Here is a 56,697-nt window from a genome sequence, read left to right as displayed (position 1 = left end):
GCCAATCTGAGCGGTCGGCACCGACAACTCGGTTAACTCCATCACGCTTTTCCAGCTTCCACAGCTCACCGAACGGCTGGTTCTTGTTGAGCCAGTTGACGAACTTTTCACCAAAAAGCACTTCTGCTACAAACCAGTCTGGGTTCCTGCCGGGGAGAAACGACAAGTGCCTTTGCATCCATTTTAGATAATTCACATTTTCTTCAACTAACCTTTTGTATTCCACATTCGAATCAAGAGCCAATTTCGACACCTTTGAGTCAAAGGCTAGCTTGCGATAAAGGGATTCAATGCATTCTTTACCTTGCTGATCATCGGTGGCCGAAATCGCTGAGAGGTCTGAATCAACTCTTCCGCTCCATTTGTCAAAGTTCATTATCCTTCCATAAACGGGGTGCCCATCGTCATCAATCAAAAGCCGGTCAAAGGGGCACTGATCCCCGTCAAGAATCACGGCAGATCGGGTGTCCGTTTGACGGAACAAAACCTGCAGAGCATTTTTTGCGAGCTGCCCCGCACCACCGGGGAAAACAACTACGTTATACGGAACCGCCGTTTGAGCCGGAGAGTACCTCCTCAAAACGGCATCAACCAACAACTTTGCCATCACATCCTCCACAAAAACAGTGGAGCGCGCAGAATTTAGATCGTCCCCCAACCTTTCGAAAGCAACTGACGGATCGCAACGCTGCGAGGGGATGGAGCTAATTCCAGTTTCTGAATCAAAAGCTACATACTTTATAGCTTCGTGGGGAAGACGAGCAATGATGAACGGCGAATGTGTCGAAATAATGATTTGAGCTCGGTAACGCTTAGAGAAGTCAAGCAGAAACATCATGAGACGTTTTTGAGCCTCTGGATGTAGCGACGTTTCAGGCTCATCCAAACAAACTATCCGCCCCTCAGGAAATACCCCCTTATCAGACCCCAAAGAACCTTTTGAATCTGTCAGATCGTCCCAATCGGTCGCGAACATTTGTAATTCATACAGAGCCTTTACTACGCCAAATTCACCACTTCCAGCGTGAGCTTCAGAGAACCTGATTTCCGAATTCTTTTGTAAAGTCTCGCTATCGACCACATCGCCCGAACTATCGAAGGGATCCCTTCTGGTGAACCAGATAGAATACCCCATTGGGCCATACATCTTGTGCTTAATAATACGAATACTTTGATAGTCCTTATCCAGTATCCAATTTACAATCTCAACAAGGTTGGAATCCAAAGTAGCGTCATGATTGCTATCAACTTTTGCGAGAACCTCTTTATTTTTTGTGGTCCCATCGAACACTTTGCGAAGCTTCTCAGCGGATCGTAAAATCCTTATCCTACGCTCATCTTCAGTTTTCAGATACCTAACCCCCGAGCTGTGGTATCTAACCTTATCGTAGGCACTAATCTCTGTCCGATAATCAAAAAAGGCGACTGTGGCCGACATAGGGTTCCATCGATCCCTTTTATTGCTGAGAAATCGATCCAGCCCACTAGCTGGGATAAAGTAACCTTTTTTGAGTGCCTTAGTTGGCTCCCAATAATCTGGGTCAAGGCCTCCAGGGAAAGCTCTTTTCATGCTTTTTTGGTAAATTGCTTTGTGACACGAGCCTTCCTGACTCTAGCGAGCACAATGTCTTTGGTGTCTTGATGCAGGAAACCTTGGTTAGGCTCACCTATCGAGCGAATTTCCTCCTTGGTGGCCTTGCCTGCCACATATCTGTACGAGAAAGTTTGATTTGGCTGATCTTTGATTTCATCAATTTTGCTCGAAAACCAGAATTTCTTGAGGCTAGCTCTAGCCGGAGCACCCGCAACAGCCTGCAGCACAGACGATTTTCCACCCCCATTGGCGCCAACGAGTACAGTTATTGGAAAATCGAAGGACACTACCGTGCCCAGCTCGAAACTCTTATATTTATCCAACGTGAGTTCCCTAATTGAACTTCGACCCCACACTTTTGGATCCCACATTTTCTGCAGATCCGCGACCAAGTCTCCCGCTTTCGCGTTGTCTAAGATCGTTTTGGTAACAAATTTGGCCAATTTTAAAACCTTTCCTGGTCGCCACTCTCGCACTTTTCGATAACCCGCCCAATTAGCGCCGCCAGGTGAACTGGAACAGCATTGCCTATTTGACGGGCGATAGAGGTTTTAGAGCCAACCCACTTATACGTATCTGGAAAGCCTTGGATACGGGCAGCCTCCAGAAGGGTCAACGCCCTGTTCCTCTCTGGATGCAAATACCTTCCCTTTTCAGGCTTGAAAAATTCCGTCCGTATAGTCACTGACGGCCGCTCCCAATCTAAGCGACCCATAACATCGCTTGCGCCTGTTGAATGTTTTTTCCAACAATCAGGTAGCAGGTGGTCAGGAATATCGTGCCTATTTCCATTTTTCTTTATATACGAAAATCTTTCTATGGAGAGCTCGGCATATTTTCTGTTCAGGTGGAGCTCTTTGCCGCAAAATGGCCCCTTGAGGGTCGCCCCGTTCAAATCGATCGTCCTTCGACCTAATTCTGTTTCATTCGGACTGTAGTTTAGGTCGAAAATTACATCCTTCAGAGTCGACCGTTTAACCTTGGCCATTTCTGCATTTATTAATTCTTCAACGAGCGGTATCATTCCACCACGACGATGACCGATAATGATTGCTCTCTTACGGTTTTGAGGAACTCCACAGTCGGCCGCGTTGATTATGGTTGAGAATAACTCGTAAGATCCTAGCCAGTCGTTCTGCAGATTTTCTGCCATGCGCTGGAACTCTAGGCTCTTTAGGAAATTTGGCACATTCTCGATAATTAGCCAAGTGGGTTTAGTCTCCGCCACAACCCTTACATATTGTTCCCAAAGTTTATTCCTCGGATCCTCCTGGGATTTTTTCCCCAAGCTTGAAAATCCTTGGCATGGCGGTCCCCCTGCTAGAATGTCAACCCCTATATCTTCCATTTCCCATTGTTCTATATTTTGATTGTATACTTTAGCCTCGCGATGATTTAATTGAAATGTTGCGGCTGCATCACGGTTCGCCTCGATAGCGGCCACCGTTTTGATCGATTGACTTCCTGTTTCAAGCCCCAGACTTAGGCCGCCCGCACCGCTAAATAGATCCATTAGTCGTAGAGCTTTCATATTCCGCATTCTTTTGTGTCTTCGTGCATCTTGCGTGTTCTAACATTAACCTGGCGAGTTAGGCAACCAAATTCGCTGGTTAAGAGCCGGAAATGGAGCTCAATTTCTTCCCCAGGTAGAGAACGTAGTTTCTTTGATTCACTGTGTTTTTTACAATAAAGCAGGTTTTCAACTAGCCGTTTAATTTTGTAGTTTGTCATCCTACAGATTTTCCCCACTGCTTTGAGCATTTCAACTGCTTTGGAGATCTAGACGACACCTATATCCAGCGCCTAAGTTTTGTTCTCGGTTCTTGTTCTTGAGGTTACTGTTCGCCAATTACGAGCGATCCCGGCAGTGCAGGATCCCGGCCATGTGTAAATCACCCGTTGAGGGGACAGTCCAGCCGGGCACCTGTTGCAATTCAACATACAACGCCCCCGGCACATGTCATGCGGTTGCGTAAATCACTTGACCCCATAGGAGAAGATCCGATGGCCTTTCCACCAAGTAAGCAATCGCTTGACACCCCACCACCACCCACCACCTCACCAAAAATCCACCACGCGGGAACGTCGAAAAGCGAAGCAAACACTCATGGCAATTCACGCATATACTGTGTTCTCATGGGAGATGCAGTGAGCACAGAGTCCTACACGCCGCGTCAACGCACGCGCTACCGCCAACGCCTCATGGATGATCTGGAGGTGTTTGATAGGCATCTGCAAGAAGCAGAATTCATTGATAAGGGCACCATCGGCCTGGAGCTGGAGCTCAACCTCGTGGATGAGGATATGCAGCCAAAGTTGTGCAATGCCGATGTGCTTGACGCGCTGCCCAAAGAGCACGCCGATGAATACCAGTCCGAGATCGGCGCCTACAACGTAGAGCTCAATCACCCACCGCTTTCCATTTCCGGCGATGGCCTGCGCGAACTCCACGATGGCCTCACGCAGCGCCTCGACGTGGTCCGCGAGGCCGCTAACAAGGCCGGCGCTAAGGTGGCCATGATCGGCACCCTGCCCAGTGTCACCACCGATTTCTTGCACAGCCCGGATTGGATGACTCCCGAGAATCGCTACAAGGCGCTTTCTAATTCCGTGTTGGAATCGCGCGGCGAGCTGGTGCGCATCGATGTGGAGCGCCAGGAGCGCTACCACGAGGATTTTGAAGACGTTGCGCCCGAATCCACCTGCACCTCCATCCAGCTTCACCTGCAGGTAGCCCCGGATCGCTTCGCTGCGGCGTGGAATGCTTCGCAGGCCATCGCCGGTGTGCAGGCCGCGTTGAGTGCCAACTCTCCGCTTTTTGCAGGCCATAAGCTCTGGCACGAGTCGCGCATTCCCGTCTTCGAGCAGTCCATCGATACCCGCACGCCCGAGCTGATCACCCAGGGTGTGCGCCCGCGCGTGTGGTTCGGCGAGCGCTGGATTACCAGCGCCTTCGACCTCTTCGAGGAAAACGTTCGCTACTTCTCCCCACTCCTGCCCGAGGACCGCGTGGAGGCCGGCACCCCGATCATCACCGACGGCAAGCCCGGCCTGCACTACTTGAACCTGCAAAACGGCACGATCTGGCGTTGGAATCGTCCGATCTATGATCCAAACACTGAGCTTTCGCACATCCGCGTGGAAAACCGCCTGCTTCCGGCAGGCCCGAGCGTGGCAGATATCGTCGCCGACGCCGCCTTCTACTACGGCTTGGTCAATTTCTTGGTTGGCCAAACTCGTCCCGTGTGGTCGCGCCTTTCTTACCAGGACGCCACCAGCAACTTCTTCGCCGGCGCCCGCGATGGCCTCTACGCCCACCTTGAGTGGCCTACCCTTGGCCGCATTCCCGTATCTAAGCTCGTCACCGATCACCTGCTGGAGTACGCCGAGCAGGGCTTAAAGCAGCTTGAGGTGGATCCAAAGCTTATCGACGAAAACCTGAGCATCATCGAAGGCCGTGCTCAAAGCCAGCAAAATGGCGCCACATGGCAGCTCGTGGCCTTAGAAAACGCCACCGCCGCCGTAGTGTCTGAGTACCGCGAGGCCCAAGGTGAGCAAGCGCTTGCTACGAGCGATCTGCTCGATGCGCCCGATACGCCGCTTCGTCGCGAGGCCATTGCCCGCATGCTCAAGGCCTATATTGCCCAGCAGCAAACCGGCAAGCCCGTACATACCTGGTCTACCGAGGTGCACTAGGCCCCGCACACCACAAAGGGGGCGCCTGGCTTTTGGCCGGTGCCCCCTTTGTGGGTTGTTGATTGTTGTTAGCTCGCGGGCTCAAGTGCTGGCTGTGGATCTTCTGCGATGTCTTCTTGGGCAGATACTCCGCGCAGCATCACGGTGGCAAAAACGGCCAACCCAACCATGATGCCCATGGCTACCCCGCCGGTGGAGGCAAGGGCATTGGTGAAGGCATCCGTTGCCGCTGCCGCTAGCTGAGCGCCGAGCTCGCCTGGCAATTCTTGGGCAAAGACTAAGGCTGTGGCCAGTGTTTCTTCTGCCCCTTCTACTACCTGCGCAGGAAGGCCCGCGGGCAGTGCGCCTTCCACGCCGCTGCGGTAGAAGCTCAGCAGCAGCGAGCCCAAGATGGCAATGCCGAAGGAGGTGCCGAGCTCATAGCCGGAGTTGCTAATAGCCGAAGCCTGCCCGGATTCCTCGGGCCGCACCGAGCTCATGATCAGATCATTGGTGAGCGTGAGCCCGATGCCTGAGCCCAGGCCCACCAGGCACAGCGCCACCGACACGAACCAGGGGTGCGTGGTGGGCGTTAACGCCATGAGCATGGCAAAGCCACTACCGGTAATGAGCATGCCGCTTGCCACGATCGCAGCGGTGGGCACCTTCTTTACCAGCGCCGAGGCAATAAAGCCGGCGATGGCAGAAACGAATGCTTGGGGTAGTAGCCACAGTGCGGCCTTGATAATGCTCAGCCCGGCGACCAACTGCAGGTATTGGGTGAGGGCAAAAAGTGCACCCACCATGGCAAAGACAGAGAGCAGGTTGGTAAGCACTGCGCCGGTAAAGGCCTTGTTTTTAAACAGCCGCACGTTAATCATCGGCTCGGCCAGGCGGAGTTGGCGTGCCACGAACACGCCCAGCAGCAGTGCACCTGCTGCCACGGTGAGCAGTGCTACTGCGGTGTCTTCATCATTGGCCAGCGTTTTTACGCCATAGACCAAAGCGATCATGCCGCCGAGCGACAAGATGATGCTTAAGACATCCACGCGCCCTGGCGTGGGGTTTTTGCTTTCTGGCACCAAGGTGGGGGCAAGGATGAGCAGCAGGAGCATGACGGGCAGGTTCATAAAGAAGGCAGCGTGCCAACTGAAGTATTCGATAATCCAGCCGCCCACGATTGGCCCTGCGGCCGCTCCCAATGCGCCCATGGCGGCCCATACGGCCATGGCGATGCGGCGTTGATCGCGGTCGAGGAACATGTTGCGGATCAGCGATAGGGTGCCCGGCATCATCATCGATCCGGCCACGCCCAATAGTGCTCGGGCAAAGATCAGTGTTTCGGGATTGGGCGAGAGCCCGCCGATGATCGATGCGATGGAAAACAGCCCTGCGCCGATGAGCAAGACTCGCTTGCGTCCGAAGCGATCTCCCAGGGAGGCCATGGTGATCAGTAACCCGGCCAGCATGAGCGAGTAGATATCCAGGATCCAGAGTTGCTGGGTGCCTGTGGGTTGGAGGTCTTGGGTGATCTCTGGCAGTGCGAAGACTAAGACCATGCCGTCGATGGCAATAAGGAGCATGGGAAGCACGAGTACTGCAAGCCCGATCCATGACTTCTTAGTGGCTTTGGGTGTTGTTGCCTGCGCCATGATGCGCCCTTCCTTTCTTTGGTTGTAGTGCGTTGTGTTTTAAGGCCTTGGTGTGCGAGGCGGCATCTGCTGTGCAGCCTCGTCGGCAGGTTCGCCGTTTACTTCACCAACTGGTGCAGTATACCAAATGGTATAGTTACTTTTGATCGGAGGCAACATGGCAAGAAAAAACGCACGTAATGGCCTAATTCAGGCAGCACTGGAAGTAGTAGAAGAAGGCGGAATGGGAGCACTCAGCCTTGATACCGTCGCCCAAAAAGCAGGGGTGACCAAACGCGGCCTGCTCTACCACTTCCCCACCAAGCACGCACTGATTACCGGCGTGCACCAACAACTGGCAGCACACTTCGAGCAAGCACTAGAACAAGCCACCGGACATACCCCGCAACAAGCAACGCTGCGCGAACGCACCAAAGGCTATGTCGAAGCAGCGCTGAACGCACCAAGCGTGGGCGAAAAACGCTTTCTTATCGAGGCATCCCAAGAACCCGAGTGGCTTGAGCCCTGGATGCAGGTGTATCTGCGATGGTTCCCCGAGGATCAAACCCCCATTGGCGAGCTCAGCAAAGAAGAACTCCTCTGCCTGGTGGCACGCATGAGCGCCGATGGCGCCTGGGGGTATCTCTACGCCACCGGTTCTGCCTTAGACGATGCCAACCGCAAGCGTTTAAGCAGCACCATCTTGCAAAACCTCTAGCACACACAAAAAAGCCCAGAAGGTTGATCAACCTCCTGGGCAACACCTCGCCTTAAAGGCGTGGTTGCGATCGTTTTAGTCTGTCGTGCCGAAGCGCTCGAGCTCATCCGGGTGCCCGGCAGCAAGCACCAGATCGCCCGCCTTGAGCACCATATCGGACTCGGAAGGCCCGAAGCGCCCACCGGCACGGCGCACGGCAATGATCTGCACACCCTTGATATCCGATACCTTCTTGCCCAGATACGACACCGGCGGCGCTACTTTTTCAATGGCGTAGTCGCGATCGAATTCTGCATACTCTTGTACGCGGCCATTCATCAGGTGCGCGATGCGTCGGCCAGTGTCTTGCTCGGGGCGAATCACGTGGTGCACACCGATCTGGCGCAAGATCTTGGCGTGGGGATTATTCACGGCCTTGGCCCAAATGCTCGGCACCTTCAAGTCCACCACCGTAGAGGCGGTGAGCAAGGAGGCGCCCATGTCGGTACCAATGCCAACCACCACGCGCGAGGCCTCGTCCACCGAAAGCTGGCGCAGCGCCTCCACATTGGTGGTATCGGCGGTAGCGGCGAAGGTGAGCACCTGCGATGCCTTATCCACCACCGATTCATTGCTATCGATACCGAGGACTTCTACGCCGGTATTTACCAGCTCTTCGCCCAAGGCCATGCCGAATCGACCAAGGCCGAGAATGACCACGGGGGCGTGATTATGATGCTTAGCCAATGAGAGGCCTTTCGTCGGGGAAACAGTACAGACGTTTACTGTCTCGGCTTGCAAGTGCGGATACCAACGACACCGGGCCGATACGGCCGGCGAACATCAGCACCACGATGATGAGCTGAGCAACCTTGGGCAGATCGCCGGTAATGCCGGTAGAAAGACCCACCGTGCCAAAGGCACTCACTACCTCGAAGGTTACTCGTTGAGGATCAAATTGTGGCGCCACCAGCATGATCAGCATGATCGCGCTCACCACCAACAAACCAGCCATCACGGTAACGGCAATGGCCTGGCGCACCGAGCGATTAGGAATGCGGCGCTTGTGCACCAGCACATGTTCATCACCGCGGACTTCTGCCACCATCACCGCAAGGATCACTGCCATGGTGGTGATCTTCATGCCACCTGCCGTACCACCGGTGCCGCCGCCGATGAACATCAAAATATCCGTCAGCAGCAGCGAGTTCGGGTGCATCGCACCAATATCTACGGAGTTAAAGCCAGCGGTACGCGAGCTTACCGAGTGGAAGAAGGCAGAAAGGATCTTCGTGGGCGTATCCAAATGCCCAAGCACACCGGTCCACTCGATCACGGCGGTGCCAACAAAGCCCACGGTTAAAAGCGTGACGGTACCGACCATGACGAAGATGCCGGAGATAGAAAAGCGAGGGGGTGCTTGTCGACGCCGCCGTGCCCGCCACCGCCGATAAAACTCAAGGAGCAGCGGGAAGCCTAGGCCACCGATGATGATGGCAAAGGAGATGGGCAAGATGATGATCCAGTCGCCCACGAATTGCACCAGGTTATCGCTTTTGAGCGAAAAGCCGGCGTTATTAAAGGCAGAGATGGAGTGGAAGGTGCCTTCCCACAGGCTTGCCGCCCAGTCGTAGCCATAGGCGTGAAAGCGCAAGGTGAGGATGATGCCCAGGACCGTTTCTACCGCCAGGGTAAAAGAGATGGTGGCGATCAGCAGGCCTTTAACTTCACCCAATTGCCTGCCGCGGCCTTCTGCGGCGGCATTAAGCCTGCTGCGCACGCCGATGCGTCCGGCAAGTACCCAGCTGACGAAGGTGGTCAGCGTCATGATGCCCAAACCGCCGAGCTGGATCAGGATCAAGATGATGAGTTGACCAAAGTGCGTCCAATAGGTTGCGGTATCCACCACAATCAGGCCGGTCAGGCACACCGCAGAGGTTGCGGTAAAAAGCGCGGTAACAAAATCGGCGCCACCGTCGCCGGTTTTGGACACGGGCAACAGCAGCAACAGGCAGCCAACAAGGATGAGGCTGCCAAAGCTACTGGCCACAAGTCGGGCTGGTGTCTTATGCACGAGCCGTTAGCTTACTCGCGAGGTTTTGGCCCGACAATTAATAAGCGCTTTAAATTCCGATCTCTCCGCGCTCGGCTTTGAGCGCAATATCGCTGCGGAAATGGGAGCCCTCAAGCGCAATGCCATCTAATGCCTCATAGGCTCGGGCACGCGCAGTGGCCAGGTCCTCGCCCACACCGATGACATTGAGCACGCGGCCACCTGCCGAAACAAGCTTCTGGCCATCAAAAGCAGTGCCTGCGTGCAGCACCGGCTTGCCTTCTACACCGTGGATTACTCCCCCGGTTCGAGGAGACTCGGGATAGCCCTCGGCCGCCAATACCACCGTCAGTGCGTAGCCTGGCTGCCAATCCAGCGGCGGCAATGCCGCTAATTGACCCTGCGCAACGGCCGATAACACCCCCGCAAGTGGGGTATTCAAAAGTGCGAGCACAGCCTGGGTTTCAGGATCACCGAAGCGGCAGTTGAACTCCACCACCGCAGGACCGTCCTCGCCCCAGGCCAAACCGGCATACAACAGACCGGAATAAGGGGTGCCGCGGCGAACCATCTCTTTAGCTACTGGCACGCACACCTCATCCACGATGCGCTGGGTAGCATCCTCCGGCAGCCACGGCAGCGGAGCATAGGCGCCCATACCACCGGTATTGGGGCCTTCATCCTGATCAAAGGCGCGCTTGTAATCTTGGGCGGGCAGCAGGGGCACCACGGTGGAGTCGTGCACAAGGCAAAACAGCGATACCTCGGGGCCATCGAGGAAGCTTTCCAGCAGCACCGGGTTACCGGCAGCCAATACCGCGCGGGCGTGATCCTTGGCCTGCTCTAGATCGCGGGTCACCACCACGCCCTTGCCGCCGGCAAGGCCATCGTCTTTGACCACATAGTTCGGACCGAAGCGACCGAAGGCCTCGTCCAAGCTGGCCTCATCGGCACCGGGCTGAATGCTTTCTGCATGGGCGGTGCGCACACCGGCTGCGGCCATCACATCTTTGGCAAAAGCCTTTGAGCCTTCGATCTGCGCTGCCGCTTTGCTGGGGCCAAACACGGCAAAACCTGCATCACGCAGTGCATCTGAAACACCGGCTACCAGTGGGATTTCTGGGCCAATCACCACCAGATCTGCATCGACCTTCTTGGCAAGGGCGACCATAGCCTCGGCATCATCTACCGGGCCGGCATCCACATGGCACGTAGCTAGCTGGGCAATACCAGGATTACCTGGTGCCGCGTGCAGCTCTGTTACCTGCGGGTCCTTGCTCATACCAAGCGCAAGCGCATGCTCGCGCGCTCCAGAACCAATCAGAAGAATGCGCATAGGCCTTAGTGTATCTAGCCCTGCCAGCACGGGTGCCCCTGCACAGCGCCATCCCGCTACCCTTGATGGGCATGAGCGTGTTTAGCAAAATCATCGCAGGTGAACTCCCAGGCCGATTCGTCTACCGCAGCGAAGACGTGGTGGCGTTTCTTACCATCGAGCCGCTTGCCTACGGCCACGTGCTCGTGGTGCCAGTACAAGAAGTAGATCGCTGGACCGATCTTGATCCAAAACTCTGGGCTCGCCTCAGCGAGGTTGCCCAAGAGATCGGGCAGGCAATTATCAAGGCTTTCGACGCCCCACGCGCGGGCTTTATCATCGCAGGCTTCGATGTGCCCCACACCCACATCCACGTCTTCCCCACTTCACAGATGGCCGATTATGACTTCTCCCAGGCCATGGGCATGAATGAGACAGACCCAGCGCTCATGGACGACGCCGCCAAGCGCATCCGCGAGGCACTCGAGGCTTAATGGCACTGCTGAAATGGGTGCCACCCATGGGCATCCTCCCAGCCTCGCCGCCGATCCAAGGCGGCGAGATACCCGTGCTGTTTTTGCACGGCACGTTAGGTTCGCCAGGCAACTTCGAATTCCCGGCGCGAGCCCTGGCCAACCGCGGCAGGGCATTTGTGGCCCCACGCTATGGCTCCCACGGCACCGATTCCTTAGATACTTCCTTAGCCGAGCTCAGTGGCTATGTGGCCAAGCTCGAAGCCCAAGGCATTAAGCAGGTAGATATTGTGGGCCATTCTGCCGGCGGGCTGCTGGGGTTAAGGCTTGCACATAAACACCCCGGGTTTGTGCGCGGATTAATTGGCTTAGGCGCGGCCTTTAAAGGCGTGCCGCGCTCATTGCCGCTGAATCGTCTAAGCAGACCAATGCTAAGCCCCTTGGTCAGATTTGTTGCAGGCCAAGTGTTTGTAGATATCACCCAACAGCTTGCAGCCCAGATCCCAGAGGGGCTGCAGCTTATCTCCATCTACTCCACTGCTGATCGCATTGTGCCTGCGGCCTCAAGCCAGCTTGGGCGCACCATCGAAATAGCCGGGGTGCGCCACGAGGAATTGCCGCGCCAAACAGTGCCGATCCTTGAGGCCCTAGCGCTGATTAAGTAGCACTTTGGGTCTGCGGGGGCGTGCGCTTTGGGTCTTTGGGCAAGTCGATGCGAAACACCGTGCCCTTGCCCAGCTCGCTTTGCACACCAATGCTGCCCTTGTGGGATTCCACCAGGGTTTTGGTAATGGCCAAGCCCAAACCACTGCCGCCGGTAGCACGCGCGCGGGAGGTATCGGCTCGGTAGAAACGCTCGAAGATGTGCGCGGCGTCTTCTTCGCTTAAACCAATGCCATCGTCTGCGACTTCGATGGTGACCCACCCGGGCGTGGCGTCGAAAAGCTTGATAGCCACCTTCGCCTCCTCACCACCGTGCTTGATGGCATTGACGGTGAGGTTGGTAAGCACCTGGTGCAAACGGGCAGCATCGCCACGAACCACGGGGATGGCCTCACATTCGCTGCGCACATCGATGCAACGGCCTGGATACGCAGCACGCAGGGAGGATGCCACCGAAAGGGAAAGCTCGAGAATATCTACGTCCGCTTCTTCAAAGCGGGAACCCTCGGCGCGAGTCAGTGCTAAAAGATCCTCCACCAGCACGCTCATGCGGCTAGCCTCGGCCTCAATGCGCTCAAGCACGAGCTTTGCATCATCGGTAGCCCCCGAACGATAGAGCTCGGCATAGCCTTTGACGCTGGTCAGCGGGGTACGCAGCTCGTGGGAGGCATCGCCTACAAAACGACGCATCTGCTCTTCTTTATTCTGCAGCTCGATAATGGAGCCCTGCAGCCGCTCAAGCATCACGTTGAGCGAATGGGAAAGCTCGCCAACCTCGGTGTTTTCCCCACCTTCTGGCACGCGGCGATCAAAATCACCCGAGGCAATGGCCTTGGCCGTGGCCTCAACCTCACGCAAGGGGCGAAGCGCGCGGTGCACGAGGAAGAAGGCAAACAAGGCAGTAATCATCAGCACCGACATGCCAATCACCACCTGGCCTATGGCCAAGCGCTGCAAGATCATCGACTCCTGGGCAATATCCTTGGCCACCACGGTGGTAACACCGTTATCGGTTTGAGCCATCACCCGCCAATGCACATCGGAATCACCCTTGGACTCCACCGTTTGAGGCCCACGCCCCGGCTCAACGGCATCAAGATCCGGGGCCGAGTCGTGCTCATTAAATTCCAGCGCGGTGCCATCGGGGAAGAACTTCACCGCATAAAAATCCGTGGGCGGGCGCGCTGCCACCGAGGTGGAATCGTGAAAGAGCGAATCCTGCGAAGCCCAGCCGCCAAGGCCGCGCTCCAAATCGGCATCGATGCGCGAATACACCAACTCCACCATGGTGCGATTGACCGCCACCGAACTGGCGGCAAGGCCTAAACCAGACACCACCACGATGATGATGGTAAGCCCCAAACGCAGCGGCACTGCCTTGAGCCCGGCTGGTTTGGAAGACTGCCCCGAACCTTTTTTGCGCTTCTTTGCAGGCGGATCTACCACCGCAGAAGCATAGGGGTTAGCAACACTCATGTTTTAAGATTTCCGTGGCTTACGCAGCACGTAGCCAACGCCGCGCACGGTGTGGATCAAAGGCGTATCGGTGGTATCGACCTTGCGGCGAAGATAGGAAATGTAGCTTTCCACCACATTGCCATCGCCGCCGAAATCGTAGTGCCAGACGTTATCCAAAATCTTGGCCTTACTCAGCACCACCTCTGCGTTGATCATCAAATAGCGCAGCAAATTGAACTCAGTGGGCGAAAGCTCCACCACCTTGCCGGCTTTGGTTACCTCGTGGGTGTCGTCATTTAAGGTCAAATCCGCGTAGGTCAAGGTGGCGTCGTTTTGAGGCTCCTCGGTGTGGCTGCCTCGGCGCAAAATCACGCGGAGCCTCGTAATCACCTCTTCAAGAGAAAAAGGCTTGGTTACATAATCATCAGCACCGATGGTTAAGCCGTGGATGCGGTGCTCAAGTGCATCTTTAGCCGTGAGGTAGAGCACCGGACCATCAAGGCCCTCGGCGCGCAGCTTGGGCAGAAGCTCAAAGCCATCCATGCCCGGCATCATCACATCCAAGATGAAGGCATCGGGCTGGAACTGCCTGGCTACTTCCAGTGCCTCATCGCCGGAGGTGGCCGTGGCTACTTCAAAGCCCTGGAATTTTAAAGAGACATTGAGCAGCTCCACAATGTTCGGCTCATCGTCCACAACCAAAACGCGGGTGGCATTGTCATTCATCGCTATTTCCTTTTGTGCAGGACATGTAGAAAGGGTCTAGAAAATTGGCAATAGTTGCTTCTAGTAAAGCCCACCTTGCTGTGTGTTGGCTGTGAGCACGCGCAAAACCAGGCACCAAGGCGGTGCATGGCTCTGCAAGGCGCAAGGTACAGCAAGGCGCAAGCCCTTCGCTGGCACCGCGCACCCTTGGGTAAGGTGGCCACCTGTGACTCCCCAGACTTCGAATCGTTGGCTTTTCCTTGCCGTCATTTCTGTTGGGCTGCTAATGATCAGCGCCGATAACTCCATCCTCTTTACTGCCCTGCCGGCGCTGCGCACCCAATTGCACATGAGCGAACTCGAAGGCCTGTGGGTACTAAATGCCTACTCGCTGGTGATCTCCGGGCTATTGCTCGGCACCGGCACCTTAGGTGATCGCATCGGGCATCGCCGCATGTTCGAAATCGGCCTGGTGCTTTTTGCCCTCGCCTCCACGCTCGCGGCTCTCGCCCCCAACGTGGGCGTGCTCATTGCCTCTCGTGCGCTGCTCGGCGTGGGTGCTGCGGTGATGATGCCCGCCACTTTGGCGCTTTTGCGCATCACCTTCCAGGATGTGCGCGAACGCAACTTAGCTATTGCCATTTGGGGTTCGGTGGCCACCATCGGTGCTGCGGCAGGACCGGTGCTTGGCGGCTTCTTATTGGAGCACTTCTACTGGGGTTCGGTCTTCGTTATTAATATCCCCATCGCCATCGTGGCACTGCTGGCCACCTTCTTGCTGGCCCCGCCCAATGTCACGCACCCCACCCAGCACTGGGATCTGCTTTCTTCTGTGTACGCCATGATCGCCATGACGGGCCTGGTGTTGTTGATCAAAGAGGTAGCGCACCCAAGTTCTATCTGGCTAGCCCTCGGGCTTAGCCTCGCGGGCTCGCTGGCTTTTTGGTTGCGCGGGCGCAGGCAAACGCAGCCGCTGATCGCCTTCGATATCTTTCGCAATCGGCTCTTTAGTGCAGGCGTGCTCACCGCCTTATTTGCCATGTTCACGCAATCGGGCGTGATGTTGGTAACCACTCAGCGCTTCCAGCTCACCGAGGGATTCTCCCCACTACAAGCAGGCCTGCTTACCGCCGTGGCGGCGCTGGCGGCTTTCCCCACCTCGTTGATCGGCGGCATCTTCTTGCACCGCGTTGGCTTCTTGCCGCTGATCGGCGGCGGGCTGAGCATCTTGGCGGCAGGCTTTTTCTGCTGCTACCTCGGCGCGATCACCGACACATTCGGCGTCTTTATCCTCGGCATGCTCGTCGCCGGTGTGGGCGCAGGTTTTGCTATGTCGGTGGCATCCACGGCCATTATTGGTTCAGCCCCCAGGGCTCGTTCGGGCATGGCCTCTGCTATTGAAGAAGTCTCCTATGAGTTCGGTGCTTTGATCGCCGTGGCGGTTTTCGGCACCCTGCTGGCAGCCCTGTACACGGCAAGCAGCGGCCAAGACGCCTCTTTTGCCGAGGCGGTAGACGCGGGTGCGTTTAATCATGCCTTTGAGTGGCTGCTTGCCTTCGCTGCCATCTGTACCCTTGCCGGCGCAGTGATTACTGGCTGGTTATTGCGCGATAACCCCAAGGGCACTGCCTACGATCACGAATAGCCAGCCGGGCGCGGGGGCACTCGCTGGATTGGAAGTAATAAGCTAAAGCGGTCATCCTCCCTCCTAGTATCCGGAGCATCGTCTTGACTGCCCTGACCCACCCCGTAGACGCCGTCCCCTCACCTCCAAAACTGGCAGCGCTCGGATTACAACATGTGCTCGCCTTCTACGCGGGTGCTGTGATTGTGCCGTTGCTGATCGCAGGTTCGCTCAACCTCGATACCGCCACCACCATCCACCTCATTAATGCCGATCTGCTCACCTGTGGTTTGGCCACCTTGATCCAATCGGTCGGCATTGGCAAGCACGTTGGTGTGCGCCTGCCCATCATCCAAGGCGTGACCACCACAGCGGTGGCCCCGATTATCGCCATTGGGCTGAGTGTTTCCGATGGCAAAGGCGGTGTGGAATCGCTGCCTACTGTCTATGGCGCGGTGATCGCCGCGGGTCTGTTCACCTTCTTCGCCACCCCGATTTTCGCGCGCTTTCTCAAGTTCTTCCCGCCGGTTGTCACAGGCACCGTACTGCTGGTGATGGGCACCTCGCTGCTGGCCGTATCGGCCAATGACTTTGTTAACTACGCCGATAACCCCGCTGGGCGCGATCTGGCCTATGGCTTTGGCACGCTCGCCCTGATCGTGCTGGTGCAGCGCTTTTTCAAGGGCTTTTTGGGCACGCTGTCTATCCTCATCGGCCTGGTGGCTGGCACCGTGGTGGCCTTGGTGTTAGGCGATGCCAACCTCGATGCAGTAGCCGATGCCGATCCGCTGGGTATTACTACGCCCTTCTACTTCGGTACTCCGCAGTGGAATATCGGCGCGATCTTTTCCATGATCGTGGTCATGATCATCACCATGGTGGAAACCACTGGCGATGTGTTTGCCACCGGCGAGATTGTGAAAAAGCGCATCCGCCGCGATGATATCCAGCGCGCACTCCGCGCCGATGGTGTGTCCACCTTCCTTGGCGGTGTGATGAACTCCTTCCCCTATACCTGCTTCGCGCAGAACGTGGGTTTGGTGCGCATCACTGGGGTGAAGTCGCGTTGGGTGGCTGCCTCGGCTGCTGGTTTTATGATCCTGCTTGGCCTGCTGCCCAAGGCTGGCGCTGTGGTGGCCTCGATCCCCCACCCGGTGCTGGGCGCTGCCTCCTTGGCACTTTTTGCCAACGTTGCTTGGGTTGGTTTGCAGACCATTGCCAAGACGGACTTAAGCGATAATCGCAATGCCGTGATCGTCACCACCGCCTTGGGCTTGGCCATGCTCATTACCTTCAAGCCAGAGGTGGCTGAATCCTTGCCTGAGTGGACCCGCACCTTCGTTTCTTCCGGCATGTCCATCGGTGCAATCACCGCGATCATCTTGAACTGGCTGTTCTTCCACGTTGGCCGCCAAAGCGGCACGGATGTGGCCAGGAACCAAGAAGGTGGCGTCTCTCTTGCAGAGCTCAACCAGATGGATCAACGAGAGTTCGAGGCCACCTTGGCGCCGCTGTTTAATAACGAGACCTGGTCGCTGCATGATGCCTGGGAGGCTCGCCCCTTTAGCAATATCAATGAGTTGCGTGAGGCCATCCAGGTGGCGGTGCTCACCGGCAGCCCTGAGCAGCAAGAGGCCTTGATCAGGGATTATCCGGATATGGCGGAGCTTTTGACCACCGAGACCAGTGCCGCGCGTGGTTCTTTGAACTTAGAGGAGCTTGACGACGTACAAACGGCCCAATTGCTCGACCTTTCCTCCGCCTATCGCGAGCGCTTTGGCTTGCCTTTTGTGGCCTATCTTGGCACCAATGATTCGATTGACACGGTGTTGGATGCTGGCGTGAGGCGTCTGGCCAACTCCGATGCGCAGGAGCGCCGCACGGTGCTTTCAGAGATCATCGAGATTGCCAATGATCGCTTCGATATTTTGCTTGCCGACGCCAACCCGGTTCGTTCCGCCTGGGACAGAAAGTTCACCGAGGTGGAATAGCAGCGCCACGCAAAAAGGCGGAGCTTGTGCTGTTGCACAAGCTCCGCTGTTGTTTTTCTCCGGAAAAGCCTTTAGGGCTTCGGGATATTTCGCAGGTTAGAGGCAGCCAGATCCAGCATGTGGCCTACGCCGCCATCGAGGACGGTTTTCACGGCCGACTTGGAAAAGCCGAGCATCTGCTCGATGGTGATGTTCGGCGGGATGGACAAGGCGTTGGGGTCGGTCACCATGTCGATCAGCACCGGGCCTTCCATGGCAAAGGCTTCGGTGAGTTGCTCACGAGCCTTGGCGGGATCGGTGATCTTTACATGCGGGATGCCCACGGCCTTGGCAATGGCCGCATAATCTACTTCCTCGTGGTCGGTGCCGAATTCCGGCAGACCTTCCACCATCATCTCCAGCTTGACCATGCCAAGTGAGGAGTTATTAAACACGCAGATCTTGATGGGCAGCTCGTGCAGTTTCACCGTGAGCAGCTCGCCCATGAGCATGCCCAAGCCACCGTCGCCGGAGAAGGACACCACCTGGCGCTTGCGATCTGCAGCAGATGCACCCATCGCCATGGGCAGCGCGTTGGCCATGGTGCCGTGGCGGAAGGAGCCGATCATTTCGCGGCGGCCATTGGGGGTGACGTAGCGGGCAGACCACACGTTGCACATGCCGGTATCGACAGAGAAGATGGCGTCTTCATCGGCAATTTCGTCGATGATATTGGCAACGAACTCCGGGTGGATCGGCGTGTGCTTCTCCACGTTGTGGGTGTAGGCCTCCACGACGTCGGAAAGCTTCTTGTGGTGCTCCTTGAGCATCTTGTCAAGGAACTTCCTATCGGTCTTTTCCTCAACGTGCGGGAGAATATTTTCAATGGTTGCAGCCATATCGCCTACCACCGGGTAGCTAATGCGGGTGCGGCGGCCGATGTTGCGGCCGTTGATATCCACCTGCGCGACGTTCTTGGAGGGAAGGAAGTCGTTGTAGGGGAAGTCCGTGCCCAGCAGGATCAGCAGGTCTGCATCATTGGATGCGTCGTGGCAGGCGCCATAGCCAAGCAGGCCAGACATACCCACATCGAAGGGGTTGTCGTATTGGATATACATCTTGCCGCCAAGGGCGTGGCCTACCGGAGCCTTGATCTTCTCGGCCAAGGCCAAGACCTGCTCGCGGGCATCTTTACAGCCGGCACCGCAGAACAGGGTGACGGTTTTTGCCTCATTAATGGCTTGGACCAGCGCACTTGCCTCGGCGGGGTCCGGGTACACCACTGGCTTGCCGCTGGAGATAGCAGATTTGGCAAAGCCAAGGTCCGAAGCGTCGTGCATGGTGATATCACCTGGGATGACCAGCACAGACACGCCATTGCCGGCCATGGTGGATTGGATGGCGTGGTGCAAAATCACCTCGCCCTGGTCGGCGGAATTGACCATCTCGCAATAACCGGAGCACTCCTGGAAGATGCGCTGCGGGTGCGTTTCTTGGAAGAAGTGGGAGCCGATCTGGCGTGAGGGAATGTGGCTTGCAAGGGCTAGCACCTTGGCGCCGTTACGGTGTGCATCATAAAGACCCTGGATCAGGTGGGTATTACCAGGGCCGCAGGAAGCAGCACACACGGCCAGCTCGCCGGTGGTCAGTGAATCGGCCTCTGCTGCAAAGGCCGCTGCTTCTTCATTGCGCACGTGCACCCATTCGATATTGGAGGTGCGCACAGCATCAACCACCGGGTTCAGACTATCGCCAACCAGGCCGTAGATGCGCTTGACCCCGAGCCTTTCTAGCGTTTCGACGATCTGATGTGCAAAGGATTTTGCCATTGGTGTCCCTTTCTGTTTGATATGCCACCAAGTTTCCGCAAAAAGTAAGCACTTTGCAATATTTGATCTCCCAGGGCTTACGTAGCACTTAGCCATGCAGGCACCTGAGGTGGGAAAAATTTTTGCGTGCAGTAGGCTCTAAGAAACCATGGTGAAGATCTTCCGGCTCGATCATTTGGCAACGCTGCGCAAACGCCAGCAGCAGTCGCCGAACAACGCCACCATCGACGTGGCGGCGGCACCTCCCCTGGCGCCATTGGCGCCGGTGGACCTATCTGACCGCGCAGAAATTACCGCTGCGCTGGAAGTCTCTGCGCGCATCGGTGCGCTGCTCATCATTGCCGGCACCCCCAACTCCGATGCCGAGGAGCAGGTGCGCTCTATTGCCGAGGCCTTTGGTGTGTGGAATTGCCACACCGACGCCACCCACCAACGCATCCGCCTTTTTACTTCCGTGGGCGGCCAGCAGGGTGTGCAGGTGGTGCACATTATCAAGCCCGAGGCGCAGAACTTTCGCAAGCTCGCCCTCGTCGACCGCCTCATCCGCGATATTCACACTGGCCGCGCCGCACTCGTAGATGCCACAGCACGTCTCGATGCCATTGAGAACTCCAAGGAATCCCGCGGCGAATGGTCCATCATCGCCTCCTGGGCCACCATGAGTCTTGGCGTGTCCATGCTCATCGGTGGCGATATTCCCGTGCAGATCATCTCCACGATGGTCGCCGCGGTGATCATGTGGCTTTCGGGCTTTTTGGGCAAGCACGGTTTGCCGCTGTTTTATCAAAACGCAGCAGGCGGTGTGCTCGCGGCCATTGTGGCCACCTACGCCTACCACGCGGGGCTGCTCTACGATCTTTCGCTCAAACCCTCCATTGTTATCTCCACCTCCATCGTGGTGATGCTGGCCGGTTTGACCCTGCTGCAGGCCTTCCAAAATGGTGTGACCTCGGCACCTATTACCGCGCTGGCCAGGTTATTCGACACCATGACTATCACCGCAGGTGTGGTCGCCGGTGTTGGTATGGGCATCGCTATTACCTCGGTGCTGGGATTGCAGCTTCCCCCAATGGAGACGGTGGCCGTGCCCAATTTCGCCTCGAATACGGTGCGCACCCTCGGCGGCACCATCGCCACCATCGGGTTCTCGCGTGCCTGCTATGCCAATTGGAATACCGCGATCATCGCGGGGCTGACCGCCTTGTGGGGCTCGCTGGTGTACTACTTTGTGCTCGTGCCAGCAGGCATCGATGGCATGGCTGCCACCTTTGGCACCACCTTCGTTATTGGTTTAAGCGGTGGCCTGTTGGCCCGTCGTTTCCAGATCCCGCCGCTGGTGATTGCCATTGCCGGTGCTACCCCGCTGCTGCCTGGCCTTTCGGTATATCGCGGACTGTATGGGCTTATGCAGGAGCAATTATTGGCAGGCTTTTCCGGCCTGGTGTACGCCATTGCCACCTGCACCATGCTCGCTGCAGGCACGGTATTTGGTGAATGGGTAGCCCGACAGCTTCGTCGCCCGCCGACGATGGCAACGTATAAGCAGTTGGCAAAGAAAATGATCCGCACCCGACGCGCACAAGTACGGTTTGGGGTGCAGACCAAGAAATGAGCTGGAGACGAGACTTGAACTCGCAACCTACGGTTCTAAGGACGGGGTGTTGTCTAGTCTCTCTCACGTCGTTTATTTTCAGTGTTTCTACTGGTAAGGGCGCTACTACTGTCTAAACAGTGTTGCCCATTCTCTCTCGCGACGTCTATTTTCAGTCAGTTTGTGAGTATTTTTTGGACACTTTTTGGACACTTTTTGGACACTTTTCGCCCCCGTTCCCCTACGGCTTGGCCACCGCGCCCCGCGGCTATCAACTCAAACACTTGACCGATAGCAGGATAAACTTTCTAGCAGCGATACGAAATACTGTGTTACCCGTGTTACCGCAGGTCAAACTATGTTACCTACCCTGTTACTAGTGTGTTACCTAGTGTTACCGCTGGTAATGAGTGGTTTTTGAAGTGTTGCTTGGCTGTTGCCGTGAGTTACTTAACTCAGCCAAGGGGTGGCGTTAAATACCTACCCTTTTCCGCCTTTGGCCGGGGCGCGGATGGCCTGAACTTGAGGGGCGTGGGGGTCGTAACCCCCCTTTTTTAGACGCCCTTGGCTAATCCACTGGGGATAGGTCGGCTTTCGACGGCGTTCTTAGACCCCTTGGGGTTTTGTGCCCTATCTTGAGCAGAAGCGCCAGCCTGTGTGCCCCTGGGGTGTTGTCAGATTGTTCCGGGCAGTTCCACTCAAGGCCGCGGGCTTGTGGCTTTGCAGGGGCGGTGTTGGCTTTCAGATTGGCTGATGTGGCCACGCCTTTAGATGCGTTGCCGTTGGTTCCTTGGCGGCTGTGGCAACTTTGTGACACCTAAAGGGGGTGGGATTAGACCTAACGCCTTAGGCCAAGGCAGGTGGGGTTTTCCCCGCGCGCTGCACTTCTTCAATCCTGGGTTGCATTGCTTTGTTTTCGGCGCCGGTTCCGCCCTGTAGCGCCCTGGTTTAGTCCGGGCTGTAGGCAAAGGCGTTGGTGTAATCTGCTTGCACTTTGGGGCGTGCGAGGTAGGCGTTTTCGGTGACGGCGGTAGATGAGTGGCCTAGGTGGCGTGAGGCCGCGAGGGTGCCGTATCGCTGTTCAATCCTGGTGGCCACGGTTTTGCGGAAACTGTGGGGGTGTATCCATGCGAGGTGATCGGGACGGGCGGTTCGTAGTTGCCGGTTCACGTTGTCTACGGTGCGCCACGTGCCCCGCGTGCTGGGGAATACGATTTCACCGAGGTATTGGCGGAGTTCTTTTGCCTGTTGTTTCTTGAGGGCGTTGAGGGCGATTGGGGCGGCGTGGATGGTGCGCCTACTGCTGAGAGTTTTGGTGCGTTCGACGCGTTGGCTGGTGTTTTTGTCGATGGTGCCAGTGATGGTGATGGTGCCTGCTGTGAGGTCTATGTCTTGCCAGCGGAGGGCTAGGCATTCGCCGAGGCGTAGGCCTGTGCCAATGAGTACGTCGATGATTTCTGGGAGTCCGTCGCCGCGCTGTTGGCCACGGTGGTTGATGCCACACCAATCGCGGATGGTGGTTCTAAATTCGTGTATTTGTTCGTCTGTGAGTGCTTCGACTTCTTGTTTTTCGCGTTTGGGGAGGGTGGTGTTGGTGATGGGGTTGTAGGTGATGAGCCCCCATCTGGTGGCTTGGCCGAGTGCGCCTGAGAGTACGGCGCGGCTTGTTTTGGCGGTTCCGGGGGTGAGGGTGTCGAGGAATGTTTGGATCTGGGGTGTGGTGAGTTCGTTGAGTCGGATGTTGCCGAAGGTGGGGTTTGATGTGGAGTCGGATGGCTTTGTTGTAGGTGTTTTTGGTGGTGTTGGTGACGTCGTGGCGTTCGAGCCAGTAGGTGATGAGGGTGTGGAGTTCGGTGGTGTTGTTGAGTCCTTGGGTGGTGTTTGTGGTGGCGTCTTTGTCGCGGCATTTTGTTTTGAGGTTGCGTTCGGCGGCGGTTTTGCTGGTGCCTTGGGCGCGGACTCTGAGGGTTTTGCCGGTGGTGGTTCGGTAGCGTGCTTCTGCTTGGTCTTTGCCGTTGGGTTTTTTGGTGATGTTGATTTTGCCGATGGTGCCGAGGGGTGTGGCGGGTCTACCCCTGCTCATTGTTCATCCTCTGAGGTTCCGACGTAGGGGGTGAGCTTCTTGAGTTCTGTGGCTATTTCCTTAGCGCGGGCATTCATGGCCTTGACATGCCCCATAGGGTTACCGGGGTCGGTTTTTATTTTTCGGAGGGCGTCGGAAAGTAGGTCATCGCGTTCGGTTGCGAGCATGACGCGAGGCTCTGGGAACACACCAATGTCATCGCTTTCAAGGGTTCGTTGGCCAGCTACCCATTCCACGGCATTGAACGCGCTGTCTATTTTCCCTGGTAGATAATGGGTTTCACCGTCTGGGTAGTAGGGAAAGATGAGCAAAGCCGGGGGAATGTCGAGAGCGGCGGCTAGTACAAGCACTTCGGCAAGGCTGATGGATGTTCGGTTGCCTGCCTCTAATTGGCTGATGCTTGAGCGGGATACCCGAAAACCTAGGCGTTCGGTTTCATCTTGGAGCCACATTGTTGATCGGGATTCTTTTTCTCTGAGTCGTTTCACCTCTGCACCGATGGTGTCTGTGAGGTCTTTTTGCCATTTATCCATGGTTTGAATGGTAGTGCTTTTTGCCAGTTGTTTAATGTTGCTCTATTTTCGCTCACTGTTTAGATGTTTGCAACTATTGACGGTTTTCTAACAGTGCGTTATATTTCAGGCAGTAAGTGATTTATTCCTAACGCTTTGATAGGAGCGTGAGTTGTGAAAACGACAGTTACGGGCGCCGTAGCCGCGTCATTGCTAGGGATTAGCCCGGCGATGGCGTATCGACAGATTCGTGAGGGAGATTTCCCCGTTCCGGCGGCCAAGATTGGGGGGCGGTACGTCGTACCCACCAAGCCACTATTGGAGTTCCTTGGCATTGATGCGTTGCCGGATGATGGTGACGATGATGAGCAACTGGGGGTGGCGGCGTGAGTACCGCAACCCCCACGAGGATCACCCCTCATGCACCCCACGTGGTCGATCAGTTCACGGCCGATGGGTGCCTGTACCTGGTGCTGCACCAACCCGATCACGCCCGCCCGATGGTGTTGCAGTTCTCGCGTGAAGAAGCATTGGATTGGCTTGACGAGCTGAACAATTTTGTACGGGTTACACCTTTTCGCCGGCCTGTTTCCTGCCTAGGTGTGGAGGATGCTCATTTGGGTGATCCTGTGAGTGTTCCCGCGTTTGAGGATGAGGGCGGCGCTTAGGATGGGTGATTATGGACGATCAAGAGAAGCAGGAACTGTTGGACGCTGCTGTTGCTGCGCATCGGGAGTACGTGGAGGGCGTGCAGGCGTTGCGGAAAGCGCGGCAGGAGGCGTTTCTTGCGGCGTCTCGCACTGCGATCAAGAACCGGGAGATTGCGGAAGCAACCGACTTGCACGAGTCCATGGTAAGCAGGATTGCACGAGGTCAGGCCTAAAAGTTCCATACCATGAAAGTTTTATGGTATGTTTGAAGCATCACCACAACAGTGGTGACCACCAACAAGAAAACCCCCCACGTAGCGGCAACTACGAGGAGGGGAACACAACACGGTCTTTCATGACCGACCAACGCCCCCGCGTAGCGGCAACTACCGGAGGCACGGCCAAAACTCGCGAGAGGAGTTTCGACATGGGTAAGACTACCCCACTTCGCAACAACACCACCAACGCCCTGACCGGCCTTGCAGACAAGTTACAGCTTGACGCGTGCGCCGATGATGCGGCGAACCTTGACCGAATTGCACACTCCAAGCTCACCGGCGCCGCTCTTGTGGCGGAACTGCCCTTGTGGATCCTTGAGTGTATTGACGAAGCCGGTATCCGGGGTGAACTCATCCGGGCGCTGAACCAAGCCGCCACCCTTTTGGTGTTCGAGGAACTGAGCGACAAAATTAACGAAATTTCCTTGTCGCTTTCGATCATGCACAACCAATTGCAGACCCCGGCGAACACTCCCAACGTGGCCACCCCCGCGGCTACTGGCATCGCCGATGGCGAGGCCGCCTAACAGCCCCTCCCCCACACCACTAATTCCCCACCTAGTGCCCCGCCTGTGTGCTCTAAGCACAGCAACAGCGGTAGGCACCTGGGTTCGCAGGGAGATGAGCGCCTACCGCTGTTGGGGTTGTATGGCACGACACGAGCCAATACCCCCGCTACTTCGCGCCATCATTCACCTCATCATTGTCAAGAAAGGATTGGGCTTTCCATCATGAAAACATTCACCCACCATCACGGCGCGGATACTGCCGTGAACAATAACGCACCTACTGATTCTACCACCCCTGGCGTGTTGCACCTTGCCGCCCCATGGCGCGATGCACCAAAAGGAATGTGGGCGGTTGCAGCTACGGGACACGCAATGCAAGCCGGGACGAAGCACACCCGCATTATGTTGATCGACCGGGAGGAACTTCGGCGCGCCATGAAAGCTGGTGGCGGCGAAAACGTGGTGATTTGCCCTGAGTGCATTGCAGCGGATGTTGCGCATTGTGCTGAGGTACGTGAAGCCAAACGGCTCGAACGGGAGCAGCGTGAAGCCGAGGAACGGCAAGCGGCGTTGGATACCGAGTTTGAGCGACTCATTGACAACCTTGAACACGCCCGCGACCGATTGTTCACCACCCTTGCCGGCCTAACTAGGCATCGGCGCGCCGGCCTGGTGGATGTGCTGTTGGAGGTTGGGGTGTTCCTTGAGCGTCATGCGTACAGGCGTGCCACCAACCAAAGCATCATTGATGCCCGTGGTTTGGCCAACAAGGCAGAAACCGCCTTAATGGGCGCTGAGCAGCAAGAAAACACCACTACTCAACCAAAAGGTGTAGCCGTATCAGGCCGTGAGAGCCAAGAACACAAAGCCTCCCACCCTTAACCATTCCCCATTTCGTCACTCATGACTTTTGTCGTGACGAAACAAGGGGCACTCGCTGAATGAGTACCCCTTGTTGGCCTAGGTGGAAACAACCACTTGGTTGTTAGCCCCCGCCCGTTGGTGCAACGCCCGGGCTAGGCGCTCGACCCCTCCAACCCGCAAGCAGTGATAAGGAGAACACTTTCACAATGACACACGGCAAGAAAACGATTCGTTGCGAACGGTGCAAACGCCGCCTAAGGCGTAGCAACGCTTTCAGTGGTTGGTGTGAGCGCTATGTCCGTGGGCGCGTAGCAGGCTACGTGTGCCCCACGTGCCAAACAAGCCTTGAGCATCTTGAGGGTGAAGTGAACAGCGCACAACCAACGTTTTTGATTAATGGAAAGCGCTATGAGCTGTTGCGTAGCGTGTTCATCCCCACTGCACCAAAAGGGGGCGCGTAACGTGCCTACCCTTACGATGCAGAACCACGCCCTTGACCTCGCCGCCCTGGGGTTTGAGGTGTTCCCCTTGCGCGGGAAAGTACCGGCTATCCGCGGCGGTGGTGGCCATAAAGCCGCAACACGGGAGATGAACACAATAGCCCGGTGGTGGCAGCAGATGCCCGATGCAAACATTGGCGCTCGACCCGCTGAGCACGTGCTGGTATTCGACCTCGACCCACGGAACGGAGGCCTTTTCACTTGGGAAGATGTAAATGACGGCCACACCCTACCCCCTACGATCACCGTGGCCACTGGGGGCGGGGGCTACCACTACTACTATCGTTTGCCGTATCGGGCACGGCTGAATAAGACCCTGGGGGCGGGGGTGGACATTAAAGCCCATAACGGCTACCTGGTAATGCCCCCGTCGGTTCACCCGGACACGGGGCGAACATACGAGTTCGTGAACTTAATGCCGTTGCAAGATATCCCTGAGGTTCCCGTGTGGTTGCGGCCGGCGACGTTTCGCGCTGACCCACCACCGGCGACGATCACCCCTAAGTATCGGCGGGGTTATAGCGCCGATGATCTGATCGATATGGTGGCGACCGCACCTAAGGGTGGGCGAAACAACGCGCTGAACCGGGCGGCGTTTATGGCAGCACGCAAAAACATTGACTGTTTCCAAGACCTCGAACTGGCAGCGGTATCCAACGGCCTTGCCCAATCCGAGGTGGTGGCCACAATCAACAGCGCTATCAAAGCCGCAAGGGAGGTGGCAGCATGAGCGCCAATCACTTAGCCCCTGCCCCCACCTTGTGGGAGCGCGTGACCGCTGGGGAGCTTGAAGCCCCCGATGGTTGGGACACCTATCCCGCCCCGGGGTGCCACACAGAAGTGTCAAACCGGCTACTGACTGAACTGTTTTCTACTGGTGGCCACCCAACCTTGCAGTATTGGCGAAAAGCCTGGTGGCACTACGTTGGCACACATTGGGAAGAAGTTGATGAGGATGAGGTACGCAAGCCTATCTGGCAACGCCTCAACGAAGTCACCTACGTTAAGCAAACCCCTGATGGTGAGCAACACAAGCAGTGGTTACCATCGCGGGCGAAAGTTACGGATCTGCTCGAACCAACCCGGTTGAGTGTGCTCACCCCCGCGAGTGTAGAAGCCCCAACGTGGGTTGGTGGTGGTAAGCAACCGGCGCCCGCGTTGATTGCCATGCGCAACGGCCTGTTCGACCATAGGCGCCGCGAACTGCACCCCCACACCCCTCAGTGGTTCAACACCTGGGCGTTGCCGTTTGAGTATGACCCTGAGGCCGTAGCAACGCGTTGGGAACAGTTCCTAGGTGAGGTATTCGAGCACGATAAGGCCGGGGCGTTGCTGTTGCAGGAGTGGGCGGGTTACCTGATTTCCGGGCGGCTTGATCTGCAAAAAATGTTGCTCATCATCGGTGTGCCTGGTGGCGGGAAAAGCGTGATTGCTAGCACCCTCGAAGCCCTGATGGGTGGTTCCGCGAACGTGGCCAACCCGTCGATGGCTGACTTTGGTGGGCGCTTCACCCTTGACCAACTACGCGGCAAACCGTTGGCCATCTTCGGTGACGCCTCAGACACTGGTGAACACAACAAGGTGGTGGTGGAACGGTTGAAGAACATCACTGGTGAGGGCGCGGTATCCGTGGACATTAAGGGACGTCCTATGTGGACTGGCAAGCTACCGACCCGCTTCACGATCATTTCGAACCAAGTACCAAAGTTCCTTGACGCTTCAAGTGCTGTGCAACGCCGCGCCATGGCGGTGTACCTCACCCGCTCATTCCAAGGTGCACCCGATAAGGACTTACCGAGGAAGTTGGAGCGTGAGCTACCGGGCATTTTCAACTGGGCGTTGGAGGGTCTTGACCGGCTGAACCGCAACAATGGGCGGTTCACCACACCCGACACACAGCAAGAAGTGTTGGAGGACTTGGAAGAACTGGGGTCGCCATTACGGGCGTTCTTCAAGGAAACCTACACCCTGACTGGCAACGATGAGGACTCCATCGATGATTCAGACGTATACGACGATTACACCCGTTGGTGCACCCGAAACGGTTTTGGGCGTTCACAGTTGAGTAAGACAAAGTTCCGCGTGGAGGTGAACGCGATGGCGTTGGAGGGTGTGAAACGTGGCCAAGTGAAAGCTACCGGATCACGCGTTATTCGCGGTATTCGTTTGCAACAAGGGGCTAGGGCGCCAGAATTCCTGCCAAAAACAGCGGCGTAACACAGGGCGTAACACACCAGTAACACACCAGTAACATAGCCTGACCTGCGATAACACGGTAACACACCTTTTTGAAGTTCCTACAGGATTTTTTTACCCACAATCGACACGCACCACCGACAAGGAGCGCACACCATGACCAACAACACCACCCCCTCCACACCCCCGCAACCAAATACCAACACAACCATTAAAGCCCGCTTTAAGATGCCCCGCCAACCATGGGCAACCACCACCATCACCGCCCGCGCCACCCGCCACGGACACCACGGGCGCATCACACTCACCATCACCGGCGACACCACCACCCGCCTCGAACTCACACCCGCCAACGCCTACAACCTCACCAACCTCATCGTGGACACCCTCGAAAGCTAACCACCATGGAACTCAAACACGGCATCCTCATCACCACCCAAGACGCCCCCGCCGCCTACCGCCTCGCCATCGCAGGCATCCACGCCCTACGGCGCAACGGCCACCCCATCACCCCAACCCAACAACGCATCACAACCGAACTCTCCAACCTTTACATGGCCACCAAAGGACACACGGACGTCCCCACACCCCCACAACAGGCACACTACAACCAACCCATTACAGACCCGACCACAACAAAAGAAGCCGCCCAACTGCTTGGCGTATCACCCCGACAAGCACGGCGCATCGCCAAACACATAGGCGTCACCAAACAAGGCCGGGAATACATATGGGACAAAACACACATCCTCGACTACCTAGGAGCACAACCATGAACCAACCCAACCAAGATCCACAAGAACAAACCCAAAACGCCACCGCGATCGACAAAACCACCATCACCAAAGCACTCGCAGCACTCACCCCCGATGACGCCGCCGAAGCCGTCGCCAACTGGTTCGCCACCCTCCCCATCGAAAAGCACCGCGAACTCATCACCGCCTACAACGCACACCTCGCAGCACGAGACGAAATCGCCTACCCCACCAACTGGTAAACAACACCCCCGCCCCCGGAACCAACACCGGGGGCACACCACTCCCCAACAAAAAGGACACACACCATGGGCATCACCGCAGACGCAAAGAAACTCACCCAAGCACTCAACACCGCCGGGGTAAAACCCACCACCTACCAACCACTCACCCAAGCACTCAACACCGCCGAAACCGCACACGCCCTACTCAACAAGGCCTACAACACCCCCGACCCCTACACCACCGCAACCCCCGACAACCTCAACAAAGCCGCCCACGCCTGGCAACAACGCGCCCACCACATCGAAGCCCTCGAACACTACGTCACCAACCAAGACAACTACCTACACACAGCCGTCAAACAATGGGTATCCAACCCCAACAACCTCAACAACATCCTTAACGACATCCGCCCAACATGGGCAAAAGCCAACCAAGCACTCGACCAACTCGAAGCCCAATACGGCGACCGAGACCCCGACCCCGCCACCGTGCTTGCCCACGCAGACGCCAAAGGCCTCAAAGCCTACAAAGAACGCACACAACACCAACAAACCATCACCAACATCACCAAACTCGCGGAAATTATCTTGGGGAAAACCTCCAACGAAGCACACTTCATCAACCTGCACGACGCACTGTTCTCAGGAGGACGAAAAACGCACGCGCCAAACGCGCCAACGCGTGCCATCGCGTGGATCACCAACAACAACAACGAAATTGACACCTTGGAAAACATCACCAAAAAGCTCAACACTTACTTCGCAAACGTAGAACAAAACATGCACGACGAAGACCGCAAATACACCACACCCAAACCCCGCTTCAACCCTAAGTACACCATCAGCCCCCGCTACAAAGACACCGCAACCTACAACCTAGACGGAACCCCCACCAACCCCGACTGGCTCACCACACACGAAGAGTTCCACAATGACACCGCCTAGCAACTCCAAGGAGTTCACCGCCTGGCTCCGTGACCTATCCGCCCACAACAAGCACGAACCACCAACAACCCCACATAGTGGCGTCGGCATCAACGGCGAACCCATCACCCCCGACCATCTACGCCGCAACGGCTATAAAGCACGCCCCCACGGTGTGACCATCAACCTCAGCGGCCACACCATAAACCCATTCACGAGCCACTAGCCACGACAAGCCACCCCGGGGGTGGGGGAACACCCGGAATTTCCTGCAAGGCATCGGCGGGGGGCATTGCCGGGCGCACTCTGTACGGGTTTGGAGGTTTGGCCTTATAGCCCCGCTTTGGCGGGGTTTTCGGCGTATCTGAGGAAGTTTTAGCGCCCTGTGGTCTTTTTTCATCGGCGCGTTTTTTCGGCTTGCCGTTTTGCGAGGTGGTGTTTCGCCACCCCATGCGGTGGTGAGCTATGGTTGCCGTGGTGTTGCGTTTGCAACGTGATTTTTTGGACACTTTTTGGACACTTTTCCTGTTGAGGTCAAGTATCCGGGCAGTGTTCATAGTGTTTGACCTGGTGTTTTTGAGCTGGAGACGAGACTTGAACTCGCAACCTACGGTTTACAAGACCGTTGCGCTACCGATTGCGCCACTCCAGCACGTGCCAGTGCTTGGCACGAATCAACACAGTACCGGATACACCATATAAATTGACAACACGAGGGGTCACCCAGGCCGAAGGTGTGTGCCACAGGGAGACGTCGAAAAGCGAAAGGAGCAGCGCAGGTGTCTTTTGCCAATAAGCTTCGGGCACTGTCCAACCGAAGCGGACGCATCGCCACCATCGATGCCGTCAAAGCCGCGCCACCACCTTCACCACTGGCGCCAATCGACCTCACCGACCCGGTGCAGGTGTCTGCGGTGATGGAATTGGCGGCGCGCGTGGGAGAAATTCTGCTTTCTTCCGGCACCTCCAATCACGACACCAAGGCGCAAATCCATGCGGTGACCTCGGCCTACGGCCTGTATTCGGCGCACGTAGATATCACCTTTAACACCATCACCGTCTTTAGCACCATCGGCACCACCCACAAACAGCCGGTGACGGTGCTGCGCGTGGTGCGCACCATGACCACGGACTTTTCCAAGCTCATCGAGGTAGACCGCCTGATCCGCTCCATCCAGGCCGGCGCTACCCCACCCAATGTGGCAGAAAAGATCCTCAGCGACATCACCTCAAGGCCAGCCTCCTACGGTCGTGGCACGTCCCTTTTGGGCTGGGGCACGCTCGGCGCTGCGGTGTCGGTGCTGCTTGGCGGCAACCTCTTGGCGGCAGCACTGAGCTTCTTCCTGGTGGTTGTGGTGGTAGCCGGCTCTATCCTTTTGGGCAAAAGGCGCCTGCCGGTGTTCTTCCAAAACGCCATGGGCGGCTTCGTGGCCACCGCGCCTACGGCGGTGGTGTTCGCGCTGACGTCCTATCTGGGCATCGACTTCACCCCCAGCCACGTGGTGGCCGGTGTGATCGTGGTGATGTTGGCCAATCTTTCCCTGGTGCAATCCATCCAAGACGGCATCACCGGCGCCCCTGTGACAGCGAGCGCGAGGTTTTTCGAGACAATCCTGCTCACCGGCGCCATCATCGGCGGCGTGGCCGCAGGTATCCGCTTTGCAGAGGTCGTAGGCATTTCACTGCCGCCGCTGGAGGCCGCTGTAGAAACCAGCTATGTGGACTTCACCGTGCGCGTTATCGCCGCCGCCGTGGCCGCGGGCGCTTTCGCCGTGGCCTGTTTTGCCGAGGTTTCTTCGGCAGTGGTTTCGGTGCTCACCGGCGGCACAGGCGCTTTGATCTTCTACTTCGTGCTCATGCCCTTAGGTATTAGCCCGGTGTTTGGCCTTTCGCTTTCTGCCGCCGCCATCGGTTTGGCCGGCGGCCTGCTGGCGCGCCGCTTCTTGGTGCCGCCGCTAATTACTGCCCTTTCGGGCATCGCGTGGATGCTGCCCGGTTTGCCCATGTACCGGGCGATGTATGCGGCGTTGAATGATCAAACCCTGCTCGGCTTTAGCAACATGGCTGTGGCATTGGCCACTGCCTGCGGTTTGGCTGCCGGTGTGGTCTTTGGCGAGTGGGTGGCCCGCAAGATCCGCCGCCCCCAAAAATTCCACGCCTATGCAGCTATTCGACGCACCGGCCGCGCCACTCGAGGCCTCGCCACTGCCGTGATCGCGCCCAAGCGCCCTGCAAAGCGCGTGCCAAAACAGCCCACCAACCATCCCGTACACACACCACCGCGACACCATCGCAAGCAGTAGCGTAGAATTTATTGATTGCACTGCCCGTTGTTGCTGCTTTTGGCATCCGCTCGCCGGAATGTGCCACCAAAGCTTCTAGGAAGGACACGTCTTGCCACCTAAGGTCACCGATACCCGCAATACTTCAGCCGAGGCGCTGCACGCCGTTGAGGCCGAAACCGCTGCCGCAGCACGCCGCGTGGTGGCGAATTATGCCGAGGACTTCTTCGATGGCGTCACCTTGATGTGCATGCTGGGCGTGGAACCCGAAGGCTTGAGCTACAAGAAGGTCGCCGAGGAGCGCGAAGAGGCGCAGCCGAAGAAGACCACCAAGAAGGCCGCCAAGAAGACTTCGAAGAAGACCACGAAGAAGGCTGCCAAGAAGACGACGAAGAAGACCACCAAGAAGGCAACGAAGAAAACCACGAAGAAGACCACCAAGAAGGCCGCCAAGAAGACGACGAAGAAGGCCTAGGTCTCATGCCCGCCACTGCCAAACCCCACGATTTTGTGGTGGTGGCCAATCGCTTGCCGGTGGATATTAGCTATCACGCCGATGGCACGATCAGCGCCCAACCCAGCCCAGGTGGCTTAGTTGCGGCGCTGCAGCCCGTATTGGAGCAACGCCAAGGCGGATGGGTGGGCTGGCCCGGCACCGTGGGTGAAACACCAGCGCCCATGAGCACCGAGGGTGGTATTCAATTACACCCCGTGGAGCTGAGCCAGGCCGATTTTGAAGAGTTCTACGAGGGCTTTTCTAATGCCACGCTGTGGCCGCTCTACCACGATGTGATCATGCGCCCGCGCTATCATCGCCCCTGGTGGCAGGCCTATGAGCGCGTCAATGCTCGCTTTGCTCAACGCACCGCCGAGGTAGCCGCACCCAACGCGGTGGTGTGGGTGCAGGATTATCAACTGCAATTGGTACCGGGCATGCTCAAAGCCATGCGCCCGGATTTAAAAATCGGGCTCTTTTTGCACATTCCTTTCCCGCCGCCGAGCCTATTTTTGCAGCTGCCTTGGCGCGAGCAGATCCTCGAAGGCATGTTGGGTGCCGACGTGCTGGGCTTCCAATTGCCAAGCTGTGCCAAGAATTTCCAGGCCTTGGCTCCGCAGGCCGCAGATCGCATCCACGCCTTCCCCATCTCCATCGACACCGCCGCATTCCAGCAAAGCACCGATATTCAGCGCACCCGCGCCCGCTTTGGCAATCCCGATACCCTCCTGCTTGGCGTGGATCGCCTGGATTACACCAAGGGCATCTTGCAGCGCCTCGAGGCCTTTGAAGAGCTGCTAGAACAAGGGCTTATCGACGCAGAACGTACCGTCTTTGTGCAGGTAGCAACCCCTTCGCGTGAGCGTTTAGAGCACTACCGCCTCACACGCTCCAAGGTAGAAGAGGCCGTGGGAAGAATTAATGGGCGCTTCGGCTCAATCGGGCATTCGGTGGTGCGCTATCACCATCAATCCCTCAAGCGCGCGGAATTGATCGAGCTGTACCAGGCCGCCGACGTCATGGTGGTCACGCCCTTCAAGGACGGCATGAACTTAGTGGCCAAGGAATATGTGGCAAGCCACAGCGATGGCCGCGGGGCGCTGGTGCTTAGTGAATTTGCCGGTGCTGCTCAAGAGCTGCGCACCAGTTATTTGTGCAATCCCCACGACATCGACTCGATCAAAGCGCAGATGCTTGCCGCGATCAATGATCAAGGTAGCGCGGAGGCACAACAGCGCATGGAGGCGATGTACCAGCAGGTGATGCACTGCGATGTTGAGCGCTGGGCAAAAAATTTCTTAGAGGAGTTGTTGAGTACGCCATGAAGCAAAAAGCCAACGTGCTCGTGATTGGCACCTGCCTGAGCGTTTGCCTGGGGGCGTGTGCGCAACCAGAGCCGATACAAAATGTGCAGTGGCAAGTAACCAACCTCTACACCACCCCGGAATATCCAAGTGAGCTGCCAGATGCCGTTGCAGGGGCTGTGACCTTAACCTTTGGCGCATCGAGCATGACTGGCGATACCGGCTGCGCCCGCTTGCAGGCAGTGGTGGATTATGACACGAAGGATCCCGCCGAAGCCAAAGAGATGACGGTGCGCGAGATCGAGTTTGACCCCATCGATGAAAAGCAGTGCACCGGGCACGCTCGCTTTGTGCACGACCACATGGTGGAGATCCTCCATGATGGCCACTTCGATATTCGCCCGGAGCCCAATAGCAGCGCCAAGGTGCTTTTAAAGCAAAGCGATCAGTTCCAGCGGCCTGGATTAAGAATCGCCACGGTATAAGAAAGTTGATGCAGATGTTGCCCACCGAACAAGACATCGCCAAGATAGCAGCAGCCAAACACTTGCTGGTCGTATCCGACTTCGACGGCACCCTGGCTGAGTTTTCTACCGATCCCGCCAATGTGCCCGTCAATAGCGACGCCGTTGCCGCTTTGACTACCTTGAGCACCCTTGAGCACACCGAGGTGGCCATTCTTTCTGGCCGCCATGTTGATGGCCTGCGCGAAGCCAGCGGCTTTGGCCAAGAGTTCACGCTGGTGGGCTCTCATGGTGCAGAAAGCAGCGGTGCGCAGATCCACCTGAGCGATGCTCAACAGCGCACCCTCGAGGCTGCAGGCGAGGTTTTTGAGCAGCTCATCCAGGGTGTCGATGGCGCTTTTGTGGAATATAAGCCCTTCCACCGGGTGCTGCACGTGGCCAAGGTGGAAGATCGCGAGCTTGCCCAGCAGCTTTTGGCTAAGGCGTTGAGCACCGAAATTGATGGCCTTTTCTTGCAGCCGGGCAAAAATATAGTAGAGGCTGCGGTGCTGGATATTAATAAGGGCACGTGGGTGCAAAACCGCCAGGAAGAACTCGGCGCTGATGCCGTGATGTTCTTAGGCGATGACACCACCGATGAAACCGTCTTCGCGATTCTTGGCCCTGCAGATCTTGGCGTGAAGGTTGGCGAAGGCGATACGTTGGCGCAGCGCCGCGTAGACGATGTGCCAGCGGTAGCTAGCTTGCTTGGCCAGGTGGCCAAGGCGCGTAAAGCAGCCCTGGGCTAAGACCTGGCCTAAGACCTCGGCTAAGACCTTGGCGGCGCAATCGTGGAGCCTTGATAGAAGGTAGTGGCCAATAACGTAGTTCGCCGCGGCAAGGTGGGATCTGCAATAGCTTTGGCAAGCAGGGTGGCTGCGGCACGGCCTTTTTCTCTATTCGGCTGCAACACCGTGCTGAGGTTTTTGCTTAACGCCGGCGCAATGCCGTCGAAGCCGGTAAGGGAGAGATCTTCAGGTACGGCAATGCCTTGGCTTGCCGCATAATCCAGCACGCCGAGCGCCATGGTGTCGGTGGTGCACAGCACGGCGGTGAGCTCGGGGTTGGTGCTGAGCAATTCACGGGCGGCATCGACGTTATTGGCCATATCGTTGATGTGGCGTTCCACCACCGGCACCTGATTGCGGGGGATCCCGGCGCGCTCAAATACCTCAAGGGCACCATTGACGCGGTTTCTTTGGGTTTCGTGCCGAGCCAGTGCGAGGCGTTCGGCGCTTACCGGCCCATTATTGGCCACGGGATCAAGGCGGATACATAGGATGCCGATGTTGCGGTGGCCTGCTGCCACTAAGGCTTGTGCAGCAGGGGCGATGGCTGCTGCATCGTCGATGCCGACGAAGGGCAGGCGTGGGTCCTTGGGCTGGTCGCACACCACGGTGGGCAGTCCCCTTGCAGCCACGGCTTCGAGGAAGGGATCTTCGCGGGCTACGGAGTACACGACAAAGCCATCGACTCCTGCCTGATTTACTCGGCTTCTGGCTTCTTCTTTTTCTGTGTAGTCAGGCCCTACTGGCACTAGCGTCATGGAGGTGCTGTCTTGGGAGGCTACTTCTGCCATGCCGGCCATGAAGTCGAGTGAGGCTACGTCTTCAAAGGCGTAGGTGAGGTGATCGGTAAACAGCACGCCGATGCTGCCGGTGTAGCGGGTGCGCAGGGATCGCGCGGTGGGGTCTGGTCCTGGGTAGCCCAGTCTTTCTGCGGTGGCAAAGATATCGGCACGCAAAGCCTCGGAGAGCTGCTCTGGGTGGTTATAGGCGTTGGATACGGTGGTGCGTGAAACACCGAGTTCTTCTGCCACGCTGGCCAGCGAGAGTCGCTTCTTTTTCCGGGCTGCCATGGTTTCTAACTTAGTCCACGGCCAGATTCAGCCTTGCTCTGCCTCACTCTGCCTCACCCAGCCCCACCCAGCCCCTTGCGTTTTCAATGCTTTTTCAATTGACAATAACTACCAATTAGTGCTTTCGTGGGTGCTATGCAGCAACGTCTCATCGCCACCATCGCCCCTATTGCCACCATCGCCCTCACCTTGGGCGCTTGCTCCTCAGCGCAGGAACAAGACCACAACACCATCAAAGTAGCGGCCTCGACCAATGTGTGGGGTGGCGTGGTTGATGGCATCGTGGACGATCCGAACGTGCAGGTAGAAACCATCATCGAAGGCGGTGCGGTAGATCCGCACACCTTTGAGCCCTCGGCTGCCGATATGGCCAAGATCAACGAGGCCGACCTCGTGGTTGTTAACGGCGGCGGCTACGATGCCTGGGCATATCAGGGCATTGATGATCAAAAGAAGATCATCTCCGCCATGCCTTTGGATGAAGGCCACGATCACGGCGACCACGAGGATCACGGCGATCACGACGCACATGAAGAACACGAGGCGCACGAAGAACACGATGGCCACGAACACCACCATCACGGCGGGGTAAATGAGCACATTTGGTACGACGTGCACGTGGTAGAGCACGTAGCCGAAGAGATTAATAAGCGCCTCAAAGAAGCCGGTGCCACCACCGATCCCGAGCCTTTTATGAAGGACCTGGAATCCCTGCACCAGCAGGTACACAAGCTGCCGAAGAAGCGCGTGGCACAAACTGAACCCATTGCCGATTACCTGATTGAGGCCTCTGACCTAGAAGAGGTCACCCCCAAGGGCTATCGCCAGGCCACGTTGAATGAAAGCGAGCCTTCTGCCGCAGACGTTGCGGCCTTCCTTGAGGCCATTAACAGCGGCGAGGTTGAGGTGCTGGTGTATAACCCCCAGACCGAAAATGAAATGACCAAGCAACTGCGCAAGGCTGCTGAGGATAAGGATATTCCCGTTGTAGAAATCCGCGAGACCCCTGAGCAGGGCGAAGGCTATATCGACTTCCTTTCTAAAGCAGTGGACGGCCTTGCTAATGCCACAAAGAACTAACATGTAACCGTGCTGCTTCGATTCGACCACGCCGCCGTGGATCCTTTGTGGGATGATCTCAATCTCACCTTGGACCGCGGCGAATTTCTCGCCATCCTAGGACCTAATGGGGTGGGTAAATCCACGCTGCTCAACACCGTTTTGGGCATGCGTCCCCTCACTGCGGGCAGCCTCAGCGTAGAAGGCAAGGTGGGTTTTATCCCCCAGCAGCGGATGTTCCCGGAGCATTTGCCCATCCGCGCCCGCGATCTTGTTTCTTTGGCACTCGAGCATCGCCTTTTTCGCAAACCCGATCCCAAGCGCGTAGATGCCCTGCTTGCCCAAGTAGGCGCGCTTGGCATTGCTGATCACCGCGTGAGCACGCTTTCCGGCGGCCAACAGCAGCTCATCCGCCAGGCACAGGCTTTAGCCAAAGATCCCGATATTTTGCTTTGCGACGAACCCCTACTCAGCCTGGACGTACACATGCAGCAAAAGGTGGTGAAATTACTTCACCAGCGCTGCCAGGAAGGCACTGGCGTCGTGGTGGTAACCCACGGCATTAACCCGGTGCTCGAGTACGTGGATAAGGTCTTATACATCACGCATAACGGCAATGTTTTAGGCAGCGTGGATGAGGTTATGAATAGCCAGACCCTATCCGAGCTGTATCAAACTGAGGTGACCGTGACGCGGATTAACGGCAAGGTTGTGGTGATCTAAATGAACTGGCTGGCAGATACCCAATACCTTTTAAGCCAAGACTTCGTTATCCAGGCACTCATCGCCTGCGCCTTACTCGGCTTGCTCTCTGGGGTGATGACCACCCTGATCGTTTTGCGGCGAATGTCCTTTGCGGTCCACGGCACCAGCGAATTGGCGTTAATGGGCGCATCGGCAGCCTTGCTTTTTGGGCTTAACGTTGGCATCGGCGCCGTCGTGGGTGCGGTCGTGGCTGCCATTGTGTTAGCCCTTCTTGGCACAAAGCAGCAAGATAGTGCCGTCGGCGTGGTGATGAGCTTTGGGCTCGGCCTCTCGGTGCTGTTTATCCACCTCTACCCCGGTAACTCCAAGTCCGCGCTATCGCTGCTTACCGGGCAGATCGTGGGGCTTCGCAGTGATTCTTTGCTGCTACTCGCGATTGTGACCCTCATCGTGGTGATCAGCGTGGCGGTGTGTTGGCGCCCGCTGCTTTTTGCCTCAGTTGATCCACTCATGGCCAAGGTCTCCGGCGTGCCGGTGCGCGGTTATTCCATCTTCTTCGCTGTGCTGGTTGGCCTCAGTGCCGCCCAATCGGTGCAGATCGTGGGCGCGTTATTGGTCATGGCGTTGCTCATTACCCCCGGCGCTGCAGCGGTGGAAGTCACCCGCTCCCCCGTTGCCGCCTTGGGGCTTTCGGTGCTATTTGCCGAGCTCGCCGCCGTGGGTGGTCTGATCCTCTCTCTTGCCCCAGGTGTGCCGGTATCGGTCTTTGTTACCAGCATTAGCTTCGTTATCTATCTGCTATGCCGCTTGGTGGGGGCGAAAAAAGCGCGCAGAGCAACCCCAGATACCTCGATCCAAGCTGCTCCTGGACAAACCGGATGCCATCACTAGCCCCGCTTGAGCGCCACCGTCTCGGCCACCGGCAGTACCGCCTGCTTCGCCCCACAGGCGCACCCAGTGGCGATCTTTTACGGGCCCTTCACGGCTCAAAGCAATCTGGATCGGTATTTCAAAGGTTTAGCGCTGGCAGCTTTGATCGCTTCGCAGCCCTTGGCTGGACCATTTGTTACCCCGATGCTGTGGCTCAACACTGGAATGATGATCGCGTCCACCTCAACGAGCGCACCCGCACACTAGGCACCGATGATGTGGGCTTCCTCAAAGCGCTCATCGCGCACCTTCAACCCCAACGCGTTGCTGCTGTGGGCTTTTCTAATGGCGCGATGATGGTGTTCAGCCTGCTGTATCGCCGCCCCGGCTTAATCAATGCCGCCGCTTTGCTTTCAGCCACCCACCCGGCTGCGGATAATTGGCGCTGCGATGCCAAGGACTTTCTACCAACGCCACTTTTTTGCCAGCACGGTATGCAAGATTCGATCGTGCCTTTTGGCGGTGGCAACGCAGGTATGCCGGGCCAGGATCGCGGCGAGCTTTTGGGCTTTGATGCCTCCTGCGAAAAACTCGCAAGCCTCAACCGCGCCCGCCTGATCCACGGTGGCACACCCCGGCGCTATGAAGGCCAAGCACCTCTAGAGGCGTGGGCGCTACCCGGTGAGGGGCATGTGATTCCCTCGCTTCACCCGGTTACCTCCCCGCTTTTAGGCCCTGCTTCGGGCACGGTGGATATCGCAGTCCACTTTGAGCAGTTTTTGTTTAGCCTTGACGACGCTGCCGCGCGAACTCACTAAGCACCACACCGGCAGCCACCGAGGCGTTGAGCGATTCCACCCAGCCCTGCATGGGAATAGACATGATGGTGTCGCAGGTTTCTGCCACCAGGCGTGATAGACCTTTGCCCTCGGATCCCACCACCACAACGACCGGGCCTCGGCCGTCGTAAGTATCGAGGGTGTGATCGCCGCCGGCGTCTAGGCCTACCACCTGGTAGCCATTCTTTTGGAATTCTTTGAGCGTGCGGGTGATATTGGTTGCCTTGGCCACAGGCAGGCGCGCCGCGGTGCCTGCGGAGGTACGCCAGGTCACGGCGGTAACAGAGGCGGAGCGGCGTTCTGGAATCACCACGCCGTGGCCACCAAAGGCCGCCACGGAGCGGATAATGGCGCCGAGGTTGCGCGGATCGGTGATGTTATCGGCTACCACCACCAGGCCGGCCTGGCCTGCTGCCGATTCCATGAGCGAATGCACATCGGTGTACTCAAAGGGCGGGATCTGCAACCCAATGCCCTGGTGCATGCCATTGCCGGTCATGCGATCAAGCTCGTGGCGCGCTACCTCGATCAGTGGGATGCTGCGGGAGTGGGCAATGGCTACTGCCTCGCTGAGGCGGTTGTCGTTCTTGGTGCCTTCTGCCACGTACATGGCGGTGGCAGGCACCTTTGCCTTAAGGCACTCGATCACGGGATTGCGGCCTACAACCAGCTCTTGGGTTTCTTTTTGGTGGCGCCCGGAATCGCGGCGTTGGCGCTCTAGTTTGCGCTTATGCGCTGCGTGATAAACGCGGTCCTCGGCCTTGGGCGTTGGGCCTTTGCCGCGCAGGCCGCGTCGACGCTGCCCACCAGAGCCCTTGGTTGCGCCTTTCTTATCCGTCTTGCGCAAACCGGGGCGATGATTGTTTGAACCCATAGTGCTTCCTTTAAGTCGTTGTTATTGCAGGTCCCACTGCGGGCCTTGAGCGGTATCGGTGACCTTGATGCCGGCCGCGCTCAGGCGGTCGCGCACCTCATCTGCTTGAGCCCAATCCTTAGCGGCGCGGGCATCGGCGCGGCGTTGCAGTTCTGCTTGCACCAGCACGTCAAGTGCGTGGTGTTCAGCCTCGTTATCGCCAGAAGCATTCGCCCACTGCTCGGATTGAGGATCAACGCCAAGCACCGCCGTCATGGCGCGGATCTGCGACGCAATCTCGCGGGCTTTCGCCTCATCTGATTGTGCAAGGGCAGTGTTTGCTGCGCGTACCTGCCCATGAATTTCTGCCAGTGCCTTGGGCACCGCCAGATCCTCATTCATGGCAGCTTCAAATGCGGGAGTCCATGAGCCTACCGGTACATCACCGACTTTTTCTAATAGCGCCTCGATGCGTCGATAGCCTTGGGCTGCCTCCAGCAGTGCAGCTTCGGAGTATTCCAGCATGGAGCGATAGTGCGCAGATCCTAGGTAGTAGCGCAGTTCCACCGGGCGCACGTGCTCGAGGATATTGGGCACGCTTAAAACATTGCCCAAGGATTTACTCATCTTCTCGCCGCTCATCGTCACCCAGTGGTTGTGCATCCAGTACTGGGCAAAACCATCGCCTGCGGCATGCGACTGCGCAATTTCGTTTTCGTGGTGCGGGAACTGCAGGTCGAGCCCGCCGCAGTGGATATCGAAAGACTCACCCAAATACCAGGTAGCCATGGCGGAGCACTCGAGGTGCCAGCCGGGCCTACCGGAACCCCAGGGGGTAGGCCAGGATGGTTCGCCGGGCTTTGCGGCCTTCCACAGTGCGAAGTCGTGGGCACCACGTTTGCCCTGCACATCGCTTTCGCCCTGTTCCATTTCTTCAACGCGGTTGCCAGAAAGGCTGCCATAATCGGAGCCTTCGGCTGCGACCCATGCTGCAACATCGAAGTACACGGAGCCTTCGGCCTCATAGGCGTAGCCGCGTTGAATAAGCCGCTGCATGTACTCCACCATTTGGGTCACATGCCCTGTTGCGCGCGGTTCTACTGAAGGAGGCAGCACGCCGAGCAGATCGTAGGCGTGGGTGAATTCGCGCTCATAGGTGCTCACCCACTCCCACCAGGGGCGGTTGTGTTCTGCGGCTTTGTTTAAGATCTTGTCGTCAATATCGGTGACATTGCGCACGAAGGCTACGTCGTAGCCTTGGGCAAGCAGCCAGCGGCGCAGGATATCGAAGGCCACACCGGAGCGCACATGGCCAATATGCGGCTGCGTTTGGGGTGTAGCACCGCAAAGATAAATGGATGCGTGCCCCTCACGCAAAGGTTGGAAGGGGCGAAGGCTGCGGGTGGCTGTGTCAAAGATCTGTAGGGTCACGGGCTTTATTGTATCGAAGCCGCGGATCAGCGCTTTAGCTAGCGCCCTGCCACACCACGGCAGTTGCCACGGCAGCACGCCCCTCACCGCGGCCGGTGAAACCGAGGTGATCGGTGCTGGTGGCGGCAATAGATGCCGGCGCGCCCAAAATTTCGCTGATAAGGGCTTGGGCCTCTTCGCGGCGCGGCCCCATCTTTGGGGTTTGGCCAATCATCTGTGCGGCCACGTTGCCAATGATGAAGCCTTCGCGCTCAAGCAACTCGCGGCATTCTCTAAGCAAGCGCTCGCCTGAAACATTGTCGTATTCGCTTCTGCCTACGCCCACAAAGCTGCCAAGATCTCCAAGGCCGGCGGCACTTAGAAGCGCATCGACGATGGCGTGGGCTACCACGTCGCCATCGGAGTGGCCTTCGCAGCCATCCGCGTTTTCAAAGCGAAGGCAGGCCAGCATGCACGCTTTGCCCTCCTGGATCTGGTGGGCATCGGTGCCGATACCAACGCGGGGGATGATGTGATTAGTCACCGGGAACCTCAAATTCTGTGCTCTCTGCCTGGGCGCTCACCACGGTGGCGAGGGCAAAGTCCATGGGAGTGGTTACTTTAAAGGCCATTGGGTCGCCTTGTACGCAGCGCACCGGATAACCAGCCCATTCCATAAGCGAGGCATCGTCGGTGGGCTGGAAGTCTGAGGGCGAATCAAAATAGCGCCGGTTGGCGTTGCGCAATGCCTCCAGGTCAAAACCTTGTGGCGTTTGCACCGCCATGAGCGAGGAACGCTGCGGGGTATTCAGCACGAATTGGCCCTCGACCTGCTTGATGGTGTCGGATACCGGCAGCACCGGAATCACGGCGGCGTTACCTTCAAGCACCGCGGCACTCACACGCGCGATCATCCCGGGAGGGGTCAGTGCCCTTGCTGCGTCGTGAATCAGCACCACGCCCTGCTCCTGGGCGATGGCCTGCAGGCCACACCACACGCTGTCGAATCGTTCCGCGCCGCCGTCGACAAGCTCGATCGGCACCTCGGCGCGATCAAGGCCTGCTTTGTGCAGCAGGGATTGGGCATGTGCCCGCATGGCTGGGCTGATAACGACCAAGATTTGATCGACGATTTCCGATCGAATCATCGCCTGGATTGAACGTTCCAGCAGGCTGCGCCCGTGGAGTTCAACATAGGCCTTAGGCATATCAGCCCCAAGCCTTTTGCCCACGCCCGCGGCCGCAATGATGGCGGTGACCGGGCGTGCCATATTAGAAGGCGAGCTCGTCGAGGTCTACTTCTTTATCGTCAAAGCTCATCGGCTCTTCCGGCGCCGTCTCAGCCGAACGGTGACGCTCGATGGTGGCATCCACCTCAGCCAGAAGCGCATCGGCCTTCTTCTCGTCGTTGACCTCGGCCAAAGAAAGCTCGCCCACGAGCACCTGACGCGCCTTTGCCAACATGCGCTTCTCGCCGGCAGATAGGCCCTTGCCCTGGTCGCGGCGCCAGAGATCGCGAACAACCTCGGCCACCTTATTCACGTCACCTGATGCCAGGCGCTCCTGGTTTGCCTTGAAGCGACGCGACCAGTTGGTGGCCTCTTCAACATCAGCCTCGCGCAGGAAACCGAACACCTTCTTCAGCCCTGCATCGTCGACCACATCGCGCACGCCCACAAGCTCGGCGTTTTTAGAAGGCACGCGAACTACCAGGTCAGACTGGTGAATTTGCAGCACTAGGTACTCTAAGGTCTCCCCACCCATTTCCCGATGCTCAATATCTGCCACCACAGCAGCGCCGTGGTGCGGGTACACAACGGTGTCGCCGACCTTAAAATCCATGGAACTCTCCTTCAAGCTGTACGCACGCGTAACTGCCGTATTGTATCACTGGCTGCATCTGGCGCCCTGCTCGCAGGGGCAGAAATGCTAATCCTTTCGTTTTACCCCGTTTGGCTTGATCAATCACACACTGACTGTGTACCACCGGCCACAAAGCACTAAAGTGGGGTGAAGTAAAATGCTCGCGACAGCTTCGGATGAGCTTTTCGACGCATCCGCCACTGTCTTATCCGTTTTCACGATGGAGGACGTACACGTGAAGTCCCTTAAGTCGGCCGCACTCGCACCCGGTCTCGCCTGCTGCGCCCTTGTGCTCGCATCCTGCGGCGCAGGCCAGATCACCCAGACCGATACCCAGGTAGCGGCTGTAGATGGCGCGTCCGCTAACACCGCCGATAACCTTGTTTCCCTGCGCGACGTCACCGTCCAGGTTAAAAACAATGGCAAGGCTGGCTTGAAGTTCACCGCCTCCAACCTGGATAAGGGCGATCGCGAGCACACCCTCAAGAGCGTCAGCGTTGAAGGCAAAGACGTCTCCCTCGACGGCGACCTGAGCATGGGTCCCGGCTGCTCGCTCGTGGCAGACCTCGAAGGCGAATTGAAGAACATCCCTTCTACCAACAAGGCCTGCCTGAACAAGGTAGCTACTTCCGTTGATAACCCCGGCTTCCCCGTCGGCGGCAACACCGACGTGAAGTTCGTATTCGACGACGGCCAAGAGGTCAACGTTGTAGCCACCATCTCCGAGCCTCTGCCCGAGGCCGGCTCCCTTGAGCGCCAGGCACCGGAGAAGAAGCACTAAAAGCATCCTCCTAAAAAACGCGCAGCTTCGGCTGCGCGTTTTTGCATGTCAGAACGCAAATCGGGGGTGGTGTTTTAAGGTAGGAGCCATGGCAAAAGCAAAGCGCAGCACCCATGTGTGCTCTGAATGCGGATATGAGGCACCCAAGTGGCTAGGGCGATGCCCCGAATGCGGGGCATGGGGCTCTTTTGAAGAACACGCCCCCGTTGCAGCAAGTGCCCGATCTTCGCTGCGCATTGCCCCGAATGCCCCGGCGCTGAACATCACCAAGATTGATCCCACGCTTTCTACCGTGCGCAGCACCGGGATCAGCGAGCTGGATCGCGTGCTTGGCAAGGGCATTGTGCCCGGCTCTGTTATCTTGCTCGCCGGTGAACCCGGCGTGGGGAAATCCACCCTGCTGCTTGAGGTAGCAAGCAAATGGGCGCAGTGCGAAGGCAGCGATGGCCAAAAGCGCAAGGCCTTATACATCACCGCCGAGGAATCTGCCGGGCAGGTAAGGATGCGCGCCGAGCGCACCGGCGCACTGCAGGAAAATCTTTACCTGGCCGCCGAATCACAACTCGACGTGGTATTTAGCCATGTTGAGGCCATCAAGCCCTCACTACTCATCGTGGACTCTGTGCAAACCATGCAGGCAAGCGGTGTGGAAGGTGTGTCGGGTGGCGTGGCCCAATCACGCGCCGTTACCGCAGCGCTTACGAGCCTGGCCAAAGAAACAGCCATCCCCGTGCTGCTGGTTGGCCACGTCACCAAAGACGGCAATGTCGCAGGCCCTCGCACCCTAGAGCACCTGGTGGATGTGGTGCTGAACTTTGAGGGCGATCGCCACTCAACACTCAGAATGCTGCGCGGGATCAAAAACCGTTTCGGTGCCACCGATGAGGTGGGCTGCTTTGAGCAACAACACGATGGCATCCACGAAGTACCCGATCCTTCTGGGCTGTTTTTATCGCACCGCGATGCCACCCCCGACGGCACAGCGGTCACAGTGGCGATGGATGGGGTGCGCCCCATCTTGGCGGAAGTCCAAGCACTCGTGGTGCCCACTGAATCTAAAAATCCCCGGCGCGCCGTTACGGGGCTCGATGCCACCCGTGTGCCCATGGTGTTGGCCGTGCTTTCTGCGCGGGCGAAAAAGCGCACGCACGATAAAGAGGTGTATGTGGCAACCGTGGGTGGGGTGAAAGTGGGCGAACCTGCCGTAGACCTGGCCATTGCCCTGGCCACCGCCAGTGCGATGACTGGGCGTGCTTTGCCCAAGCGCACGGTGGTTGTAGGCGAGGTGGGCTTGGCGGGAGAAATCCGTGCAGTGCCAAATTTGCAGCGAAGGCTCCAAGAAGCACACCGCCTTGGATACGGCAAAGCGATCATTCCCAATGCCGATGTGGATATACCCGGGATGCAGTTGCAGAAGGTGGGAACGATCGCTGAGGCGCTAGCGGTGCTTGGGGCCTAGGCCAGGTTAAAGGTTACTGGCTGTGAGGGGTTCTGCCCGATCACGGTGTGCAGATAGTAGCCGCCTGGTGCGGCCTCGGGACGATCCCCACATTCATTCGGTGCGCTTTGGGTGCGCGACCAAGCCGCCTCGAAGCTGCGCTCCTGGCCAGCTTTGAAGGTCTGGCGGCCCTGCGCCACCGGGTTGTTGCAGTCGATATCCGACCACACGCGCTGATTGGTGCCTAAGTCATACACCTCGAAGCGAAGGGGTTGCTCATCTAAATCAACCTCGCAATCAACCTCGGTGGGGTTACGCACCGTCATATAGAACACAGGCTGCTCACCGGCTGGGTAATCAGGACGATTGGTTTTGGCAATCACCTGCAAATCTTCTACCCGGCAGGTGGCATCTTCGGCGGGTGCCTCACTAGAGGCAGCTTCCGTGCTTTCCTGACTCGACTCCGCGCTTTCGGTGCTTTCTTCTTCCTGAGCGCTGGAAGTAGTCGTGGTTGTGGTGCTCGTGGCGGTTACGCTGCTGCTTTGCGCAACCTGCTCGCTATCATCATTGCCACGCAGGCTTGATACGAGCCACACAAAGAGCAACGCGAGGATCACAAGCACAATCGCGGCGGCTGCGCGACGGCGCTTGTAATACTTTTCTGGCAGGCGATCCGGGGCGAAGTTTTGGGAATCCACGTTCTTTAGAATACGAACTTTTTAGCGCCAGGCTACGCTTACACCCCGGACATGCCAAAGAGGATTTACCAGGCCGCTACTGTTTCCACGGTGGCGTCGTCAAGCTTATAGCGAGCAGCAACCACATTGAGCCTGCCTGCTTCTACTGCCTCACGGATCACCGAGGAGGTAGACAGAATCTTTTCTGCCATGCGTGCGGCATGCTGGCGCTCGAAATCCTCGCGATCATGCATCCCGGCCTGCTTGGCCTTGGTAATGCTGGGCAGGATCTGCTCCACCAACACCCGCTGCTGCGCAGGAGGAAGGTCCGCACCCTCATACACCTCGGCGGTAGCTTTGACCGCACCGCAGTTCTGGTGGCCCATGATCACCAGCAGCTCCACGCCAAGGCCAGCCACGGCGAATTCCAAGGTGGCCATCACGCCGATATCTACCACCTCGCCTGCGGTACGCACCACGAAGAGATCACCGAGGCCTGCATCGAAGATGAGCTCCGCGGGAACGCGGGAATCCGAGCAGGTAAAGACACACGCATAGGGATTTTGGCCGGCTTGCAGCGCTGCACGGCGATCTTCATCCTGGTTGGGGCGGGCAGGTGTGCCTTCAGCAAAGCGCTGATTGGCCTCCAACATCGTGTTCCAGAGGGTAGAAGAAGAATTCGCACTCATACCAAGTATTGTGGCACTTCACGCACCCTGCTTGTTAAAACTTAACCGGAAAACTTTCTAATCCCGTGAATTTTGCACCCCTGCAATCAAAGATTATCGCCTGGTATCGCGACAATGCCCGCAGCATTGTGTGGCGCAATCCCCACACCAGTGCCTGGGGCGTGCTGCTCAGCGAGGTAATGAGCCAGCAAACCCAAGTCTCTCGCGTAGAGCCAATCTGGCAGGCCTGGATGCAGCGCTGGCCTACCCCCGCCGACTTCGCTGCTGCACCAAGGGCCGATATTTTGCGGGCCTGGGGCAAGCTCGGCTATCCCCGGCGCGCCCTCAGGCTGCACGAGTGTGCCCGAATAATCACCCAAGACTATGGCGGCGAGGTACCGCAGGATGTAGATGAGCTTTTAGCACTACCTGGCATCGGCGATTACACCGCCCGTGCCGTGGCCGCTTTTGCCTATGGCCAGCGCGTGCCGGTGGTAGATACCAATGTGCGCAGGGTGCTCAACAGGCTGATCCACGGCCGCTTTCTGGCAGGCAATGCCGCAAAGCGTGAGCTCAAAGAGGTTGAAGCCTTATTGCCCGAAGACGATGCGCCTGTGTTTTCGGTGGGGCTGATGGAGCTCGGCGCTTTGGTGTGTACGCCTAAACCTCTATGCCAACAGTGCCCGGTTATACAGCAGTGCCAATGGCAAGCCCTGGGCAAGCCCATGCCTACCGATGAGGAATTGGCGGCTAAAAAGCGCAGGCAGCAAAAATTCCAGGGCACCGATCGGCAGGTGCGGGGTTTGATTATGGATGCCCTTCGCAGTGCAGATCGGCCCTTGAGCCAAGCAGACATTGATGTGGTGTGGCCTGATGCCGCGCAGCGTTCAAGGGCGCTTTATTCGCTGCTCGAAGATCACTTGGCTGAGCAAACGGAGCAAGGAACGTTTCGGCTACCGCAATAACCAGCTCAGCGCTGCGCGCTGAAAGTTTGCTGCTGGGTGCTAGTGCCACGCAACTGAACAACGTTAAGCTATTGGGGTGAAATCCTCATCTGCAAATAGCTCAATGCAAGACCTTGCTTACTGCGCGGTCTTTGCCGCATTGATTATCGTCTTTGCCTTCGTTTCCATCCCCGTGGGTGCTGCCGGTGTGCCCATCGTGCTGCAAAATGCCATCGTGATCCTAGCCGGGCTCATCCTTGGCCCTAAGCGCGGCCTGCTTGCCACCGCACTGTTTCTTGCCATTGGCTTACTTGGCATTCCGGTGCTTGCCGGTGGCCGCTCCACGCTTTCGGCAATGGCCGGGCCAACCATTGGCTATATGGTGGGCTATCTCTTTGCGGCATTCGTCGCAGGCGCTATTGCCTACCGCGCGGGCAAGGGCGCTTCTGCTGTCATCACCCTCGCCATTGCGGCACTAAGCGGTTTGGCCATCCAATACATTCTTGGCAGCGTTGGTTTGATGCTTCGCGCCGATATGGCATTTGGCCCTGCCCTGGCAGTCAATGGGCCTTTCATTATCCCCGACTTGATCAAGATGGCTGCTGCGGTGGCTATTGCTTCTGGTGTGCATAAGGCTTTCCCGGATCTGCGTAAGAGGGCCTAACACGTGCCAGTAATCCGCTTTGACCAGGCTTGTGTTCGCTTTGATGAGTTCACAGCCCTTGAGCCGACCACCTTGGAGCTTAAAGAACAGCGCATCGCCATTATTGGTGAAAATGGTGGCGGTAAATCGACCTTGGTGCGCTTGATTAATGGCCTTGGCGCACCGAGTTCCGGGCGTGTGGAGTTTGATGGACTCGACCTAGCCAAGCAGGCAAAGCAGGTGCGCAAGCAAGTGGGCTTTGTGTTTTCTGATCCAGAAAACCAGATTGTGATGCCCACGGTGGCAGACGATATTGCCTTCTCTTTGCGCAGATTTAAGCTGCCTGCAGAGCAGCGCAAGCAGCGCGTGCAGGAGATTCTTCGCCGTTTTGGCTTAGAGCAGCTCCAGGATCAATCGCCCCATGTGCTCTCAGGTGGGCAAAAGCACCTCCTGGCGCTTGCCGCAGTACTGGTGATTGACCCGAAGTTGATTGTGGCCGATGAGCCCACCACCTTGTTGGATCTGCGCAATAGGGATCGTCTTCGCCAGATCTTTTCCACGCTTGATCAGCAGCTCATCGTGGTAACCCACGACCTGGAATTTGTTGAAGATTTCGACCGCGCCATTTGCCTGCATAACCACCGAGTTGCAGCCGATGGACCCCCAAAAGACGTGATTGCCCAGTACAAGGAATTTATTGGCCATGAATAGGCAGCGCCTTCCCCTAGGCGTTTATGTTGCTGGCACAACGCCGATTCACCGCATGCCCGCAGGATGGAAGTTCCTAGCGTTGGTGATCTTTGTTATCACCACCGCCATTTGGGTCCACACTGCTGCTTGGGCTTTGGCCGTGATTGGCGTTGTGGTGCTGCTCTATGCCGTGGCGCGGATCCCGATCGGGATTGCTTGGTCGCAGATCTGGATGACCTTGCCGGTGCTTGGCATGCTGTGTGCGTTTCAGTGGTGGCAATATGGCCCGGATCGCGCCATCGGTGTCACCGGTGCGCTTTTGGCGGCGTTGATGCTGGCCGCCTTGCTTACGCTTACCACCCCGCTTGAGGCGATGATGGATGCGCTCGAGCGCTCCCTTCGCCCCTTCGAGCGCTGGCTGCCGGTGGATCAGATCGTGCTGGCCATTTCTTTGACCATCCGTTTGATCCCCTTGATGTTCGGCACCGTGTTTGAGGTTCTTGATGCCCGCAAGGCCCGCGGGGTGAATTTCTCCATCACCGCCATTGGTACACCGGTGTTGATTCGAGCTATTCGACGAGCCCGCGCCATCGCCGATGCCCTGATCGCCAGGGGTGCTGCGGATTAATTATTTCCAGCGCCCGCGATAGTGCAGGCCGCCGGGGAGATTCACATACACCCCGCCCCTGCTATTGAGCGTGACAGGCCCAATGCGGGTGCTCGCAGAGGTGCCCGACTTGGATACATTCAGCCAGCTATTTTTGCCAATTTTCTTTCTTTGGCGGAAAAAGATGCCCACGTTCGATCCTTTCTGATTGATCAATATCCTAGGCGCAACCATTGTGGGCATAGAAAAAGACCCAGGTTAAAACCTGGGCCTTTTTATCGCTAGCTTTCGGGCACGTCCTCTGGATCATCGGCAGCATCGATCACTGCCTGCTGAGCCTCGAGCACTTCCTCGGATTCGAGGTCGAGATCGTCAAGAGGCTTGGGGCTTGAGGTGAAGGTGAACTTGGCCTTATCGGTGTCCTTCGATTCACCATCCCAGCCCTCAACATCGACGTAGACGATTTCGCCTGCGGCAACCTCGCCAAAGAGGATCTTCTCAGACAAGGTATCTTCGATCTCTCGCTGAATGGTGCGACGCAAAGGACGTGCACCAAGCACCGGGTCGAAGCCGCGGGTAGCCAGGAGGTTCTTGGCCTTATCGCTGAGCTCAATTTCCATATCCTTTTGAGCCAGTGCCTTAGCTACACGAGAGACAAGCAGGTCTACCATCTCGACGATCTGCTCGCGGGTGAGCTGGTGGAAGACCACAATATCGTCGATACGGTTTAGGAACTCAGGTCGGAAGTGCTTCTTGAGCTCATCGTTGACCTTCTGCTTCATGCGCTCATACTGGCCGGCCTCATCATCAGCACCGGAGGCGCTAAAGCCCATGCCCACGGCCTTGGAAATGTCCTGGGTGCCGAGGTTTGAGGTGAAGATCAGCACGGTGTTCTTAAAGTCCACCACGCGGCCTTGGCCGTCGGTAAGCTTGCCCTCTTCAAGGACCTGCAACAAGGTGTTGTAGATCTCCTTGTGGGCCTTCTCGATTTCGTCGAAAAGCACCACGGAGAAAGGCTTACGGCGAACCTTCTCGGTGAGCTGGCCACCTTCTTCATAGCCAACGTAGCCGGGAGGCGCACCGAACAGGCGCGAGGCGGTGAAGCGATCATGGAACTCACCCATGTCGATTTGGATGAGCGCATCATCGTCGCCGAAGAGGAAGTTGGCCAGCGCCTTGGAAAGCTCGGTCTTACCCACACCGGAAGGTCCGGCGAAGATGAAGGAGCCGGAAGGACGGCGGGGATCTTTCAGCCCGGCGCGGGTACGGCGGATGGCGCGCGAGACGCTCTTGACCGCATCGTCTTGGCCAATGATGCGCTTGTGCAGCTCATCTTCCATGCGCAGCAGACGCGAGGATTCTTCCTCGGTGAGCTTGAACACGGGAATGCCGGTCCAGTTGCCGAGCACCTCCGCGATCTGCTCTTCGCCTACCTCTGCAATATCGACCAATTCGCCGGAGCGCCACTGCTGTTCCTTCTCGGCGCGTTCCTCGTTGAGCTGGCGTTCCTTATCGCGCAGGGAAGCGGCAAGCTCAAAGTCTTGGGCATCGATAGCCGATTCCTTCTCGCGGCGAACCTCCGCGATGCGGTCATCGACCTTGCGCACAGATTCCGGTGCCGTCATCCGCTTAATACGCATGCGAGCGCCGGCTTCGTCGATAAGGTCAACGGCCTTATCGGGCAAGAAGCGGTCATTGATGTAGCGATCGGAAAGCTGCGCTGCAGCAGCCAGGGCGCCATCGGTAATGGAGACGCGGTGGTGCGCCTCGTAGCGATCGCGCAGACCTTTCAGGATCTCGATGGTCATATCCACCGAAGGCTCAGGCACCTGCACGGGCTGGAAACGACGCTCAAGTGCCGCATCCTTTTCAATGTGCTTACGGTACTCGTCCAAGGTGGTAGCACCGATGGTCTGCAGCTCACCGCGAGCAAGCTTCGGCTTTAATAGCGAGGCTGCGTCGATAGCGCCTTCGGCAGCACCGGCGCCGACGAGGGTGTGGATCTCGTCGATGAACAAAATAATGTCGCCGCGCTGGTTAATCTCCTTGAGCACCTTTTTCAGGCGTTCCTCAAAATCGCCGCGGTAGCGAGAACCGGCTACCAGGGAGCCGAGGTCAAGGGTATAAAGCTGCTTATCTTTGAGCGTTTCGGGCACCTTGCCATTGACAATGTCCAAGGCCAGGCCTTCAACCACGGCAGTTTTACCCACGCCGGGCTCGCCAATGAGCACAGGATTGTTCTTGGTGCGACGCGAGAGCACCTGCATGATGCGCTCGATTTCTTGCTCGCGGCCAACAACGGGATCCAGCTTGCCGTCCTTGGCAGCTTGGGTGAGGTTGCGTCCGAATTGATCTAATACCAGCGAATTGGATCGCTCGGCGGCCTGGGTCGCCCGCGATGCGCGGCCAGCGGCAGTGGCACCAGCACCTACGGCATCGCCTTGGCCACCGGACTCTGGGCTTTCGCCGCCCTCATAGCCGGAGAGAAGCTGAATAACCTGCTGGCGCACGCGCGGCAAGTCTGCGCCGAGCTTGACCAGCACCTGGGCAGCCACGCCATCGCCTTCGCGGATCAGGCCGAGCAGCAGGAACTCGGTACCGATATATTTGTGGCCCATTTGCAGGCCCTCACGCAAGGAAAGCTCAAGGACCTTCTTTGCACGCGGAGTAAAGGGAATGTGCCCAACGGGGGCTTCGGTGCCGTGACCGATAATCTCTTCTACCTCTTGGCGCACGGCCTCAAGCGAAATGCCCATGGATTCTAGGGCCTTGGCGGCAACGCCTTCGCCTTCGTGGATAAGTCCGAGCAGGATGTGCTCGGTGCCGATATAGCTATGGTTGAGTCCTCGCGCTTCTTCTTGCGCGAGCACGATCACGCGCCTGGCTCGGTCTGTAAACCGCTCGAACATGGTTGCTCCCTTAATTTTTTCTTTCCCCATTGGCCTGCCATAGGCCTTGGGCGTGAATGTCTACCCACTCTAACGCCGTCGTAGGCCTGGCAATCCCGTATTTTCTGCACCCACCCCAATAAGCGCACCATTGCTGCTGGTAGAGGGGCATTTTTGGGCGTGTACGCCATAAGCGAACAGCCCAGTTGCGCAAGCGTGAGGTGTCAGGCGGAAAATCCAGGGCAATAATCTGCCGGAAAATTGAAATAATTAGACGGTTATTTAAAGAAAAATTCATCTAGGAAGTGTTGCGTATTGCGCTTAAGTGCGCTTTACTTAAGCAACAGCGAGAGCATATCGCTCAACGCGTCCCTTACGTTACAAGTCCACTTCATAGAAGGAAGAACACATGGATTTCCTCCTCCAAATTCAGCAGATCGTCGACGCCCCCATCAAGGATCTGCTTGTTCAGCTCCAGACCTCCCTCCCGGACGTTGACCTTTCCAACCTGTTCACCATCAACGGCCCTGAGACCGTCGGCGACCTGAACTTCGGCTCCTCCTTCGATAACGCCAACTTCGGCTCCTCCGACTTCGGTTCCGGACACAACGAATTCGGCTCCTCCGAATTCCTGCACCCCGAGGTGAGCGTTAACGGCATTAAGGACTAGTAATCCCCTTAAGCCTCAAAGCCGGGTACGCACAGTGCGTACCCGGCTTTTTGCATGCCACTTTCAACAACGCTGCATAAAAATAATCCAGCCCCTTGCGCCCCATGCGTCACACCCAAGTGCGTTTTCAGACCAAGTTTTGTGTGGCTTGCGCGATAGTTTCTCCTCCCAGGTGCCCTAGATCACTACCTCAGGTTACACCCACGGGGGTAACACTGATATAGCAAATCCGCTGCTCACAGCGTTTTGCTAATTTTGCAATACCCTAGTTTCACAGAATTCCCGCGGGCTCGACGTTTGCTCAGTACGTTTCTTTGCAAGCAGCTGGCCGCAGGTTCAACCTCGACCACTGAAGTCAGCCGCCAACCTCTTTTGACCAAACCCCGCCCCGGCGGGCCGACTGACCTCTCGAGCCTTCTATGAACTCTCAATCTCACTCCCGCAAGCGAGTGCCCACGGAAGCAGAATTCATTGCGGTGGAAAAGTCTGATGACTTCCAGCACCTCCGCAAGACCTTCCGCGGCTTCGCTTTCCCCGTTACCGTCGCCTTCTTGGCCTGGTACCTCTTCTACATCGTCGTAGCCACCTACGCCTATGACTTCGTCACCACCCCCGTCATCGGCGTTATCAACATCGGCATGATCCTCGGCCTTGCACAATTCGCAACCGCCGGACTGATCACCTGGGCATACGTGCGATTCGCCGATAACAAGCTCGATCCTGAAACCGCCAAGATCCGCCAGCAGATGGAACAGGAGGCCTAAGCCATGAATACAGCTCATCTCGCGGCCTCAGAAACCGTCGATACCGGCAACCCCTTGCTCAACATCGGCATCTTCGTCCTCTTCATCGTCGTCACCATGACGGTGGTGGTGCGCGCCACCAAGAAGACCTCACAGAAGGGCTCCGATTTCTACACCGGCGGCGCTAGCTTCTCCGGTTGGCAAAACGGCCTCGCCATCTCCGGCGACTACCTCTCAGCGGCAGCCTTCTTGGGCGTGACCGGCGCTATTGCCCTCTACGGCTACGATGGCTTCCTCTACTCCGTTGGATTCCTCATCGCGTTGCTCGTGGCCTTGGTGCTGGTAGCAGAGCCGCTTCGTAACACCGGCCGCTTCACCATGGCCGACGTGCTCTCCTTCCGCCTCAAGCAGCGCCCCGTGCGCATGGCAGCAGCCATCTCTACGCTTTCGATCTCTCTGTTCTACCTGATCGCCCAGATGGCTGGCGCCGGCGGACTGGTGGCTCTGCTCCTTGGTATTCAAGGTCGCGCCGCACAATCCGGCGTGGTGGCCATCGTGGGTGTGCTCATGATCGTCTACGTGCTCGTCGGCGGCATGAAGGGCACCACCTATGTGCAGATGATTAAGGCCGTGCTCCTGGTGGGCGGGTCCATCGTGATTGCCCTGCTTACCTTCTTCGCCGTTCGCGGCGGCTTTAATGAGGTGCTCTCGCAGGCTGTGGCCAATCACCCCGATGGCGACCGCGTCCTAGGCCCTGGCCTGAAATACGGCAAGAATGAGCTGACCAAGCTCGACTTCATCTCCCTCGGCATGGCCCTGGTGTTCGGTACCTCTGGCCTTCCCCACGTACTCATGCGCTTCTACACCGTGCCCACCGCGCGCGAGGCGCGTCGTTCAGTTACCTGGACCATCGGCATTGTGGCCCTGTTCTTCCTGCTCACCGTGGTCATGGGCTATGGCGCAGCAGCCCTCGTTGGCACCGACGCCATTGAAAATGCCCCAGGTGGCGTGAACTCCGCTGTGCTGCTGCTTTCTGCAGAAGTGGGCGGCACCATCTTCATGGCATGCATCTCTGCTATCGCCTTCGCCACCATCCTTGCTGTGGTGGCAGGCCTGGCCATTACCGCCTCGGC

General features: G+C 57.4%; 59 protein-coding genes and 1 tRNA gene (2 of these 60 cut by a window edge). 37 read left to right on the top strand and 23 right to left on the bottom strand.

Going from position 1 to position 56,697, the window contains the following annotated elements:
• The 3 genes in view from CPPEL_RS01895 to CPPEL_RS01885 are tightly spaced (at most 2 nt apart) and all read right to left on the bottom strand, a layout consistent with a single transcriptional unit that may run on beyond the window.
• On the bottom strand, positions 1-1,570 hold the 5' portion of the coding sequence (locus CPPEL_RS01895) for an AAA family ATPase (RefSeq protein WP_123959556.1). 257 nt of this gene lie to the left of the window's left edge; only the first 1,570 of its 1,827 coding nucleotides appear in the window; it begins with the start codon at positions 1,568-1,570; its stop codon lies beyond the left edge, outside the window.
• The gene (locus CPPEL_RS01890; RefSeq protein WP_123959555.1) at positions 1,567-2,037 is read right to left on the bottom strand and encodes an AAA family ATPase; all 471 of its coding nucleotides are present in this window, start codon (positions 2,035-2,037) and stop codon (positions 1,567-1,569) included. Before CPPEL_RS01890 ends, CPPEL_RS01895 begins: the two co-directional genes overlap by 4 nt.
• A 2-nt stretch (positions 2,038-2,039) precedes the next feature.
• A complete protein-coding gene (locus CPPEL_RS01885) occupies positions 2,040-3,125 on the bottom strand; it encodes a DNA cytosine methyltransferase (RefSeq protein WP_123959554.1) in 1,086 nt (361 codons plus the stop codon).
• A 605-nt stretch (positions 3,126-3,730) separates the two neighbouring features.
• Here CPPEL_RS01885 and CPPEL_RS01880 point away from each other — a divergent pair.
• Positions 3,731-5,290: a glutamate-cysteine ligase family protein gene (locus CPPEL_RS01880; RefSeq protein WP_123959553.1), complete on the top strand. Its 1,560-nt coding sequence runs from the start codon at positions 3,731-3,733 to the stop codon at positions 5,288-5,290.
• Positions 5,291-5,358: 68 nt separating this feature from the next.
• Here the strand turns inward: CPPEL_RS01880 and CPPEL_RS01875 are convergent, their stop codons facing one another.
• On the bottom strand, positions 5,359-6,921 hold the full coding sequence (locus CPPEL_RS01875; protein ID WP_123959552.1) for an MFS transporter: 1,563 nt from the start codon (positions 6,919-6,921) through the stop codon (positions 5,359-5,361).
• A 157-nt stretch (positions 6,922-7,078) separates the two neighbouring features.
• Here CPPEL_RS01875 and CPPEL_RS01870 point away from each other — a divergent pair, with 157 nt between their 5' ends.
• Entirely contained in the window at positions 7,079-7,618 is a 540-nt protein-coding gene (locus CPPEL_RS01870) for a TetR/AcrR family transcriptional regulator (protein ID WP_123959551.1), read from the top strand.
• A 75-nt stretch (positions 7,619-7,693) separates the two neighbouring features.
• On the opposite strand, the gene CPPEL_RS01865 is transcribed toward CPPEL_RS01870, so the two are convergent.
• From CPPEL_RS01865 to purD, 3 genes are read right to left on the bottom strand one after another with little or no spacing between them, the layout of a single operon-like run.
• On the bottom strand, positions 7,694-8,344 hold the full coding sequence (locus CPPEL_RS01865) for a potassium channel family protein (protein ID WP_281270500.1): 651 nt from the start codon (positions 8,342-8,344) through the stop codon (positions 7,694-7,696).
• Positions 8,337-9,671: a TrkH family potassium uptake protein gene (locus tag CPPEL_RS01860; RefSeq protein ID WP_123959550.1), complete on the bottom strand. Its 1,335-nt coding sequence runs from the start codon at positions 9,669-9,671 to the stop codon at positions 8,337-8,339. The genes CPPEL_RS01865 and CPPEL_RS01860 overlap by 8 nt, the downstream gene beginning before the upstream one ends.
• A 49-nt stretch (positions 9,672-9,720) precedes the next feature.
• Positions 9,721-10,986: a phosphoribosylamine--glycine ligase gene (purD, locus tag CPPEL_RS01855; protein WP_123959549.1), complete on the bottom strand. Its 1,266-nt coding sequence runs from the start codon at positions 10,984-10,986 to the stop codon at positions 9,721-9,723.
• A 71-nt stretch (positions 10,987-11,057) separates the two neighbouring features.
• Here purD and CPPEL_RS01850 point away from each other — a divergent pair, with 71 nt between their 5' ends.
• Both CPPEL_RS01850 and CPPEL_RS01845 read left to right on the top strand, forming a co-directional pair.
• A complete protein-coding gene (locus CPPEL_RS01850; protein ID WP_123959548.1) occupies positions 11,058-11,459 on the top strand; it encodes an HIT family protein in 402 nt (133 codons plus the stop codon).
• Positions 11,459-12,103: an alpha/beta fold hydrolase gene (locus CPPEL_RS01845; RefSeq protein WP_123959547.1), complete on the top strand. Its 645-nt coding sequence runs from the start codon at positions 11,459-11,461 to the stop codon at positions 12,101-12,103. Before CPPEL_RS01850 ends, CPPEL_RS01845 begins: the two co-directional genes overlap by 1 nt.
• Here CPPEL_RS01845 and CPPEL_RS01840 read toward each other — a convergent pair.
• The gene (locus CPPEL_RS01840; protein ID WP_123959546.1) at positions 12,096-13,577 is read right to left on the bottom strand and encodes a sensor histidine kinase; all 1,482 of its coding nucleotides are present in this window, start codon (positions 13,575-13,577) and stop codon (positions 12,096-12,098) included. The genes CPPEL_RS01845 and CPPEL_RS01840 overlap by 8 nt on opposite strands.
• A gap of 3 nt (positions 13,578-13,580) precedes the next feature.
• Positions 13,581-14,285 carry a response regulator transcription factor gene (locus CPPEL_RS01835; protein WP_123959545.1) on the bottom strand — a complete coding sequence of 235 codons (705 nt, stop codon included), beginning with the start codon at positions 14,283-14,285 and terminating at the stop codon, positions 13,581-13,583.
• Positions 14,286-14,490: 205 nt separating this feature from the next.
• On the opposite strand from CPPEL_RS01835, the gene CPPEL_RS01830 reads away from it, so the two are divergent.
• Together CPPEL_RS01830 and CPPEL_RS01825 are read left to right on the top strand one after the other, a co-directional pair.
• Positions 14,491-15,909 (top strand): MFS transporter, encoded by a 1,419-nt coding sequence (locus CPPEL_RS01830; RefSeq protein WP_281270499.1) that lies wholly within the window; start codon positions 14,491-14,493, stop codon positions 15,907-15,909.
• 83 nt (positions 15,910-15,992) lie between these two features.
• The gene (locus CPPEL_RS01825) at positions 15,993-17,879 is read left to right on the top strand and encodes a solute carrier family 23 protein (protein ID WP_123959544.1); all 1,887 of its coding nucleotides are present in this window, start codon (positions 15,993-15,995) and stop codon (positions 17,877-17,879) included.
• Between the two features lie 71 nt (positions 17,880-17,950).
• Here CPPEL_RS01825 and CPPEL_RS01820 read toward each other — a convergent pair whose 3' ends face one another.
• Positions 17,951-19,687 (bottom strand): pyruvate dehydrogenase, encoded by a 1,737-nt coding sequence (locus CPPEL_RS01820; protein WP_123959543.1) that lies wholly within the window; start codon positions 19,685-19,687, stop codon positions 17,951-17,953.
• Positions 19,688-19,835: 148 nt separating this feature from the next.
• Between CPPEL_RS01820 and CPPEL_RS01815 the strand changes: the two genes are divergently transcribed.
• The gene (locus CPPEL_RS01815) at positions 19,836-21,299 is read left to right on the top strand and encodes a threonine/serine exporter family protein (protein WP_123959542.1); all 1,464 of its coding nucleotides are present in this window, start codon (positions 19,836-19,838) and stop codon (positions 21,297-21,299) included.
• Between the two features lie 927 nt (positions 21,300-22,226).
• Here CPPEL_RS01815 and CPPEL_RS11250 read toward each other — a convergent pair.
• Positions 22,227-22,718, bottom strand: coding sequence for a site-specific integrase (locus CPPEL_RS11250; protein WP_245990523.1), 492 nt, complete (start codon positions 22,716-22,718; stop codon positions 22,227-22,229).
• 280 nt (positions 22,719-22,998) lie between these two features.
• Here CPPEL_RS11250 and CPPEL_RS01805 point away from each other — a divergent pair, with 280 nt between their 5' ends.
• The gene (locus tag CPPEL_RS01805) at positions 22,999-23,388 is read left to right on the top strand and encodes a hypothetical protein (protein ID WP_123959540.1); all 390 of its coding nucleotides are present in this window, start codon (positions 22,999-23,001) and stop codon (positions 23,386-23,388) included.
• Here CPPEL_RS01805 and CPPEL_RS01800 read toward each other — a convergent pair.
• Positions 23,358-23,894, bottom strand: coding sequence for a helix-turn-helix domain-containing protein (locus tag CPPEL_RS01800; RefSeq protein WP_123959539.1), 537 nt, complete (start codon positions 23,892-23,894; stop codon positions 23,358-23,360). The genes CPPEL_RS01805 and CPPEL_RS01800 overlap by 31 nt on opposite strands.
• A 153-nt stretch (positions 23,895-24,047) precedes the next feature.
• Here CPPEL_RS01800 and CPPEL_RS01795 point away from each other — a divergent pair, with 153 nt between their 5' ends.
• The 11 genes from CPPEL_RS01795 to CPPEL_RS01740 all read left to right on the top strand — a co-directional run bounded on the left by CPPEL_RS01795 (position 24,048) and on the right by CPPEL_RS01740 (position 30,794).
• On the top strand, positions 24,048-24,263 hold the full coding sequence (locus CPPEL_RS01795; protein WP_245990476.1) for a helix-turn-helix domain-containing protein: 216 nt from the start codon (positions 24,048-24,050) through the stop codon (positions 24,261-24,263).
• Positions 24,260-24,541 carry a hypothetical protein gene (locus tag CPPEL_RS01790; RefSeq protein WP_123959538.1) on the top strand — a complete coding sequence of 94 codons (282 nt, stop codon included), beginning with the start codon at positions 24,260-24,262 and terminating at the stop codon, positions 24,539-24,541. The genes CPPEL_RS01795 and CPPEL_RS01790 overlap by 4 nt, the downstream gene beginning before the upstream one ends.
• 11 nt (positions 24,542-24,552) lie before the next feature.
• Positions 24,553-24,756, top strand: a complete 204-nt coding sequence (locus CPPEL_RS01785) for a hypothetical protein (protein ID WP_123959537.1) — start codon at positions 24,553-24,555, stop codon at positions 24,754-24,756.
• Positions 24,757-24,950: 194 nt separating this feature from the next.
• A complete protein-coding gene (locus CPPEL_RS01780; protein WP_123959536.1) occupies positions 24,951-25,328 on the top strand; it encodes a hypothetical protein in 378 nt (125 codons plus the stop codon).
• A gap of 204 nt (positions 25,329-25,532) precedes the next feature.
• Positions 25,533-26,192 carry a hypothetical protein gene (locus CPPEL_RS01775; protein ID WP_123959535.1) on the top strand — a complete coding sequence of 220 codons (660 nt, stop codon included), beginning with the start codon at positions 25,533-25,535 and terminating at the stop codon, positions 26,190-26,192.
• A gap of 444 nt (positions 26,193-26,636) precedes the next feature.
• Positions 26,637-27,404, top strand: coding sequence for a bifunctional DNA primase/polymerase (locus CPPEL_RS01765; RefSeq protein ID WP_164470346.1), 768 nt, complete (start codon positions 26,637-26,639; stop codon positions 27,402-27,404).
• A complete protein-coding gene (locus tag CPPEL_RS01760; protein ID WP_123959532.1) occupies positions 27,401-28,891 on the top strand; it encodes a DNA primase family protein in 1,491 nt (496 codons plus the stop codon). Before CPPEL_RS01765 ends, CPPEL_RS01760 begins: the two co-directional genes overlap by 4 nt.
• Before the next feature lie 135 nt (positions 28,892-29,026).
• The gene (locus tag CPPEL_RS01755; RefSeq protein ID WP_123959531.1) at positions 29,027-29,269 is read left to right on the top strand and encodes a hypothetical protein; all 243 of its coding nucleotides are present in this window, start codon (positions 29,027-29,029) and stop codon (positions 29,267-29,269) included.
• Between the two features lie 5 nt (positions 29,270-29,274).
• Positions 29,275-29,646 (top strand): helix-turn-helix domain-containing protein, encoded by a 372-nt coding sequence (locus CPPEL_RS01750; protein ID WP_123959530.1) that lies wholly within the window; start codon positions 29,275-29,277, stop codon positions 29,644-29,646.
• Positions 29,643-29,867: a hypothetical protein gene (locus CPPEL_RS01745; protein ID WP_123959529.1), complete on the top strand. Its 225-nt coding sequence runs from the start codon at positions 29,643-29,645 to the stop codon at positions 29,865-29,867. The genes CPPEL_RS01750 and CPPEL_RS01745 overlap by 4 nt, the downstream gene beginning before the upstream one ends.
• A gap of 66 nt (positions 29,868-29,933) precedes the next feature.
• Entirely contained in the window at positions 29,934-30,794 is an 861-nt protein-coding gene (locus CPPEL_RS01740; protein WP_123959528.1) for a hypothetical protein, read from the top strand.
• 558 nt (positions 30,795-31,352) lie between these two features.
• Here CPPEL_RS01740 and CPPEL_RS01735 read toward each other — a convergent pair.
• Positions 31,353-31,425 (bottom strand) — tRNA-Thr (locus CPPEL_RS01735).
• 127 nt (positions 31,426-31,552) lie between these two features.
• Between CPPEL_RS01735 and thrE the strand changes: the two genes are divergently transcribed.
• The 5 genes from thrE (at position 31,553) to otsB (ending at position 36,107) form a co-directional block, all read left to right on the top strand.
• Positions 31,553-33,076 carry a threonine/serine exporter ThrE gene (gene thrE, locus CPPEL_RS01730; RefSeq protein WP_123959527.1) on the top strand — a complete coding sequence of 508 codons (1,524 nt, stop codon included), beginning with the start codon at positions 31,553-31,555 and terminating at the stop codon, positions 33,074-33,076.
• Positions 33,077-33,167: 91 nt separating this feature from the next.
• Positions 33,168-33,530 (top strand): hypothetical protein, encoded by a 363-nt coding sequence (locus tag CPPEL_RS01725; RefSeq protein WP_123959526.1) that lies wholly within the window; start codon positions 33,168-33,170, stop codon positions 33,528-33,530.
• A 5-nt stretch (positions 33,531-33,535) separates the two neighbouring features.
• Complete coding sequence (locus CPPEL_RS01720; RefSeq protein ID WP_123959525.1) at positions 33,536-34,876, top strand: alpha,alpha-trehalose-phosphate synthase (UDP-forming); 1,341 nt, start codon at positions 33,536-33,538, stop codon at positions 34,874-34,876.
• Positions 34,873-35,340, top strand: coding sequence for a hypothetical protein (locus tag CPPEL_RS01715; protein WP_123959524.1), 468 nt, complete (start codon positions 34,873-34,875; stop codon positions 35,338-35,340). The genes CPPEL_RS01720 and CPPEL_RS01715 overlap by 4 nt, the downstream gene beginning before the upstream one ends.
• An 8-nt stretch (positions 35,341-35,348) precedes the next feature.
• A complete protein-coding gene (gene otsB / locus CPPEL_RS01710) occupies positions 35,349-36,107 on the top strand; it encodes a trehalose-phosphatase (RefSeq protein WP_245990475.1) in 759 nt (252 codons plus the stop codon).
• Between the two features lie 20 nt (positions 36,108-36,127).
• On the opposite strand, the gene CPPEL_RS01705 is transcribed toward otsB, so the two are convergent.
• Positions 36,128-37,216: a LacI family DNA-binding transcriptional regulator gene (locus CPPEL_RS01705; RefSeq protein ID WP_123959523.1), complete on the bottom strand. Its 1,089-nt coding sequence runs from the start codon at positions 37,214-37,216 to the stop codon at positions 36,128-36,130.
• 135 nt (positions 37,217-37,351) lie between these two features.
• On the opposite strand from CPPEL_RS01705, the gene CPPEL_RS01700 reads away from it, so the two are divergent.
• Genes CPPEL_RS01700 through CPPEL_RS01685 form a run of 4 tightly spaced genes read left to right on the top strand, consistent with a single transcriptional unit; the run spans position 37,352 to position 40,668 of the window.
• Positions 37,352-38,296: a metal ABC transporter solute-binding protein, Zn/Mn family gene (locus CPPEL_RS01700; protein WP_123959522.1), complete on the top strand. Its 945-nt coding sequence runs from the start codon at positions 37,352-37,354 to the stop codon at positions 38,294-38,296.
• Positions 38,297-38,305: 9 nt separating this feature from the next.
• On the top strand, positions 38,306-38,998 hold the full coding sequence (locus CPPEL_RS01695) for a metal ABC transporter ATP-binding protein (protein WP_123959521.1): 693 nt from the start codon (positions 38,306-38,308) through the stop codon (positions 38,996-38,998).
• A complete protein-coding gene (locus tag CPPEL_RS01690; protein ID WP_123959520.1) occupies positions 38,999-39,871 on the top strand; it encodes a metal ABC transporter permease in 873 nt (290 codons plus the stop codon).
• On the top strand, positions 39,859-40,668 hold the full coding sequence (locus CPPEL_RS01685) for a CE1 family esterase (RefSeq protein ID WP_164470345.1): 810 nt from the start codon (positions 39,859-39,861) through the stop codon (positions 40,666-40,668). The genes CPPEL_RS01690 and CPPEL_RS01685 overlap by 13 nt, the downstream gene beginning before the upstream one ends.
• On the opposite strand, the gene rlmB is transcribed toward CPPEL_RS01685, so the two are convergent.
• Genes rlmB through CPPEL_RS01660 form a run of 5 tightly spaced genes read right to left on the bottom strand, consistent with a single transcriptional unit; the run spans position 40,634 to position 44,794 of the window.
• Positions 40,634-41,563 (bottom strand): 23S rRNA (guanosine(2251)-2'-O)-methyltransferase RlmB, encoded by a 930-nt coding sequence (rlmB, locus tag CPPEL_RS01680; RefSeq protein ID WP_123959518.1) that lies wholly within the window; start codon positions 41,561-41,563, stop codon positions 40,634-40,636. The genes CPPEL_RS01685 and rlmB overlap by 35 nt on opposite strands.
• A gap of 21 nt (positions 41,564-41,584) precedes the next feature.
• Entirely contained in the window at positions 41,585-42,973 is a 1,389-nt protein-coding gene (gene cysS, locus CPPEL_RS01675; RefSeq protein WP_123959517.1) for a cysteine--tRNA ligase, read from the bottom strand.
• Between the two features lie 34 nt (positions 42,974-43,007).
• A complete protein-coding gene (ispF, locus tag CPPEL_RS01670) occupies positions 43,008-43,496 on the bottom strand; it encodes a 2-C-methyl-D-erythritol 2,4-cyclodiphosphate synthase (RefSeq protein ID WP_123959516.1) in 489 nt (162 codons plus the stop codon).
• Positions 43,489-44,223 carry a 2-C-methyl-D-erythritol 4-phosphate cytidylyltransferase gene (gene ispD / locus CPPEL_RS01665; protein ID WP_123959515.1) on the bottom strand — a complete coding sequence of 245 codons (735 nt, stop codon included), beginning with the start codon at positions 44,221-44,223 and terminating at the stop codon, positions 43,489-43,491. Before ispD ends, ispF begins: the two co-directional genes overlap by 8 nt.
• A 1-nt stretch (position 44,224) precedes the next feature.
• Positions 44,225-44,794, bottom strand: a complete 570-nt coding sequence (locus CPPEL_RS01660; protein ID WP_123959514.1) for a CarD family transcriptional regulator — start codon at positions 44,792-44,794, stop codon at positions 44,225-44,227.
• Between the two features lie 241 nt (positions 44,795-45,035).
• Between CPPEL_RS01660 and CPPEL_RS01655 the strand changes: the two genes are divergently transcribed.
• Positions 45,036-45,596 carry a hypothetical protein gene (locus tag CPPEL_RS01655; RefSeq protein ID WP_123961185.1) on the top strand — a complete coding sequence of 187 codons (561 nt, stop codon included), beginning with the start codon at positions 45,036-45,038 and terminating at the stop codon, positions 45,594-45,596.
• Between the two features lie 88 nt (positions 45,597-45,684).
• Complete coding sequence (gene radA / locus CPPEL_RS01650) at positions 45,685-47,055, top strand: DNA repair protein RadA (protein WP_123959513.1); 1,371 nt, start codon at positions 45,685-45,687, stop codon at positions 47,053-47,055.
• Here the strand turns inward: radA and CPPEL_RS01645 are convergent.
• Entirely contained in the window at positions 47,052-47,732 is a 681-nt protein-coding gene (locus CPPEL_RS01645) for a hypothetical protein (protein ID WP_123959512.1), read from the bottom strand. The two genes, radA and CPPEL_RS01645, sit on opposite strands and share 4 nt — an antisense overlap.
• A 65-nt stretch (positions 47,733-47,797) precedes the next feature.
• The gene (locus CPPEL_RS01640; RefSeq protein WP_123959511.1) at positions 47,798-48,400 is read right to left on the bottom strand and encodes a carbonic anhydrase; all 603 of its coding nucleotides are present in this window, start codon (positions 48,398-48,400) and stop codon (positions 47,798-47,800) included.
• Positions 48,401-48,465: 65 nt separating this feature from the next.
• Here CPPEL_RS01640 and CPPEL_RS01635 point away from each other — a divergent pair, with 65 nt between their 5' ends.
• From CPPEL_RS01635 to CPPEL_RS01620, 4 genes are all read left to right on the top strand, one after another.
• A complete protein-coding gene (locus tag CPPEL_RS01635; RefSeq protein ID WP_123959510.1) occupies positions 48,466-49,344 on the top strand; it encodes an HhH-GPD family protein in 879 nt (292 codons plus the stop codon).
• A gap of 103 nt (positions 49,345-49,447) precedes the next feature.
• Positions 49,448-49,987 (top strand): biotin transporter BioY, encoded by a 540-nt coding sequence (locus CPPEL_RS01630; protein ID WP_123959509.1) that lies wholly within the window; start codon positions 49,448-49,450, stop codon positions 49,985-49,987.
• 3 nt (positions 49,988-49,990) lie between these two features.
• Positions 49,991-50,677, top strand: a complete 687-nt coding sequence (locus CPPEL_RS01625; RefSeq protein WP_123959508.1) for an energy-coupling factor ABC transporter ATP-binding protein — start codon at positions 49,991-49,993, stop codon at positions 50,675-50,677.
• Positions 50,670-51,284, top strand: coding sequence for a CbiQ family ECF transporter T component (locus tag CPPEL_RS01620; RefSeq protein WP_123959507.1), 615 nt, complete (start codon positions 50,670-50,672; stop codon positions 51,282-51,284). Before CPPEL_RS01625 ends, CPPEL_RS01620 begins: the two co-directional genes overlap by 8 nt.
• On the opposite strand, the gene CPPEL_RS01615 is transcribed toward CPPEL_RS01620, so the two are convergent.
• Positions 51,285-51,455 carry a DUF4236 domain-containing protein gene (locus tag CPPEL_RS01615; RefSeq protein ID WP_123959506.1) on the bottom strand — a complete coding sequence of 57 codons (171 nt, stop codon included), beginning with the start codon at positions 51,453-51,455 and terminating at the stop codon, positions 51,285-51,287. It lies immediately after the preceding gene.
• An 89-nt stretch (positions 51,456-51,544) separates the two neighbouring features.
• Complete coding sequence (locus CPPEL_RS01610; RefSeq protein WP_123959505.1) at positions 51,545-54,172, bottom strand: ATP-dependent Clp protease ATP-binding subunit; 2,628 nt, start codon at positions 54,170-54,172, stop codon at positions 51,545-51,547.
• Between the two features lie 388 nt (positions 54,173-54,560).
• Here CPPEL_RS01610 and CPPEL_RS01605 point away from each other — a divergent pair, with 388 nt between their 5' ends.
• The 3 genes from CPPEL_RS01605 to CPPEL_RS01595 all read left to right on the top strand — a co-directional run.
• Positions 54,561-54,821, top strand: a complete 261-nt coding sequence (locus CPPEL_RS01605; protein ID WP_123959504.1) for a hypothetical protein — start codon at positions 54,561-54,563, stop codon at positions 54,819-54,821.
• Positions 54,822-55,240: 419 nt separating this feature from the next.
• Positions 55,241-55,585 carry a DUF485 domain-containing protein gene (locus tag CPPEL_RS01600; protein ID WP_123959503.1) on the top strand — a complete coding sequence of 115 codons (345 nt, stop codon included), beginning with the start codon at positions 55,241-55,243 and terminating at the stop codon, positions 55,583-55,585.
• A 3-nt stretch (positions 55,586-55,588) separates the two neighbouring features.
• A protein-coding gene (locus tag CPPEL_RS01595) for a solute symporter family protein (RefSeq protein WP_123959502.1) crosses the window boundary here: on the top strand, positions 55,589-56,697 show its 5' portion. It continues 517 nt past the right edge of the window; 1,109 of the gene's 1,626 nt are visible here — the first part of the coding sequence; the start codon lies at positions 55,589-55,591; its stop codon lies off the right edge, out of view.

The sequence above is a fragment of the Corynebacterium pseudopelargi genome (assembly GCF_003814005.1).
Taxonomy (GTDB): domain Bacteria; phylum Actinomycetota; class Actinomycetes; order Mycobacteriales; family Mycobacteriaceae; genus Corynebacterium; species Corynebacterium pseudopelargi.
The sequence above is the reverse complement of the archived record's forward strand: the minus strand, read 5'-3'. Positions and strand labels throughout refer to the sequence as shown.

Bases quoted from the DNA above. Each gene is read 5' to 3' on its own strand.
- CPPEL_RS01850 (WP_123959548.1), top strand. From the start codon at position 11,058: ATGAGCGTGTTTAGCAAAATCATCGCAGGTGAACTCCCAGGCCGATTC.
- CPPEL_RS01655 (WP_123961185.1), top strand. From the start codon at position 45,036: ATGGAGGACGTACACGTGAAGTCCCTTAAGTCGGCCGCACTCGCACCC.
- CPPEL_RS01800 (WP_123959539.1), bottom strand. From the start codon at position 23,894: ATGGATAAATGGCAAAAAGACCTCACAGACACCATCGGTGCAGAGGTG.
- CPPEL_RS01750 (WP_123959530.1), top strand. From the start codon at position 29,275: ATGGAACTCAAACACGGCATCCTCATCACCACCCAAGACGCCCCCGCC.
- CPPEL_RS01880 (WP_123959553.1), top strand. From the start codon at position 3,731: ATGGGAGATGCAGTGAGCACAGAGTCCTACACGCCGCGTCAACGCACG.
- CPPEL_RS01715 (WP_123959524.1), top strand. From the start codon at position 34,873: ATGAAGCAAAAAGCCAACGTGCTCGTGATTGGCACCTGCCTGAGCGTT.
- CPPEL_RS01840 (WP_123959546.1), bottom strand. From the start codon at position 13,577: ATGAGTGTTGCTAACCCCTATGCTTCTGCGGTGGTAGATCCGCCTGCA.
- CPPEL_RS01705 (WP_123959523.1), bottom strand. From the start codon at position 37,216: ATGGCAGCCCGGAAAAAGAAGCGACTCTCGCTGGCCAGCGTGGCAGAA.
- CPPEL_RS01780 (WP_123959536.1), top strand. From the start codon at position 24,951: ATGGGTAAGACTACCCCACTTCGCAACAACACCACCAACGCCCTGACC.
- CPPEL_RS01820 (WP_123959543.1), bottom strand. From the start codon at position 19,687: ATGGCAAAATCCTTTGCACATCAGATCGTCGAAACGCTAGAAAGGCTC.
- CPPEL_RS01815 (WP_123959542.1), top strand. From the start codon at position 19,836: ATGGTGAAGATCTTCCGGCTCGATCATTTGGCAACGCTGCGCAAACGC.
- CPPEL_RS01610 (WP_123959505.1), bottom strand. From the start codon at position 54,172: ATGTTCGAGCGGTTTACAGACCGAGCCAGGCGCGTGATCGTGCTCGCG.
- CPPEL_RS01685 (WP_164470345.1), top strand. From the start codon at position 39,859: ATGCCATCACTAGCCCCGCTTGAGCGCCACCGTCTCGGCCACCGGCAG.
- CPPEL_RS01760 (WP_123959532.1), top strand. From the start codon at position 27,401: ATGAGCGCCAATCACTTAGCCCCTGCCCCCACCTTGTGGGAGCGCGTG.
- purD (WP_123959549.1), bottom strand. From the start codon at position 10,986: ATGCGCATTCTTCTGATTGGTTCTGGAGCGCGCGAGCATGCGCTTGCG.
- CPPEL_RS01700 (WP_123959522.1), top strand. From the start codon at position 37,352: ATGCAGCAACGTCTCATCGCCACCATCGCCCCTATTGCCACCATCGCC.
- otsB (WP_245990475.1), top strand. From the start codon at position 35,349: ATGCAGATGTTGCCCACCGAACAAGACATCGCCAAGATAGCAGCAGCC.
- CPPEL_RS01835 (WP_123959545.1), bottom strand. From the start codon at position 14,285: ATGAATGACAATGCCACCCGCGTTTTGGTTGTGGACGATGAGCCGAAC.
- CPPEL_RS01690 (WP_123959520.1), top strand. From the start codon at position 38,999: ATGAACTGGCTGGCAGATACCCAATACCTTTTAAGCCAAGACTTCGTT.
- CPPEL_RS01870 (WP_123959551.1), top strand. From the start codon at position 7,079: ATGGCAAGAAAAAACGCACGTAATGGCCTAATTCAGGCAGCACTGGAA.
- CPPEL_RS01775 (WP_123959535.1), top strand. From the start codon at position 25,533: ATGAAAACATTCACCCACCATCACGGCGCGGATACTGCCGTGAACAAT.
- radA (WP_123959513.1), top strand. From the start codon at position 45,685: ATGGCAAAAGCAAAGCGCAGCACCCATGTGTGCTCTGAATGCGGATAT.
- CPPEL_RS01600 (WP_123959503.1), top strand. From the start codon at position 55,241: ATGAACTCTCAATCTCACTCCCGCAAGCGAGTGCCCACGGAAGCAGAA.
- CPPEL_RS01755 (WP_123959531.1), top strand. From the start codon at position 29,027: ATGACCAACAACACCACCCCCTCCACACCCCCGCAACCAAATACCAAC.
- CPPEL_RS01630 (WP_123959509.1), top strand. From the start codon at position 49,448: ATGCAAGACCTTGCTTACTGCGCGGTCTTTGCCGCATTGATTATCGTC.
- CPPEL_RS01660 (WP_123959514.1), bottom strand. From the start codon at position 44,794: ATGGATTTTAAGGTCGGCGACACCGTTGTGTACCCGCACCACGGCGCT.
- rlmB (WP_123959518.1), bottom strand. From the start codon at position 41,563: ATGGGTTCAAACAATCATCGCCCCGGTTTGCGCAAGACGGATAAGAAA.
- CPPEL_RS01875 (WP_123959552.1), bottom strand. From the start codon at position 6,921: ATGGCGCAGGCAACAACACCCAAAGCCACTAAGAAGTCATGGATCGGG.
- CPPEL_RS01885 (WP_123959554.1), bottom strand. From the start codon at position 3,125: ATGAAAGCTCTACGACTAATGGATCTATTTAGCGGTGCGGGCGGCCTA.
- CPPEL_RS01740 (WP_123959528.1), top strand. From the start codon at position 29,934: ATGGGCATCACCGCAGACGCAAAGAAACTCACCCAAGCACTCAACACC.
- CPPEL_RS01640 (WP_123959511.1), bottom strand. From the start codon at position 48,400: ATGAGTGCGAATTCTTCTTCTACCCTCTGGAACACGATGTTGGAGGCC.
- CPPEL_RS01620 (WP_123959507.1), top strand. From the start codon at position 50,670: ATGAATAGGCAGCGCCTTCCCCTAGGCGTTTATGTTGCTGGCACAACG.
- CPPEL_RS01745 (WP_123959529.1), top strand. From the start codon at position 29,643: ATGAACCAACCCAACCAAGATCCACAAGAACAAACCCAAAACGCCACC.
- CPPEL_RS01605 (WP_123959504.1), top strand. From the start codon at position 54,561: ATGGATTTCCTCCTCCAAATTCAGCAGATCGTCGACGCCCCCATCAAG.
- CPPEL_RS01785 (WP_123959537.1), top strand. From the start codon at position 24,553: ATGGACGATCAAGAGAAGCAGGAACTGTTGGACGCTGCTGTTGCTGCG.
- CPPEL_RS01720 (WP_123959525.1), top strand. From the start codon at position 33,536: ATGCCCGCCACTGCCAAACCCCACGATTTTGTGGTGGTGGCCAATCGC.
- CPPEL_RS01845 (WP_123959547.1), top strand. From the start codon at position 11,459: ATGGCACTGCTGAAATGGGTGCCACCCATGGGCATCCTCCCAGCCTCG.
- ispD (WP_123959515.1), bottom strand. From the start codon at position 44,223: ATGGCACGCCCGGTCACCGCCATCATTGCGGCCGCGGGCGTGGGCAAA.